The organism is Cohnella sp. GbtcB17 (genome assembly GCF_019091135.1).
In the GTDB taxonomy this organism is placed as follows: domain Bacteria; phylum Bacillota; class Bacilli; order Paenibacillales; family Paenibacillaceae; genus Cohnella.
In genome coordinates, this window is the sequence record NZ_JAGXJW010000008.1 from 4,571 (window position 1) to 62,241 (window position 57,671).

Annotated in this window: 36 protein-coding genes (1 of these 36 cut by a window edge); 14 read left to right on the forward strand and 22 right to left on the reverse strand. The window is 62.7% G+C overall.

What is annotated here, in order from left to right; genetic code table 11:
• Positions 1 to 3,231 (reverse strand): fibronectin type III domain-containing protein (locus KVT38_RS06020; protein WP_217592791.1); only part of this gene is annotated, 3,231 nt, incomplete at its 3' end.
• Between the two features lie 180 nt (positions 3,232 to 3,411).
• Here KVT38_RS06020 and KVT38_RS06025 point away from each other — a divergent pair.
• Positions 3,412 to 6,534 carry a hybrid sensor histidine kinase/response regulator gene (locus tag KVT38_RS06025; RefSeq protein ID WP_217592792.1) on the forward strand — a complete coding sequence of 1,041 codons (3,123 nt, stop codon included), beginning with the start codon at positions 3,412 to 3,414 and terminating at the stop codon, positions 6,532 to 6,534.
• Positions 6,531 to 7,652: a response regulator gene (locus tag KVT38_RS06030; RefSeq protein ID WP_217592793.1), complete on the forward strand. Its 1,122-nt coding sequence runs from the start codon at positions 6,531 to 6,533 to the stop codon at positions 7,650 to 7,652. Before KVT38_RS06025 ends, KVT38_RS06030 begins: the two co-directional genes overlap by 4 nt.
• A gap of 26 nt (positions 7,653 to 7,678) precedes the next feature.
• On the opposite strand, the gene KVT38_RS06035 is transcribed toward KVT38_RS06030, so the two are convergent.
• From KVT38_RS06035 to KVT38_RS06065, 7 genes are all read right to left on the reverse strand, one after another.
• Positions 7,679 to 9,349, reverse strand: coding sequence for a type 2 periplasmic-binding domain-containing protein (locus KVT38_RS06035; RefSeq protein ID WP_217592794.1), 1,671 nt, complete (start codon positions 9,347 to 9,349; stop codon positions 7,679 to 7,681).
• Entirely contained in the window at positions 9,346 to 10,776 is a 1,431-nt protein-coding gene (locus tag KVT38_RS06040) for a response regulator transcription factor (protein WP_217592795.1), read from the reverse strand. The genes KVT38_RS06035 and KVT38_RS06040 overlap by 4 nt, the downstream gene beginning before the upstream one ends.
• Entirely contained in the window at positions 10,754 to 12,508 is a 1,755-nt protein-coding gene (locus KVT38_RS06045) for a sensor histidine kinase (RefSeq protein WP_217592796.1), read from the reverse strand. Before KVT38_RS06045 ends, KVT38_RS06040 begins: the two co-directional genes overlap by 23 nt.
• 219 nt (positions 12,509 to 12,727) lie before the next feature.
• A complete protein-coding gene (locus KVT38_RS06050) occupies positions 12,728 to 14,515 on the reverse strand; it encodes a type 2 periplasmic-binding domain-containing protein (RefSeq protein WP_217592892.1) in 1,788 nt (595 codons plus the stop codon).
• A gap of 153 nt (positions 14,516 to 14,668) precedes the next feature.
• Complete coding sequence (locus tag KVT38_RS06055) at positions 14,669 to 15,565, reverse strand: carbohydrate ABC transporter permease (RefSeq protein ID WP_254639036.1); 897 nt, start codon at positions 15,563 to 15,565, stop codon at positions 14,669 to 14,671.
• A gap of 18 nt (positions 15,566 to 15,583) precedes the next feature.
• Positions 15,584 to 16,552: an ABC transporter permease gene (locus KVT38_RS06060; protein WP_217592797.1), complete on the reverse strand. Its 969-nt coding sequence runs from the start codon at positions 16,550 to 16,552 to the stop codon at positions 15,584 to 15,586.
• 624 nt (positions 16,553 to 17,176) lie between these two features.
• Positions 17,177 to 18,424, reverse strand: a complete 1,248-nt coding sequence (locus tag KVT38_RS06065; RefSeq protein WP_217592798.1) for an MFS transporter — start codon at positions 18,422 to 18,424, stop codon at positions 17,177 to 17,179.
• A gap of 286 nt (positions 18,425 to 18,710) precedes the next feature.
• Here KVT38_RS06065 and KVT38_RS06070 point away from each other — a divergent pair, with 286 nt between their 5' ends.
• Both KVT38_RS06070 and KVT38_RS06075 read left to right on the forward strand, forming a co-directional pair.
• On the forward strand, positions 18,711 to 19,331 hold the full coding sequence (locus KVT38_RS06070; protein WP_217592799.1) for a peroxiredoxin family protein: 621 nt from the start codon (positions 18,711 to 18,713) through the stop codon (positions 19,329 to 19,331).
• Between the two features lie 99 nt (positions 19,332 to 19,430).
• On the forward strand, positions 19,431 to 20,426 hold the full coding sequence (locus tag KVT38_RS06075; protein WP_217592800.1) for an acrylyl-CoA reductase family protein: 996 nt from the start codon (positions 19,431 to 19,433) through the stop codon (positions 20,424 to 20,426).
• A gap of 76 nt (positions 20,427 to 20,502) precedes the next feature.
• Here KVT38_RS06075 and KVT38_RS06080 read toward each other — a convergent pair whose 3' ends face one another.
• Together KVT38_RS06080 and KVT38_RS06085 are read right to left on the reverse strand one after the other, a co-directional pair.
• Positions 20,503 to 21,186 (reverse strand): queuosine precursor transporter, encoded by a 684-nt coding sequence (locus KVT38_RS06080; protein WP_217592801.1) that lies wholly within the window; start codon positions 21,184 to 21,186, stop codon positions 20,503 to 20,505.
• Positions 21,187 to 21,358: 172 nt separating this feature from the next.
• Positions 21,359 to 24,046: an S-layer homology domain-containing protein gene (locus tag KVT38_RS06085; RefSeq protein ID WP_217592802.1), complete on the reverse strand. Its 2,688-nt coding sequence runs from the start codon at positions 24,044 to 24,046 to the stop codon at positions 21,359 to 21,361.
• A 182-nt stretch (positions 24,047 to 24,228) separates the two neighbouring features.
• On the opposite strand from KVT38_RS06085, the gene KVT38_RS06090 reads away from it, so the two are divergent.
• On the forward strand, positions 24,229 to 26,889 hold the full coding sequence (locus KVT38_RS06090) for a winged helix-turn-helix domain-containing protein (RefSeq protein ID WP_217592803.1): 2,661 nt from the start codon (positions 24,229 to 24,231) through the stop codon (positions 26,887 to 26,889).
• A gap of 462 nt (positions 26,890 to 27,351) precedes the next feature.
• Here the strand turns inward: KVT38_RS06090 and KVT38_RS06095 are convergent, their stop codons facing one another.
• Entirely contained in the window at positions 27,352 to 27,555 is a 204-nt protein-coding gene (locus KVT38_RS06095) for a DNA-directed RNA polymerase subunit alpha C-terminal domain-containing protein (protein ID WP_217592804.1), read from the reverse strand.
• A 185-nt stretch (positions 27,556 to 27,740) separates the two neighbouring features.
• On the opposite strand from KVT38_RS06095, the gene KVT38_RS06100 reads away from it, so the two are divergent.
• Positions 27,741 to 29,045: a VPS10 domain-containing protein gene (locus KVT38_RS06100; protein ID WP_217592805.1), complete on the forward strand. Its 1,305-nt coding sequence runs from the start codon at positions 27,741 to 27,743 to the stop codon at positions 29,043 to 29,045.
• A gap of 69 nt (positions 29,046 to 29,114) precedes the next feature.
• Here KVT38_RS06100 and lspA read toward each other — a convergent pair whose 3' ends face one another.
• The 4 genes from lspA to KVT38_RS06120 form a co-directional block, all read right to left on the reverse strand.
• Complete coding sequence (lspA, locus tag KVT38_RS06105; RefSeq protein ID WP_217592806.1) at positions 29,115 to 29,651, reverse strand: signal peptidase II; 537 nt, start codon at positions 29,649 to 29,651, stop codon at positions 29,115 to 29,117.
• Positions 29,648 to 30,088: a zinc ribbon domain-containing protein gene (locus KVT38_RS06110; RefSeq protein WP_217592807.1), complete on the reverse strand. Its 441-nt coding sequence runs from the start codon at positions 30,086 to 30,088 to the stop codon at positions 29,648 to 29,650. The genes lspA and KVT38_RS06110 overlap by 4 nt, the downstream gene beginning before the upstream one ends.
• Positions 30,089 to 30,179: 91 nt before the next feature.
• The gene (locus KVT38_RS06115; protein ID WP_217592808.1) at positions 30,180 to 31,016 is read right to left on the reverse strand and encodes a M56 family metallopeptidase; all 837 of its coding nucleotides are present in this window, start codon (positions 31,014 to 31,016) and stop codon (positions 30,180 to 30,182) included.
• Between the two features lie 2 nt (positions 31,017 to 31,018).
• Entirely contained in the window at positions 31,019 to 31,435 is a 417-nt protein-coding gene (locus KVT38_RS06120) for a BlaI/MecI/CopY family transcriptional regulator (RefSeq protein WP_217592809.1), read from the reverse strand.
• Between the two features lie 154 nt (positions 31,436 to 31,589).
• On the opposite strand from KVT38_RS06120, the gene KVT38_RS06125 reads away from it, so the two are divergent.
• The 8 genes from KVT38_RS06125 to KVT38_RS06160 all read left to right on the forward strand — a co-directional run bounded on the left by KVT38_RS06125 (position 31,590) and on the right by KVT38_RS06160 (position 43,849).
• Positions 31,590 to 32,702, forward strand: coding sequence for a carbohydrate kinase (locus tag KVT38_RS06125; protein ID WP_217592810.1), 1,113 nt, complete (start codon positions 31,590 to 31,592; stop codon positions 32,700 to 32,702).
• Positions 32,703 to 32,740: 38 nt separating this feature from the next.
• Positions 32,741 to 33,652: a pseudouridine-5'-phosphate glycosidase gene (locus KVT38_RS06130; RefSeq protein WP_217592811.1), complete on the forward strand. Its 912-nt coding sequence runs from the start codon at positions 32,741 to 32,743 to the stop codon at positions 33,650 to 33,652.
• 178 nt (positions 33,653 to 33,830) lie between these two features.
• A complete protein-coding gene (locus tag KVT38_RS06135; protein WP_217592812.1) occupies positions 33,831 to 34,796 on the forward strand; it encodes an ABC transporter permease in 966 nt (321 codons plus the stop codon).
• Positions 34,797 to 34,808: 12 nt separating this feature from the next.
• Positions 34,809 to 35,690 carry a carbohydrate ABC transporter permease gene (locus KVT38_RS06140; RefSeq protein WP_217592813.1) on the forward strand — a complete coding sequence of 294 codons (882 nt, stop codon included), beginning with the start codon at positions 34,809 to 34,811 and terminating at the stop codon, positions 35,688 to 35,690.
• Between the two features lie 39 nt (positions 35,691 to 35,729).
• On the forward strand, positions 35,730 to 37,424 hold the full coding sequence (locus KVT38_RS06145; protein WP_217592814.1) for a type 2 periplasmic-binding domain-containing protein: 1,695 nt from the start codon (positions 35,730 to 35,732) through the stop codon (positions 37,422 to 37,424).
• 160 nt (positions 37,425 to 37,584) lie between these two features.
• The gene (locus KVT38_RS06150) at positions 37,585 to 39,348 is read left to right on the forward strand and encodes a cache domain-containing sensor histidine kinase (protein ID WP_217592815.1); all 1,764 of its coding nucleotides are present in this window, start codon (positions 37,585 to 37,587) and stop codon (positions 39,346 to 39,348) included.
• Complete coding sequence (locus KVT38_RS06155; protein ID WP_217592816.1) at positions 39,341 to 40,888, forward strand: response regulator; 1,548 nt, start codon at positions 39,341 to 39,343, stop codon at positions 40,886 to 40,888. Before KVT38_RS06150 ends, KVT38_RS06155 begins: the two co-directional genes overlap by 8 nt.
• A gap of 84 nt (positions 40,889 to 40,972) precedes the next feature.
• A complete protein-coding gene (locus KVT38_RS06160) occupies positions 40,973 to 43,849 on the forward strand; it encodes a glycosyl hydrolase (protein WP_217592817.1) in 2,877 nt (958 codons plus the stop codon).
• A gap of 174 nt (positions 43,850 to 44,023) precedes the next feature.
• Here KVT38_RS06160 and KVT38_RS06165 read toward each other — a convergent pair whose 3' ends face one another.
• The 7 genes from KVT38_RS06165 to KVT38_RS06195 form a co-directional block, all read right to left on the reverse strand.
• A complete protein-coding gene (locus KVT38_RS06165) occupies positions 44,024 to 45,127 on the reverse strand; it encodes a glycoside hydrolase family 88/105 protein (protein WP_217592818.1) in 1,104 nt (367 codons plus the stop codon).
• A gap of 27 nt (positions 45,128 to 45,154) precedes the next feature.
• Complete coding sequence (locus tag KVT38_RS06170) at positions 45,155 to 45,961, reverse strand: response regulator transcription factor (RefSeq protein WP_217592819.1); 807 nt, start codon at positions 45,959 to 45,961, stop codon at positions 45,155 to 45,157.
• The gene (locus KVT38_RS35340; protein WP_217592820.1) at positions 45,954 to 47,882 is read right to left on the reverse strand and encodes a cache domain-containing sensor histidine kinase; all 1,929 of its coding nucleotides are present in this window, start codon (positions 47,880 to 47,882) and stop codon (positions 45,954 to 45,956) included. The genes KVT38_RS06170 and KVT38_RS35340 overlap by 8 nt, the downstream gene beginning before the upstream one ends.
• A gap of 79 nt (positions 47,883 to 47,961) precedes the next feature.
• Positions 47,962 to 54,159 carry an S-layer homology domain-containing protein gene (locus KVT38_RS06180; RefSeq protein ID WP_217592821.1) on the reverse strand — a complete coding sequence of 2,066 codons (6,198 nt, stop codon included), beginning with the start codon at positions 54,157 to 54,159 and terminating at the stop codon, positions 47,962 to 47,964.
• A gap of 85 nt (positions 54,160 to 54,244) precedes the next feature.
• Entirely contained in the window at positions 54,245 to 55,924 is a 1,680-nt protein-coding gene (locus KVT38_RS06185) for a type 2 periplasmic-binding domain-containing protein (protein WP_217592822.1), read from the reverse strand.
• An 88-nt stretch (positions 55,925 to 56,012) separates the two neighbouring features.
• A complete protein-coding gene (locus tag KVT38_RS06190; RefSeq protein ID WP_217592823.1) occupies positions 56,013 to 56,888 on the reverse strand; it encodes a carbohydrate ABC transporter permease in 876 nt (291 codons plus the stop codon).
• Between the two features lie 18 nt (positions 56,889 to 56,906).
• Positions 56,907 to 57,671 carry the 3' portion of an ABC transporter permease gene (locus KVT38_RS06195; RefSeq protein ID WP_217592824.1) on the reverse strand. 225 nt of this gene lie beyond the right edge of the window, so 765 of the gene's 990 nt are visible here — the last part of the coding sequence; the start codon falls outside the window, past its right edge; the stop codon is at positions 56,907 to 56,909.

Genomic DNA, 57,671 nt, shown 5'->3' on the forward strand with positions numbered 1-57,671 from the left:
CGGCGTGACCGCGTTCGATGGTGCCGAAGGCGACGACTCGCCCTTCACGTTCACGGCCTTCACCGTGAACGTATACGTCGTGCCGTTCGCGAGACCTGTCACAGCGACGGCGATCTTGCCGTCTGTCGCCGTACCTTCGCTTTCGAACGTCTTCTCTTCCGCGCCGTTGGACCACGCGGTCACCTTGTAGCCCGTGATCGGCTTGCCGCCGTCGTTCGTTGGCGCGGTAAACGTCACCGTCGCCGATGCATCGCCCGCCGATGCACTGACCCCGGTCGGTGCATCCGGCACCGTAGACGTATCCGGCGCCGCCGGCGTGACCGCGTTCGATGGTGCCGAAGGCGACGACTCGCCCTTCACGTTCACGGCCTTCACCGTGAACGTATACGCTGTGCCGTTCGCGAGACCCGTCACAGCGACGGTGATCTTGCCTTCAGCCGCCGTGCCTGCGCTCTCGACCGTCTTCTCTTCCACGCCGTTCGACCACGCCGTCACCTTGTAACCCGTGATTGGCTTGCCGCCATCGTTCGAAGGCGCCGTGAACGTCACCGTCGCCGATGCATCGCCTGCAGACGCGTTGACCCCGGTCGGCGCATCCGGCACCGTAGACGTATCCGGCTCGACCGGCGCCGCCGGCGTCACCGCGTTCGACGGTTCCGAAGGCGACGACTCGCCGTACTCCGTCTTCGCCTTCACGGTAAACGTGTAGGTGTGCCCGTTCGTCAGGTTCAAAACGGTGACCGGGCTCGAATCGCCGGTCGCCTGGCCGGCTTCCACGCCGTCGTCCCAAGCGGTGACCTCGTACAATGCCTGTGTACCTCCATACAGTTGTCCGGGGTCAAAGCTGATCTCCGCCTCGCCGTTACCGGCAACCGCGGTCACCTCGGTCGGCGCATCGGGCGCGCCATAAGGCACGACGGGGGCGGCTGGGGCAAAGTCTGACCAACCTATGTCATTTCCGGCTGCCACCTCGACCGTATAGGTAACGCCCTTTTCCAGTCGGCCAATCGTTCCCGAACGTTTGTCCGGAGCGAGCGTTCTGGCAGAAACCTCCACGCCATCCTTCACCGCGCGAATTCGATAAGCCACGATCGGCGTGCCTCCGTCCGTCTCCGGCGCTTCGAACGTGACTGTGGCGTTTCCATTGCCCGGCACTGCTGTCACGTTGCGCGGAAGCCCCGGCTTGCCTAGCGGGACGACCGGCTCCGTCAAGTCCGATTCGGCGGACCAGCCGTTCGCGTTCAACGCCTTGGCGGAGAATTTGTAGGCGGTCCCGTTCGTCAGCCCGGTAACGATAGCAGGCTGAAAATTACCTTCGCCGTCAGGGTCCAGATAAAGGTCCTTTATATACCCGCCGCTCTCGTCATAAACGGTGATCAGATAGCGCGTGACCTTCGCCCCGTTGTCCCAGCCGGGCAGCACATCCACGGTCGCGCCGCCGTCCAGCCGATTGGCCGCAACAAGGGGCGGCTCCGGCTTGCCGCTCGCCACCGCCCGCGCCGACGGCAGCGAGTAATCCGACAAGCCCACGGCGTTTTTCGCCTGCACTTTAAACGTGTACGCATACCCATTGGACAGCCCGGTGACGACAATCGGACTTCCTTCGCCATCCACGGTCTTCAAGATCCGGTCATTCTGATCGGGGAGCATGACCGTCACGACATACCCGGTAACCGTGCTTCCGCCGTCGTCGCCCGGCAGGAATTGGATCTCCGCCTGCTTGTCTCCGACATGCACGACACTTAACGCCGGCGCCTCGGGTGCCGTTGAAGCCGCGGTATCGAAGCGCCAATCCTGGTCATCGACGTAGCCCGCAAAGGGATTCCCCGCCAGATCCTCGAACGCGCCCGGATCGACGAGCACATAGACGGTTGACTGGACAGGCAGCCGGCCCGACAAGTTTATCGTCGCTGTTACACCGTCGATCGCAGCCTCGGATGCATCCACCTCGGCGAACAGCGTGTCGGGGCCGCTCCCGTTGTTGACATAGACCCGAATCGATTTCCCTTCGACGGACCTAACCGCTTCGTCGAAGGTCAGCTTCAGTGCGTCGGCCGCTTTGGCGTCCTCGCTGCCGTCCGCAGGCAGCGTGCCGACGATCGACGGCGGCGTCGTATCCATGTATCCGGTGACGCGGAGCTTGTTGTCTGCCGATACATAGGCTACGTAAGGCGTCCCGTCCGGACCGACGGCGACCGACAACGGCATATACCAGGTATAGTCCTTCAGCGACAGCGCGCCTAAGTCCGGCCATGCCGAGCCGTCCCACTTGACGACATGCACGTTTCCTCCGGGATTGCGCGTATCCCTGTACGCGACGACGGGCCTTCCGTCCGTCGGGTCGACATCCATCGCGCCGAAGAATCCCGCGAATTGGCCGATCTGGCTCCACCCTTCGGCTTGCGTCCATTTCCATACGTAGTTTTTGTCGTCGATGCCGTTGCCTCCGTTGTAGTACAAATACAATTTGCCTTGTGGAGCCGGCTTCAACGTGTAGTAATTTCCGCTGATGTAAGTAGATAGTCCGGTTGAGCTCCACGGCTCGTTCGCTCCGCGGGACTTGACGACCGGCTCGTAGGATCCGCTGGCGCGGTTGCCATAGACCACGAACGTCCGGTCGGACTGATCGATCGCGATCGCCGGCCGGAAGGCTTGGCCCGATAGGACTTCGGGATCGCTCCAGACGCCGTCTTCCATTTTTCGCACGGTCGCGACCTCGTCGTTGTTCTTGTCGCTGTAGACGATGCTGACGCCCCGCTGCGAATCGACCGCGATTCCGGGGGGCACATCGGAGGCGCCTTGCGGGATCGTTCCGCCGAGCTTCTGCCAGACGCCGTCGCTATCCGGCGACGCGACGGCAATCTTGTTGCCGTCGGCGCGATCCTCGTATGCGATATAAGCCCTGCCCCTGGACGTGACGAACAGATCATAATCCCATACATTTTCAAGCGCATACGTATCTTCGCTATCAAGCTCCCAGCTCCCTCCAGCCAGTTGATATGCCGCCAAGCCGTTGCCGGACGTCAAATATGTCAGGTACGGCCCGCGTTCTGAAGCGGCCAGCTTGTAGCTCCGCGGGGAATCGACGGGCAACGCGCCGCCGACGTCCTGCCACGCTCGGCCGGTCGAGGCGGCGGCCTTCTCCGCCGCCCCCCATCCTGCCGCAGGCTGCAGGAGCAGCGCGAGCGCAAGGCCCGCGAGCAGCGGCCGGAATCTCTTCTTACCTTTCATCAACCGATCTCTCCTCTTCCTCGGATTCGGAATTTTGTCTGCATCTGTCGAAGATAGCAGCAGCCGCTCACAAATCGCTCCCAAAGAAGCGGGAGTTTTGCCATAATAGCGTTGAGAGCGTTTTGAGAGCGCGAGCCTATAAACTAGCGGTAGACGAGAGCCGGCGGAGGCGAGGACGGGATGACGGTGGGACGAGAGACGGCAGTCGCGGGAAAGAGAATCTTCTATATAACGCCGGGAATGACGATCATTCCGCTGCTGTCTTTTGCCATATTGACCTGGATGTATCAATTCACGGTGCCGAACCGGGATGCGCCCAAGGCCGTCCGCGGGACGATCGACCTGAGCGGCTGGAATCTGGGCGCGCGGGGGCTCGTCAACCTTGACGGCGAATGGGCTTATTACGCGGATCGGCTGCTGACGCCCGACGACCTGGCAGGTGTTTCCGCAGCCCCTTCTAATGCCTACATCCGCATTCCGAACGCCTGGGGAGGCGGCAAGGCGCCGGATGCGGCAAGCGGTGCGCGGCTTGGCACTTACAGGCTGAAGGTGCTGCTGGGCGGAACGGAGAGCGGGTACGGCATTCGGGTATCCAACGTGAACGGGGCGCACCGGCTGTACGTGAACGGTGAACTCGTCGGCAGCGGAGGCGTTCCTTCCGCGGATACGGAGACGTATGTGCCGGGCAACAAGCCGTACACGACGTTTATTCGGACCGAGGCGCGCGAGCTGGACGTGGTGCTGCAGGTGGCGAACGACAGCCATACGTCCAAAGGCGGCTTCGATGACATGCAGCTCGGCCTGCAGGACGCGATGCAATTCAAAGGCCATATCCAGTTCGCCGTGGAGTTTTCGGGTCTTTTTATCCTTCTATTATTCGCAGGTTACCATCTGAACATCTATGCGCTTCGGCCGCAGGACAGGGCTTATCTGTACAGCGCGCTTTACTTTCTCACACTGCTCGCCCTGATCGTGATGGACGGGGATAAACTGGCGCTTCAGCTGTTCCCCGGCTTCTCCTATGAAGCATCGCGCAAAATCTACAGCGTCGGCGGCTTTGGCAACATCGTCGTGCTCGGTTTGTTCCTCCATTCCCTGGACCGCAGACTGCTGCCGCGAAGACAGCTGGCGATCGCATCGGCGCCCCTTGCGCTCACGATCCTCGCGGCGCTCGTACTGCCCTCGAGCTTATTTTCCTACGCCGGCAACTGGCCGTGGAACTACGTTTTGCTGCTCGTATCCTACTATCTGTACCGGACAATACGGCATCTTTTCCGCAAAAACGGACAATTGGACCGCAAGGAGACCGCCCTGCTCGCCGGCATGATCCTCTCCATCGTCGCGATCGACGTGTCCGGTCTGCTCTACTCGCTCGGCATGCTGGAGACGGACCTCGTTCGCCGCATCTCCTTTCTCTCGGTCATCTCGTTTATGAACGCGCTGCTCGCGCTTCGACTCGTCCATGCGACCAGCCGCACCGAGCAGTTGACGGAGCAGTTGATTCTGCGGGACAAGCTCAAGGACGAATTTCTGGCCCAGACTTCGCACGAGCTGAAGTCGCCGCTGCACGGCATCCAGAACATGACCGCCTACTTGCTGGACGGCAAGGCGGGCGTGCTCACGGACCGACAGCGGGGCGAGCTCTCGCTGATCCAGGATACGTCGACGAAGCTCGCAAGCCTCGTGAACGATCTGGTCGACGTCGTGAAGCTTAAGCATGGCGACTTCCAGCTAAAAAAGACCGTGCTCGATCTTCGCGTCGCCGCGCGCACGGCGCATCAGGTGCTGGAGTACGAGCTCGCCGGCAAGGATGTCCGTTGGGAAAATGCCATTCCGCCGGGCACCTGCGTGTTGGCCGACGAGAACCGGGTGCGCCAGGTGCTGTACAACCTGATCCACAATGCGATCAAGCACACGCGGCAGGGCCGCATCGAGATCGGCGCAGCCGCCGAAGGCGATCTTGTGAAAGTGTGGGTGGAGGATACGGGCGTCGGCATTCCGAAGGAGAACCACGAGGCGATCTTCGGATACTTCGAGCAGGGAGAGCCGATGCCGAGTCACGACGGCTACACCGGCATGGGGCTCGGCCTGCATATCAGCCGCCAGCTCGTCGAACGCATGGGCGGAGCGATCGGCGTGGAGCGGTCGGCCCCCGGACAGGGTACGCGGATGGCGTTTACGCTGCCGGCCGCCGCTGCTCCGCAGGGGACGGACGGCACAACGATCGAGGCGGCTGCCGCCTCGGAGCCGATCGTTCGCTTCGCGCCGGCCACACTCGATCTGGTTGACGGCGGGCGGACGCAGACCGTGCTCGTCGTCGACGACGAGCCGTCCAACGTCAGGGTGCTGCTCAACCTGCTCGGCGAGCAATACAACGTGCTCGCCGCGCTCTCCGCAAGCGAAGCGCTAACCAAGCTGGAGCGGGCGGATCGGGTGGACCTGATGATACTCGACGTCATGATGCCGGAAATGTCGGGGCTCGAGCTCTGCCGGATCGTCCGGGAGCGGTTCCCGGCGATGGAGCTGCCCGTTCTGTTCGCGACCGCGAAGGATTCCCTGCACGATATCGAGCTTTGCTTCCGCGCGGGCGGCAACGACTTTATCGCCAAGCCCTTCGATCCGCGCACGCTGGCGGCGCGCGTACGTACGCTGCTGTCCATGAAGCAGTCGATGGACCAGGCGCTGCGCAGCGAGATCGCCTTTCTGCAGGCGCAGATCAAGCCGCACTTTTTGTACAATGCGATCAGCAGCATCGTCTCTTTCTGCTACACGGACGGCGAAAAAGCGGCCCACCTCCTCTCGATGCTGAGCCGCTATCTGCGCATCGTGTTCCAGCGGGACCAGCGGACGGCGGACGTTCCGCTCGGCATCGAGCTGGAGCTGATCGGCGCCTACGTCGAGATCGAGCGGGCCCGTTTCGGAGAGCGTCTGAACTTCCGGCTCCTGTGCGATCCCGGGCTCGAGACGGTGATGATCCCGTCGCTTGCAATCCAGCCGTTCGTGGAGAACGCCATCCGGCACGGCTTGTTCGACAAGGACGGTCCCGGAACGGTGACGCTCTCGATCACGGACGGCGACGGCTATATCCGTTGCGAGATCGCGGACGACGGCGTCGGCATGGCGGACGACCTGCTGTACCGGCTTCGCACGGGCGACGCCCCGGAGGGCGCGGGCATCGGCATCGCGAACGTCCGTCGGCGCTTGGCCGCTATAGCGGGCACGAGCCTGCTGATCGAATCGAAGCTCGAGCAAGGAACGACGGTCACTATGTTTTTGCCGAAAAGAGGAGAGGATAGCCGATGATACGCGTCATCGTCGTCGAAGACGAAAAACCGACGCTGGAGCTGATGACCTTGCTCATCGGCCGCCATCCCAAACTGGAGCTTGTCGGCGCTTATACGAGCCCGTTCGAAGCGCTCGAGCGCTTCGCCGAGACGAGGCCGGACGCCGCGTTCCTCGACGTCGAGATGCCCAAAATGGGCGGCATCGAGCTGGCGGAAAAGCTCAAGGCGATCGACGGGGAGCTGCAGGTCGCCTTTACGACGGCTTATCCGGCTTATGCGGTCGAGGCCTTCCGGGTCAGCGCCGTCGATTATTTGCTGAAGCCGGTGACGCCGGACGCCCTGGCGCGTGTGGCCCTTCGCTTCGGACGCCATCAGGAGATGCGTTCGGCGCTGAAGCCCACAGCTCCCTCGGGGACTGCCCCGCTCGTGCGCTGTCTCGGCACGTTCGAAACGCGTTGTGCGGACGGAAGCCCGATGAACTGGCCAACCCGCAAAACGGAGGAGCTGTTCGCCTACCTGCTCGCTTATCCCGACCGGCTGCACGGGAAATGGCAGTTGGCCGATTTGCTCTGGCCCGAGCTGGACGAGGAGCGTGCGCTGCACAATTTGCACAATACCGTCTACCGGCTCAAAAAATCGCTCAAGAGCGCCGGCGTCGACATCGAGCTCGCCCACGGCAATCAGGGCTACCGCTTCCGTACGCCGGCCGGGCTGTCGGATCTTCAGCTGCTGAGAGAATATGGCGGGAATCCGCCCGATGAGGCTGCCGCGGATCGGGAAGCGCGCGACCGGCTGCTCCTGCTGTGCAAAGGAGAATTGTTCGCCGGCAAGGACTACGCCTGGAGCGCGGGCCTCGCCGTCGAGGTTGCCTCGCAGCAGGCGGCGCTGACGCGCTTGATCGCGGCCAGATTGCGGACGAGCGATCCTTCGCTGGCCAAGTCGCTCCTGTTCGCCTACCTGTCCGAGTCTCCGCTCGACGAAGAAGTGAACGAAGCGCTGCTCACGCTGTTGGCGGAGCTTGGGGAGACGGTACTCTTCCACCGGCACTATGCGCAATACGCAGAAAGGCTCGACGCCGAGTTGGACGCCGAGCCGTCGGTCGCGCTGCGGAAGCTTGCCGCGAGAATGAATGGTTAGTGATTCATGCCGCCTTCGGGCGGCTTTTATTTTGTCCCGGCGGCGGCCTCCCGCACCGCTTCGGTCATCTTGTCGCCGCCCTCCGCGTGCCAGCGCTGCGCGTAATCGTCGAACGCCGACAGCGGCAGCTCTCCCGTGATGATTTTCGCGTACGTCTCCATCTCGAGGCTCAGCAGGTTCGCCCACATCGTCGCGAGCGACGGCGGCGGATCCGCGAAGAAGCTCTCGACCTTGACCGTCTCCGCCCGCCCGACGCTGCCCCACTGCTGATAGGCGGTCGAGCCGCTCCAGGCATCCAGGTTTTTGCGCGGATACTCCCGCTCGGTCAGCGAATCGTCGTACAGCCGCTTCGTCTCCTGGTCCAGCTGCCCGGGATCGAGCTCGCCGGCCAGCGCCCTGGTCAAACGGTCGTGCCGCTGGGCGATCGCGTCCGGATAGTCGAGCAGCAGGTCGAACGGATAATAATTGCGGAGCTGGGTATCGAGCTGCTCAGTGGCCGCCAGCAAGCTCTTGGCGCCCGGGTCCTGATTGCGCTCGATCCGCGTGAACACGTTCAGCAGCTTGAGCGCGGCTTCGGGATGCTCGTAGCCTTTGCGGACGACCAGGTAACGGTCGGTGACCGGCGATTCGCTCACGTTGAATCGCCCGTTCACGTCCAAAGGTACCGCGTACACCCGCCAATCCGCCTTCGTATCCTGCGAGATCGACTTCGACAACGGATAATAGGGCGCCCACCACGGTCCGAAAAAGATGCCCGTCTTGTTGTCCGCTACCAGATCCTGAGAATCCTGCCGAAGCATGAACTGCCGGTCCAGCACGCCTTCCTTGTACCACCCGGCGAGCAGCTTGAGCGTCTCCTTGGCCTCGCGCTGCACCGACCCGTACACGGGCCGGCCGTCCGAGCCCGCGATCCATTTGCGCGGGTAGGCGCCGAAGGCCGCGAAGACGGCGTTCAGCCCGTTGTTGCCGGTTTTCTCCCCGTAGACCATCCCGCGATCCACCGGGATGCCGACCGTATCCGCATTGGCGTCGCCATCCGGATCGATATGGCGGAACGCCTTCGCGATCCTCGCAATGTCGTCCAGCGTCTTCGGCGCCGCAAGGCCCAGCTTGGCCAGCCAGTCCTGGCGCACCCACAGGTAAGTCGGCGCATCCGCCTCGATCGCAACGTTGGGAAGCCCGTAGAGGCGCCCGTCGATCGACGCCTCCTGCAGCGCCTTGCCGCCGGTCGCGTCGTAGATCGACTTGACGAGCGCGGACGCGTACCGGCTGTACGTCTCCGTAAGGTCGGCCAGCTCGCCGGCCTGCTTCAATTCCCGGAACTGCTGCCGGTCGACGACGAAGGCGTCGGGCAGATCGCCGCTGCGGATGGCGTAGTTCATCGTGGACGCATACTGCACGCCGCTAGGCGTCTCCCAAGCGTACTTGATCGAGATGCCCGTCTGCAGGGCGAGATACCGGCTGACGAAGTTGTTCTCGCTCGTATCCCCCTCGGGCAGGGCGATATCCGAATATTGATGCGGAATGCGCAGCGTGACCGGCGTATCGTACTTGGCGAACGCCTGCCTGTCTGCCGGATCGACGCTCGCGCTCGCGTCGTCCTTGGCCTTGCCGCCGCCATCCCCGCCGAAGCAGGCGGTCAACGACAGCAGGCAAGCCGCCAGCGTGCAAGCAAGCTTAGATGCGGCGGCGTTCACGGCATGCCTACTTCGTGCCGGAGCTCCTGCCCCGCGCTTCGGTATTCGGACGGAAGCAGCCCCGTACGGTCGCGGAAGAGGCGGCTGAAATACTTGTCGTCCTCGAAGCCGACCCGGCCCGCGATGTCGCGAATGGGCAAGTCCGTCCCGACGAGCAGCGCCTTCGCGGCCGAAAGCCGAAGCTTGCGGAGCGCGTCCCCGAACGCTTCGCCGGACGCGAACTTCTTGAAGCACTGGCTGAAGTAGCTGCGGCTCATGCCGATGCGGCGCGCCACCTCGTCCTGATTCAGATCGCGGCCCGCGTTGCTCTTCATATAAAGCACGGCGCGGATCAGGCTGCCGAACACCTCGCGGGACAGCGACAGCTCGGCGAGACGCTGCTGAGTAAGATGCGCCGCCGCGGACAGCCAGCTTTTCCACTGCTTCCAATCGTGCAGCGTCTCCGGATCCCCAAGAACGTCAGCCAGCCCGTCCTCGTCTCCCGCTCCGCCGCGCCACCCCAGGTACGGCGCCCATTCCGCCGCGAGCGATCGGAGCCAGTCCTGCAGGCGCGCCGGGTCGACCTGCCACTGTTCGACTTGCAGGGCGAACTTGCGCCAGTCCTCGCCGTACAGCAGCCAACGGCACTCGGACCATTCCGCGAACGCCGCGTCGAGCTCGGCCGACGTCGGACCCGCGTCGGCCTTGAGCTCGCTCAGCGCGATCGCGCGTTCGGCGGCGTCGCCGCTCCCGCGGTAGAACAGGTGAACCGGCAGCCGCTCCGCGATCGCGCGCTCCGCCTCCCGCGCCGAGACGCGGTCGTCCCCGCCCGCCGTCACGAGCGCCGCGTGCCATCTGCCGGCGACATGCGCCGGCAGCTCGCGCAGCCAGGCCTCGGCCTGATCGGCTTGCGCGGACCAGATCCACAGACCGCCACCTACGCGGCGCGGCTTGCCCTCAAGCGCCAGGCTTGAAGGCGGCGTATCGTCTCTCGCCGCACGTCCTTTGGGCGCCAGCACCATGGCCGCCTCGAACGGCCGCTGCGCGCCGCCGGCCATCTGGCGCCGCTCCCATTCGAACCGCTTCACGATGCGCTGCAGCGTCTCGTCCACGTTGCTCTTGTTGAGCAGCGTCTTGACGATGTAGTCGATCGCGCCGATCCGAAGCGCCTCCTGCACATAATCGAATTCGTGGTAGCAGGTGAGGATGACCGCCTTCGTCTTCGGATATCGGCTCCGGGCCTGGTCGATCAGCTCGAAGCCCGACATGCCGGGCATGCCGATATCGACGAACATCATGTCGACCTCGCGCTCGCCGAGCAGCGCCAGCGCGGAGGCCCCGTCCTTCGCCTCGCCGACGATGGAGATGCCGTACGCGGACCAGTCCGCCAGCGCGATAAATCCACGACGCACCCTTTTCTCGTCGTCAACGACCAGCGCTTTGATCATAGAGCTCCACCTCGCTTCGAATCGGTATGTGTACGGACAGCATCGTGCCTTCTCCCGGCACGCTGCGGATGCGCAGCAGATCGCCGCTGCCGTAATAGCTCTCGAGCAGCCGCTTGACGTATTTGAGTCCGATGCCCATCCCTACGCGGGAAGCGCCCTCGTCCTCAAGCAGTCCGGCAAGCGTCTCTTCGCTCATGCCGGGTCCGTTGTCCGTGACCCGGAGCGTCAGCATGCCCGGCACGTCCGGATCCCGCTCGACGACGACGCGGATCTCACCGCCTTCCTCGCTCTGCCCGTGATAGATCGCGTTTCCCACGAGCGGCTGCAGCAGGAAGCGCGGCATCGCGATCGACTCCGTGCCCGGCTCCGCGTCGATGCCGAAGGTCAGCTCGTCCTCGTAGCGATAGCTCTGCAGCTCGATATAATGGCGCAGCGCCTCGAGCTCCTGGCCGACGGTAACGATCAAGCTGTTTTTTCCCATATTGTATTGAAGCACCTGGACGAGCAGCGTCACGATCCGGTCGATCTCCTCCTGGCCGCCCGCTCTGGCGACCCATTGAACCGTGTTCAGCGTATTGTGGAGAAAATGCGGATTGATCTGGCTCAGCAGCTTTTCCGTCTCCAGCTGATACTTCGCCCGCTCGTTGTGTCCGATCTCGACGATCAAGCCGTTGACCGTCGTCTTCATGTCCTGGAAGCTGCCGAGGAGCTGGTCGAACTCCTCCACCTGCATATACTGAACCGGCGCCTCCCGGTCCCGGGTCATGCGGACGATCTCGCGGTTCACCTTGCGGATGGACCCGTAGACCTTGCGCCAGACGAGCATCGCGAGCACGATCGCGAGTCCGAACGCGAAGGCGAACAGCAGCGCCAGCCGCCGGAACCAGTCGTTGATCTCCCGGTTGAATTCGTTTTTGCTGACGGCCGTCATGAGCTTCCAGCCCTGCGGGCTCTCATAGCCGAACAGGTAGTAGCCGCGATACGGTCCGCCGTCCGAAGCCGCGATCTCTTCGTAGCGCAGCTGCCCGGGATCGAGCGGCGGCTCGCCGTCGTCCGCGAACAGCGCGTCGCCCTCTTCGTCGAATACGTAATGCGACACCTTCATGCCGTACAGCGCGCTGTTCAGAATCTTGCGGAAGAGATTGTAGTTCGACTCCAGATAAATGTAAACCGGCGTCTGCTGCTCCGTGCGCACGACGCGCAGGGACGAGATGACCGTATTGTCGCTGTTCTTGTACTGCGTCCGGTGCGGTCCGTGGAAGACGGCCCCTTTATACTTCACAAACGGCGGCAGGTCCTCGATCGAGAAGCCGCTTATGACAGGCAGGTTGTTGAAAAGCACCGGCTCCGCGGCTTTCGGCATGTAGTACACGGTAAGCCCCACGTTCGGACTCGTGAAGTTGACCAGGTTCAGGCTGTCCTCAATATCCTGCTTGATCTCTGCTTTATCATAGGTCTGGCTCGTCTTCAGATAACGGTTGACCAGCTCGGCCAGCCGCCCGTCCAGCGCGAATTGCTTGGAGACGAAGTCCAGGTCGTTCAGCATGTTCTCCATCCCCGTCGCCTCCTGCTTGAGGCTCGCGTCGATGCCGCTGCGGATCTTGCCGGTCAGGATGGAGTGAAGCGACGAATACGTGTACGCGGAAAACAGGATCGGCGGGAACAGGCAGGCGATCAGCAGGTAGATGACGAGCGTGCGCCTCAGCGTGCCGGACTTGAAGGGATGAGGCATCTTCAAATATCGTGACAGAAACAGTTGCGTGCATCCCCTCTCGTTGCGCCGGGCTCGTTGTGTCAGGCCTACCGCCCCTGTATACGCTTTCTATTTTAACAAATAACGCGGATTCCCGACAGCGGAAGCCGTTTCCTCGCCGCGATGCCCGAAAAGCTTATCGCCCTCCCCTAACAAGGGCGGCGATAAGCTTCAGACTGCTGCTGTGGCTTCAAATCCTTACTTGGCGCGATATTCGAATACCTTTTCGTTTTGCGATTTGTTCCAGTTGTAGACGTCGTCGTAGCCGAGGCCCTTGGCTTTCGAGATCATTTCCTTTTTCAGCTTGTCGAACTCGGCCTCGTTTTTCGCGAATACCATCTTCCAGGAATACTGCTTGATGACCTGCGACACCTGTCCCTGCTTCTGCGACAGCTCGTCGGAGATGACCTCCGGCGCCGTGCCGGTGAAGATTTGCTTGTTGACCGCGATCATGTCGTTTTTCTGCAAATAATCCTTGGCACTCGTCGCGCCGCCCATCGCGGCCCGCCAGCTCTCCTCCAGCTTGTTGGGCGTCTGGGCGAGCGTCGACGTCCACAGCGTGTAATCGTAGGGATCGCCGGTCTCCGGATTGATCGTCGTCAGCTTGAACGTCGTGTTGTTGATCTGGTTCATGCCGTCCTTCCAGGTACCGCCGCCGAACTCGTCGGGCACCGCCGTCGGGTTGGACGGGAGCGCCTGCTGGCCGAATTCAGTCAGCGTCGGCTTGCCGCCTTCGAGCTTCCATGCGAGGCCTTCCGGACCGTAGTTGGCGACCATCGTCCCCTCGGGGCTGTACATCCAGTCGAGGAATTCGAGCACGCGCTCCGGGTGCTTGGCCTTGGCGCCGATCGCCCAGATGCGGTTGCCGCCGTAAGGATTGTTACCGTAAGAGAACGTGCGCTCCTCCTCGAACGGCACAAGCGCGAAGCCCTTGCCTGCGGCGAGACGCTCAGGCGTATTGTACGTATTCAGCCACGGGAACCAGGTGAACAGCAGCTGGCCGTCAGTCATCTTGTTGACGACGTCGTCGAACTTTTGCGTCATCGAATCCGGATCGACGAGCCCCATTTGATTGGCGTCGAAGTACAGCTTCAAGCCGCGCATATAGAAGCCGTCTTCGTCGAGCACGCCCTGCACTTCGTTTTTGTCGGCCGAGATGAGCGTGAATCCGCCGGGATTGAAGCCGTCTCCCTCGTCGAAGCCGTTCAGCCCCGCCCAAGCCTTGGTGTTCATCATCATGTTGCCGTCCCAGTCCTGCCACATCGAGAAGGCGTACGTCGGACGACCGGAATCGCTCTTGGGCTCCAGCTCCTGCATCTTCTTGAGCACGGGGAGGTAATCCTCCATCTTGACGATCTTCGGACTGCCGGCCTTCACGTAGAGATCGTAGCGCAGGTTCGGGTTGTAGGTCATGTCCTTGCCTTCCGAAGGGCCGTCTCCCTCGCCGACGTCGAAGCCGACGCCGTATACTTTAGAGCCGCCGCCGAAGTTGACCTTATTTTTCTCGATCGCCTTCGGCGCATACTTGATCAAGTTCTGGCCGTACTTGTCGAGTAGGCCGTCCTGCGTCCAGTCAAGCAGCATGCCCGCCTTGATCGCGTCCTGGTACTTCTGGCCGTCGTCGCCGAATACAACGAGGTCGCCGAGGTTGCCCGCCGACATCATCGCGGAAAACTTCACGTCGCCGCCGCCCTCGAGGTTCGAGGAGATGATGTTGAGGTCGAGGTTGAACTTGTCCTTGACGACCTTGGCGAACCAGCCCTGCTGCTCGCCCGAGAAGTTGGACAGCATCGAAAACACGTCGATCTTGTAGGCGTCGCGCTGCGGCGCGCTGGATCCGGAAGCGCTTGCAGAAGCGCCGGACGATGCCGAGCCGGACGGCGCGGCGGTCGGCGAAGCGTTGTTGTTGTTGCCGCCGGAGCAGGCTGCAAGGCTGGCTGCGAGCAGCACGGCGACGGATGCGGTTAGCGCTTTTTTCTTTTTCATCTGAACCACGGGGTAGTCCTCCCTTTGATAGATAGCTATTGGTCGTTCGGACGAACATGGAGCGGTCTGCGGTCTGTCGTTCCGGTCACATCGCGGGCTCCGGACTCACCTCCTTAAAATGAACCCGCCGGAGCGTCGAGCCGTCGTTCGGACTCAGCCCTTGACTGCGCCGATCATGATGCCTTTGACGAAAAACCGCTGGAAGAAAGGATATACGAACAGGATCGGAATGACGACGATCATCGAGACGGTTGTGCGGATCGAGGTGGCCGTCTGCATCTTGGACAAGTCGACGTTGGCTGCGCCCCCGCTGCTGCGGATGATGGCTGCGAGCGAGTTGGACTCGTTCAAATACTTGTAGAGCACGAACTGGAGCGTGTAATACTTCTGGTCGGTCATGAGGAACACAGTGTCGATAAAGGAGTTCCATTGCGTCACAGCGGAGAAGATGGCGATGGTGGCGGCGATCGGCATGATGAGCGGCAGAATAATGCGGAAGAACAGCGTCATCGTCCCTGCGCCGTCCATCTCTGCCGACTCCTGAAGCACCTCCGGCAGCGACTCGACGAACGTTTTGACCAGGATCACGTAGAACGGCGAGACGATCATCGGCAAGATGTATGCCATGAAGTTGTTCGTCATGTGCAGCTTCAGCATGATGACGTACCACGGAATGATGCCCGCGTTGAAGTACATCGTGATCATGATGAACCGGTACCAGAACGTGCGGGCCCACATCTTGCGCTTGGTGAAAATGTAGCCGAGAAACGCGGAGCCTGCGACCGTCGCCAGCGTCCCGATAACCGTGCGTCCGACGGAGACGATGGCGGCCTGCGACAGGCCTTTAAGCTTCAGCACCTGAAGGTAGTTGTTGAAGTGAATCTCCTTCGGGTACCACATGACGAGCCCTCTCGAGCTGAGGTCGTTGCTGCTGATCGTGTTGATGAACAGGTAGTAGAACGGGAACAGGCACAGCAGCGTGAAGATGGCGAAGAACAGGTAGTTAAATGTGTGAAACACTTTATCGCCGGTCGAACTGCGGATCTTCAAGTTCGGCTCCTCCTTTGCTTAGATGATCGATTCGCCGCGGACCCACTTCGACAGCCGGTTGGCGAAGAACAGCAGCGCGATGCTGATGATCGACTTCAGCATGCTGACGGCCGTCGCGAACGAGAAATTGGTGCCGAGCATGCCCGTGTTGTAAACGTAGAGGTCGAGCACTTCGATGTGGTCCTTGTTGATCGGGTTTTGAAAAACGAAGTATTGCTCCATCCCATTGTTGATGAAGTTGGCGATCGAGAGCAGCAGCAGCACGAAGTACGTCGGCATGATGCCCGGCACTGTGATGTTCCACATTTGGCGGAAGCGGCCCGCGCCGTCGACCTTCGCGGCATCGTACTGCTCCTGGTCGATGCCGGTGATAGCGGCGATGTACATGATCGCGCCCCAGCCGAGCCCTTTCCAGGTGGCCCATAGGATCATGGCGAGCCAGGTATGGCTGTCGTTCGCCAGGTAGTTGAAGCCGCGGTCCTGGAAGCCGAGCTCGATCATGAGCTTGTTGATGAGTCCGTTATCCACGTTAAACATCATGAAGGCGATTGCATAAACGAGCACCCAGCTGATGAAGTTCGGCAGCGTCGTCAGGATCTGTACCGTCTTCTTGAAGCGCATCGACCGGATCTCCGACAGCAGGATCGCGAAGGCGACCGGCAGCACCGAGGTCAGAATGCCAAGGGCGCTCATGGCGACGGTGTTTTTCATGACCCGCAGCACTTCTTGCGTCTGCGTGGGGTTGGCGAAGATCGAGCGGAACCACTGCAGGCCGACGAACGGCGTGTCGCTCAGCTTGAAGCCGGGACGATAGTTGTAAAGCGAGTAAATCCAGCCGTACAGCGGCATATAGCTGAACACGAATACGAGCACAAGGAAAGGAAGCGCATACAAAAACAATCGGTAACGTTCCGTAATGCCGCGTCTTCGCGAGACTGGCTGAGCGACGGTCTGAGGATGCGGCGAGGTGCCGGCAGCCGAATTCATAAAATTCCTCCTTCTGGGGTGGCAAGGCGCCGCCTGCGGCTTCAGCCTTGACGGCCGACTGGCTTGCGAGGGAACGAAGTGGCGCAGCGTCTCGCGAATGGCCGGAAATCGTTTTCCATTCGTCGGCTGCCGGAGCCTTTCCCTCTCTTCTACACTTCTTATTGTAGCTAGCGCAGCCAATGTAAGGGGATACAAAACGGTTTTAGCGTTTGTGACAGCTGTCGCGAGACATCGAACGAAATTCTGCCGACTGTAAACGAATTTCTAACCCCGCCCATACGTTTGCCTAGTCGCTCCTCGATTCCGGTTATGTAGATATCCGTTTTTCCGCCGTTTTAACGGTATCCCCTTTGTTCAGGATGGAATTCTGTATACGGTCGGCGCCCCCTCTTTCCCATATCCCTCGCGCGCGTAAAATTGGCCAGATGCCGCGTATAAGGAGGCGGTTTGCGGGTGCGGTAGCGGAACTTTTTTCCTTTATGGCGGGTGAATGGCGGTTTGCGGGTGCGGTAGCGGAACTTTTTTCGTTATGGCGAACAGAAGGTGACGCAAGCAGCAGGCGGATGCAAAGAGGCACCCCCCTCCGCGAATCGGCGAAGATATGGGTGCCGGCAATCCTTTAAACTAAGCGGCGCGTTTGCGGTCGGACGGCAGCAGCATGGCCAGGAAGCCGACGACCGGCAGGATGCCGATCGTGCGCATGACCTCGGACATGCCGTAGACGTCGGCGGCTTTGCCGAGCACGACTGCGCCGATGGCGCCCATGCCGAAGGCGAGGCCGGTCGTGAGGCCGGAGGCCATGCCGACTTTGGTCGGCAGCAGGTGCTGCGCGTAGACGACGGCGACCGAGAAGCCGGACAACAGGATGAAGCCCATGATCGCGATGACCGGATAGACGGCCCACAGCGGCACGTACGGCAGTGCGAGCGAAAACGGCAAGGCGCCGACGATCGAGAGCACGATCATTTTTTTCAGCCCGATCCGGTCCGCCATGACGCCGCCGAAGAAGGTGCCCGCCACGCCCGTAGCGAGGAACAGGAACAGCGGGATCTGCGCGGACGACTTGGATAAACCGTAGTGATCGATCAGGTAAAACTGGTAAAACCCGCTGATCCCCGAGTGGTACCAGGAACGGCCGAAGACGATGAAGACGAGCAGCGTCATGGCGAACAGCGCGCGCGGATGGTTCGTCAGCTCGGCGACGGCTCCCCCGCCCGCCTTGCGCTTGGCGCTCGCCGCGGCGCTTCGTTCTTTCCAGGCGGTCAGTTGCTTCTTGTACCACGGCGTCAGCCACATCAAGGCGGCGATGGCGAATGCCGCGAACAGCGTCCCCCAGATCGCGCCGTGCTGACCGAACGGGATAAAGATCGCCGCTGCCATGAGCGGCGCGAGCGAGCTGCCTGCATTGCCGCCGACCTGGTAGATCGATTGGGCGAGCCCCCGCTTGCCGCCCGCTGCGAAGTAGACGACGCGCGAACCTTCAGGGTGGAAGATGGACGAGCCGAGACCGATGAACATGACCGCTAGCAGCACGCTCCAGAATGCCGGCGCGAAGGCGATGCCGACCATGCCGACGAGGCTGAGGCACATCCCGAGCGGCAGCAGGTAAGGCCGTGCGGTCTTGTCCGTATAGGAACCGACGACCGGCTGCATGACGGATGACGTCATATTGAGCGCGAACGTGATCCAGCCCACCTGGGCGAACGAGAGGCTGAGCGACTTTTCGAGGACGGTGAACATCGCCGGGACGACCGCTTGCATCGAATCGTTCATCATATGAACGAAGCTGATGCAGAGCAGCACGGGCATGACGGCGAGCGAGGCGTCGCGGGCGCTGCCCGGCTCGGCGCGCGTCGATGCGGTGGATGCCATGAATGATTCCTTCTTTCGGGATTTTCCGTTTGATGAGATTAAAGTTTAGGAGCCGCAGCCCGCGAAGTCAAGCGAACAATATCGATCGGGGCCATCGGAATAACGCATTTTGAACGGACACGCTTCATTATAAGAGCAGCCTTCCTGGCCGATAAGAGCAGTCATTCTGGCTGCATCCGAGGGATTGCCGCCGTCGGAAGCGGACATATTGACTAATGTGGCGCTCCTGCGTGTTTGTCTGCGGGGACGTCCTTTATGATTGCGACACCGGGAGGTTTGGCATATCGTGCACAAGCAAGTGATTCGCGATTGGGTGATGCTCGCCGTCTTCGTGACGGCTGCGGTGGCATGGCTGCTGCTGCACCGCGGACCCGCGCAAGCCGGACAAAGCAGCGAAGCGCCCGTCCGGGGGGAACAAACGAACGAAGCCGCCGTCCGAAGCGTCTCCCTCTCGGCCCGTCCCGCGGCGCCCAAGCTTTTGGCCATGGCACCGGATTTTTCGTTGGAAGACCTGGGCGGCGTCACGCATTCGTTGTCCGACTATCGGGGCAAACCCGTCGTCCTGAACTTCTGGGCTTCATGGTGCGGCCCTTGCAAAGAAGAAGCTGCGGCACTCGTCAAGACGGAGGCGCGTTATAAAGAGCAAGCGACCGTCGTTGCCGTCAACCTAACGGCCTCCGACGACGAAGCCGCCGCGAGAACCTTCGCTACGGAGCAAAGGTTCTCGTTCCCCGTGTTGCTCGACAGGCTGGGCACCGTCGGAGAGCTCTACCGCATTCGGCCGATTCCGACGACGCTGTTCATCGATGCGCAAGGCGTCGTCGCGGACGAAGCGCTCGGCGCGCTCGACGAGGAAGCGTTCGCGCTGCGGCTCGAGGCGCTGCTCAAGCCGACGGGAAAAGGTTAGTCCGATAGGATCGCCCAGCACCGACGCCGCAACGGTCTTGCAACCTGTCCCCCGGCGGGTTAATAATGAAGGATAATGATCGCCGGGGAGGCATGCGATATGGAGCAATATCGGGCTTTGGTAGCGAGATCAAGCGGCGAAGAGGTGCTTGCCTCGGTCGAACGATTGGAAATGCCATCTTTGCAGGACGGCTTTGTGCGCATTCGGGTCGCGTACTCCAGCGTGAACTATAAGGATGCGCTCGCGGCCAGCCCGCGCGGCAACGTCGTCAAGCGCTATCCGCATGTGCCGGGCATCGACCTTGCCGGCACGGTCGCGGCTTCGAAGGACGCACGATTCCGCGAAGGCGACCCGGTGCTCGTCACCGGCTACGGCCTCGGCGTATCCGCGGACGGCGGCTATGCCGAGCTGGCGCAGGTGCCGGCCGACTGGGTCGTCCCTCTGCCTGCAGGCCTTACGGCGCGGGAGGCGATGGCGTTCGGCACGGCGGGCTTCACCGCCGCGCTGTCGGTGCTGCGATTGGGGGCGGCCGGCCTCGCGCCCGGACAAGGTCCCGTGCTGGTGACAGGCGCGCCCGGCGGCGTCGGCAGCATCGCGGTCTCGATGCTGGCCGGCCTCGGCTACGAGGTGGCGGCCAGCTCGCGCAAGGCCGACGCCGAGGCGCAGGCCTTTCTGCGCGGGCTTGGCGCGAGCGAGCTCCTGCCGCCGGAGGCGCTGCGCATGCCGGAGGGCAAGGCGATCGCGCGCGAGCGCTGGGCCGGCGTCGTGGATCCGGTCGGAGGCCCAGCGCTGCGGGACGTGCTCGGTAACGTCCGCTACGGGGGCGGCGTCGCGCTGAGCGGGTTCACGGGCGGCGCGGATTTCACCGCGAACGTCTACCCGTTCATCCTGCGCGGCGTGAAGCTGCTCGGCATCGATTCGGTGCTCTGCCCGATGCCTGAACGGCTGCGCGTCTGGGAACGCATGGCCGGCGATCTCAAACCGGCCGGACTGCTGGACGCGATCGCGAGCGAAGCGACGCTCGAACAGCTGCCGGACGCGCTCCGCGCCATCCTGCGCGGCGAGATGCGCGGCCGCGTCATCGCGAAGCTGTGACCGCAGGCACGACGAAAAAAGAAAAGCCGCGCGCGAAATCGATCCGTGTCCGGCTTTCCTTTTTTATATGATGAGTCTATCGTTCGTCCGCGAACTTGAAGCTGCGCGCCAGATAGATGACCGGCGTCGACGCGGCGGAGATGACAAACTTGAGCACGTAGGTCGTGATCGCGATCTCCCACCAGACGTCCCAGGGATACAGGCCGATAAAAGCGATCGAGCTGAAAATGAGCGTATCGACGAGCTGGCTGAGCCCCGTGCTGCCGTTGTTGCGGATCCACAGCTGGGACCGGTTCGGATAGGCGACCTTCAGCCGGCTGAAAATGCGAACGTCCAGGAACTGGCTGACGAAGTACGCGCACAGGCTGCCGAGCACGATTCGCGGCGTCGTGCCGAAGATGGTCTGCAGCGCGTCTTGGCTGAAGTCCTCTGCGCCGGACTTGAAGTGAAGCACCATCTGCATAATGATCAGCGACATAATCATCGTGAAAAAGCCGAACCAGACCGCCTTCCGCGCTTCCTTTTCCCCGTACTTCTCGTTTAGCAGGTCGGTGGTGAGGTAGATCGTGGCGTAAATGGTGTTGCCGAGCGTCATGACGATGCCGAAAATCTCGATCGTCTTGACGACCTGGATGTTCGCGAGCAGCGTCGCCGCGCCGATCCAGGTGTACAGCCCGTTCTTGCCGAACAGGCGGTAGCAGACGAGGAACAGCGCGAAGTTGACCGCGACGAATCCCACGCCCCAGAGCAGGTTGAACATATGGACTTCCTCCTAGTTTTGATGACGCGGGAGGTCTCGAACCGCGGCTCCGTGTCCCGGAGCAATGCCTACCATTATAGCACAGCGACACGAGCCCGCCAGCTAAAAAATCCGGCTGCCGGGGATGCCCTAAGGCATTCTCGACAGCCGGATACGACAGTGGCCGCGCGGCTTATTCGTTCGGCTCGAGCGGCGGAAGATCCGGCGTCGTATATTCCACGACGTTCGATCTTCCTTTATTGTAGCCGTCGAAGACGACCAGCCGGAACTGGTAACTCCGTCCGGGTTTAAGGTTTTTAATCGTCACCCGATTCGTGTCCGGTTCTAAATCATCAAAATTGTAGTACGTAAAGTAACCGAATGAGCCGTCGTCATATTCGATCCCGTAAGTGGTCTCGCCGACCGGTTCGCTGAACGTTAAGGTTACCGTCGAAGCCTCGTTCGCTTGACCGCCTTCTACGGCAAGATCGGAGATCGGCCCCAGCGAATCGGCTTCCAAAGGAATAGAGACGGGCTCCAGCTTGAACAACGCATCTTCCTCGGACTGCGCTTCCGCGTCGGAAATCCAGGCCTTTAACGACAAATCCCGGTCTTCCATGGACGGATCGATATAGACGGTATAGCTAATGTCGAATTGGATGCCGGGCTGAAGCGAATACGGCGTCTGCGGGTAATGGCCGATAAAGCGGTCGGTTCCCGCGACTCTCGCCAAGTAGAACCAGTCGGATACGCCTGGATATTCATAATCCACTTCAAGCTCGTCCCCGTCGAAGTGCGGCAATGTCATTTCGATGCCGTTCACCGCGTTTTGAAGGTCAAGACCTTGATTGTCGATATGAACCTGCACCGTCAATATTCCCTCGAACATCGTATAGTCGTAATCGTTGACGCTGAGCTTCACGTCGGCCGCAAGCTTGAAATGGACGACGGTCGTTTCTCCGGCCGCATTGGCGACAGTGAGCACGTAATTCCCGCTTTCCGACAGCTCGCCGCCAAGCTCAAAGTCTGCAACGAGTTCTCCGTCCTTGGTCAGTTCGACTGACGCTATATCGCTGTCGTCTCCGAGCTCGGGCGTAACGGCGGCCGTATAGGTTGTTCCGTCTTTTACGCCGGTAATGATCGGCCCCGGCGTCGGCTCTTCGCTAGGCGACGGTGTTGGGCTCGGGTCCGCGCTTGGCGACGGTGTCGGGCTCGGGTCTGCGCTTGGCGACGGCGACGGGCTTGGCTCTCCGGTAGGAGACGGTGTCGGGCTCGGCTCCTCGCTCGGCGACGGCGACGGGCTTGGCTCTCCGGTAGGAGACGGTGTCGGGCTCGGGTCCGCGCTTGGCGACGGCGATGGGCTTGGCTCCGCGCTTGGCGACGGCGATGGGCTTGGCTCTCCGGTAGGAGACGGTGTCGGGCTCGGGTCTGCGCTCGGCGACGGCGATGGGCTCGGTTCCGCGCTTGGCGATGGCGACGGGCTTGGGTAAGTGCTTGGCGATGGCGATGGGCTCGGCTCCTCGCTCGGCGACGGCGACGGGCTTGGCTCTTCGCTTGGCGATGGCGACGGACTCGGCTCTTCGCTCGGCGATGGCGACGGCGACGGACTCGGGTCCGCGCTCGGCGACGGCGATGGGCTCGGCTCTTCGCTCGGCGATGGCGTCGGGCTTGGCTTCTCGCTTGGCGACGGCGTTGGTGTTGGCGCAGGGGTCTGCGCAGGTCCGCCGGGCGATGCGCTTCCGCCGCTCGAGCCGGTCTCACCTTGGAGCAGTACGCCCGCTTCGCGCTCAATGGTACCTGGCTTATGTTCGAACGACGAGCCGGATACGAACAGGTGGGCATTGCCGATGTTGCCCGAGCCTGTAACGAATAGGATCGCGAAAACGTTCAGGCTGCCTACGGACGAGCCCGGGGGCACGACAAGCGAACCTTGCGTGCGGAAATCAAGCTGCGAAATGAACGTCGAGCCCTCCAGCACGAGTCGCAGCTTGCCGGCCAGCTTGTTCACGACGACTTGTCCCAGCTTGGCGTTCGTCAGGTGCACGCTGTGTTCGCCGCCTCCTGCGACGGTCAGCTTCCCGTCGACGGTCACGCCTTCAAGCTGCGCGTCGCCCTCGCCGACCTCGGCGCCGATCGTCAGATCGCCGCGGACGACCGTGTTGCGCAGCGTCACGCCCGGCGCGGCGATCGATACGCTGCCGGCGATCTCCTGCGTGCCTTCGGCAGGACCGTAAACGCCTGCCTTGTCGTATACGATTGTGCGCGTCCGCTCGCGCAGCGCCCAGGCCTTGTCCAGCGCCACGATTGCTTCGGCGCGGGTCATCGCCTTAGCCGGCCGGAACGTGCCGTCGGGATAGCCGCCGAGCAGCTTCGAATAAACGGCCGAACCGACGGACGCCCTGCTCCACGACCGGAGATCGGCGGCATCCGAAAACGGCGGTTCAACAGCCTCCGTTTCAGACAAACCGTCCAGCTTCGCGAGCACGACCGCCGCTTCTTCCCGCGTGACGCTGCGGGACGGGCGAATCGTGCCGTCGGGATAGCCCGACAGAATGCCCGCGCCGGCTGCCGCGTAGATCGCGCCCGCGTACCAGCTCCCCTCGCGGACGTCGCTATATTTGCCCGCGCCCGCACCGCCGGCTTGCAGCCCGAAGGCACGGACTGCGAGCGTCGCGAATTCCGCGCGCGTGATCGGTTGATCCGGCTGCAGCCCGCCGTTCCCGCCTCCCGCCAGCCAACCTTTATTCACCCAGGCGTTCAGTGTGTCCTGGGCCCAGTGACTCGGGAGCCCGGCAGCCCAAGCCGCACCTCCCCAACCCGCACCAAGCATGGACACGGCGAGCGCGAGCGCCGGCAGCCTGATCCTTTTTCCCCATACCACTTGGATCATCCTCTCCTTAGATACTTCGTCAGGTGCCTATCCTACCAGAGAAGCCGGAGAAAATTCGATTTACTTTCGTTAACTTTCGACAGCATCTGTCAAAAGGATATGACGCACGCGCGCCGAATACTTTTTAGAAAGTATAGAAATGACACCGAACGTGTCGAATCGAGGTATGCTGCTTGCCTTCCGATCTCATTTTGCGAACAAAAATACGCATTCCTCCCGTTCGCCGCGACGGCGTCGTCCGCACGAGACTGCTCGACCGCATGGAGAGCGCCGTCCGCGGCCGACTGACGCTGCTTGTCGCGCCGGCTGGCTTCGGCAAGACGACACTGCTCGCCCAGTTTCTGACGGAACGGACGGAGCCCGCGGCATGGCTGTCGCTGGACGACACGGATAACGATCCGGCCAAGTTCTGGCGTTACTTCATCCGATCGATCGGCGCTGTCGTCTCCGAACTTCCGCAGCGGGCGCTTCCGCTTCTCGACGCATACCCGAACGTCTCGCGCGAGACGATGATGGACATGCTCCTTTTGGAAATAGACGACTTTTGCGCGCGGACGGGTCAGCGTCTCGCGCTCGCACTGGACGACTACCATGCCGTTCACGATGAGCGAATTCACGATAGCCTCGCCTACTTTATCGATCATCTGCCCGACGGCGCGCACCTGATCCTCGCGAGCCGCGCGCAGCCGCCGGTCAAAGCCGCGAAGTGGCGCGCGCGCGGGCAGAGCACCGAGATCGCCGGCGGCGAATTAACCTTCACCGCCGACGAGACGCGCCGGTTCTGCGAGCATACGGCCAAGCTCAGCCTGACGACGGAGCAGGTCGACCGCATCATGGCTTGGACGGAAGGCTGGGCGGCGATCGTGCAGCTGCTGTCCGTTTCGCTCGATAGCAACGACCTTCGGACGCTGGATCGGCCGACCGGACAAACGGCGGGCAGCCACGACAACATTATGGCGTATTTGGCGGAAGAGGTGCTGACCCGGTTGCCCGGCGATTTGCGGCGCTTTCTGCTCGACACGTCCGTACCCGAGCGGTTCGATGCCGGCACATGCGACGCTTTGACGGGCCGCGACGACGGAGCCGGCATGCTGGGCGAGCTCCGCAGGCGCAACCTGTTCCTCGTCCCGCTGGACGATGGCGGCGTCTGGTACAGATACCACCATATTTTCCGCGACGTGCTGAAGGAACAGCTGCTTCGCGAGGAGCCTGCGCGCGCGCGGCAGCTCTCGCGCATCGCGGCGCTGCGATTCAGCGAGCTCGGTCTCCACGACGAAGCGATGGAGCAGGCCATCCAGGGGGGCAACGACGAGCTGGCCGCGGAGCTGCTGCAGCGTCATCTGTACGGCGTGCTGGGGCGCGGCGAATTTTCGACGCTGCTGCGCTGGATGGAAGCCATCTCGCCTTCGTCGCTGCCTGCCGAGATGCATTTGCTTCGCGCGTTCGCGCTTGTCGTCACCGGTCAGTATCCTGCCGCCGAAGCCGTGCTGATCTCGCTCGAGCGGGACATTCATGCACTGCCCGACGACGAACGGCGCGGCCAATTGCAGAGCGGCCTGTTTTTCGTCAAAGTCAACTATGCCTTCTCTACCGGCGACTATGACCAATGGTTGAAGTACGCCGACCGCATTCCGGATATGCTGCCGGAAAGCCCGCTGTTTTACAACTTGAACTACAACCGCAGCGAGCCGCTGGTCAGACGTACGCTGTTCGGGTTAAACGGCGCGATCCCGCCGAATACGAATGTCATCGCCTTGCGCATGGTCGACATCATGAACGCCCATGGATGGAAGCAATCGCTGTTTTCGCAATACGTGCTTCAATCCGTTGCAGAAGGCTACTTTGAATGGGACTGGCTGACGGAGTCGGAGGCGCTGCTGAAGGAGGTCGAGTCGGTTGCCTATCTGAAACGGTGCGCGGGTCTGTACGTCCCGTGCCGGATCACGATGGCCCGATGCCTTCAGGCTCGCGGGCGGGGCGAAGAAGCGCGGACGCTGCTGCAAGCGACGGCGGCGACGGCCCGCGACTGGGACGAGCCGCGATGGGAGATGCCGCTGGCGGCGTACGAAGCACGCTTCGCGCTGGCCGCAGGCGACCTCGCCGGCGCCGAGCGGCTCCTGAGGCGGACCGGCGTCTCGCCCGCCGACGCCCCTGCGTTGTATCGGGAAACGGAGTATATGACGCTTGCCAGACTGCTGGGCGCAAGGCGCAAGGAGAAGGAGGCGCTGAAGCTGCTGGAAGGACTCGCCGCGCTTGGCGCTCGCGAACGCAGCCTCATCACGATGGTGGATGCGGCGGTGCTGCGCGCCTTGCTCGAATGGCAGCGCGGCCGGCGCGAAGCGGGCCTGGACCGGCTGCACGAGGCGCTCGCCGCAGGCTCGGCGAACGGGTATGTGCGCAGCTTCACCGGCGAAGGCAAGCCGATGCTGGCGCTGCTACGGGCGTACCGCGCGCAGCGGCTGCGAGACGGCGCGATCGGAGAGGAAGCGCCGGCCGTTGGCGGGACGCTAGCCGGCGAAGGGGCCAATGGCGGTGTCCCGGCGGCGTACGTGGACGGTCTCGTCGCCAGGCTGGAGGCCGAGCTCGAAGCGGCAGGCGCTGCTACGGCCGGGGAAGGTCAAGACGGCGAGCGGCTGATCGAGCCGCTCACGGACAAAGAGCTCGCGCTGCTGCAGGAGCTCGATCGCGGCGCGACGAACCGCGAATCGGCCGCGAAGCTCCAATTGACGGAGGGCACGGTGAAGGTGTACCTGAGCCGCGTGTACGCCAAGCTCGGCGTCTCGTCGCGGACGCAGGCGCTCAGCCGCGCGCGGGAACTGCGGCTGCTGGATTAAGGTCGTTTGGGCGGGCGCCATCCCCTCTCGTACAGAAGGCGATGCGCCTATTTTGACGCGGGCGGGCGCCATCCCCTCTCGTTGAGAAGGCGATCCGCCTTTTTTGCCGCGGGCGGGCGCCATCCCCTCTCGTTGAGAAGGCGATCCGCCTTTTTTGACGCGGGCGGGCGCCATCCCCTCTCGTACAGAAGGCGATCCGCCTTTTTTGACGCGGGCGGGTGCCACCCCCTCTCGTAGAGAAGGCGATGCGCCTTTTTTGCTGCAGGCGGCCGCCATCCCCTCTCGTACAGAAGGCGATGCGCCTATTTTGACGCGGGCGGGCGCCATCCCCTCTCGTTGAGAAGGCGATGCGCCTATTTTGACGCGGGCGGGCGCCATCCCCTCTCGTAGAGAAGGAAATCCGCCTATTTTGACGCGGGCGGGCGCCATCCCCTCTCGTAGAGAAGGCGATGCACCCTCGTATCACGCCTCGTCCTTTTTAAACGCCAATCCCCTCTCCGCGAGCGCTTGCTCCAGCGTATCGATCCCCTTGCGGCCCATGCCGTGCAGCTTGAGGATGTCCTCCGCGGTCCGCTCGGCCAACTGATCGAGCCGTTCGATGCCGGCGCTTGCCAGCGCGCGAAGAGCCGGCTTCGCCAATCCTTTCGGCAAATCGCCATTCGCCATCGCTTCGATACCTCCTCGAAAATGAGTTTATCTCAGCCTTTTATTCGACCTCGGATGCCCTGTTCCTTCCATTCCGCAAGCGATCCCCGTCCCCCGCCTGTGTCCGGCAACTTCTCCTCACGGCGGTTCGTCTAACTTCATGAAGGTTAAACTACTTCCATCATGAAGAAACGGAGATGAATGTCATGTCGAAAACGAAAAGGCTCAGCCTCCTGCTGGCCTCGTCCATACTCGCAGCTTCCCTCGCCGCTTGCGGTCAAAATGGCAACGCAGCTTCATCCGGTAACGCCACAGCGACTGCATCCGCCACCGTACCTGCGCCCGACGACGCAAGCGCGACGTCCCCGACCGCGTCGAATGCAGACGCCGCATCCTCCTCTTCTTCCGCGATTCCGGCGCAAACCGAATCCCCGCAACCAAGCACGTCGCCTTCCGCCGCGCCTTCGGCCGCAGCGTCCGAATCGCAGCACGCCGTCCAGGGTACGCCGACTGCGCTGCGCATGGCCGGCACGAAGATCGGCTGGACGGGCGGCAAAGGTTGGATCGCCAGAACCGACGACGGTGGCAAAACCTGGCACACGCAGTATAAGCACGACTACGAGGTGCTGCAAATTTTCGCGCTGAACGATCGGCAAGCGTGGGCGACGCTCGACATCGGGGACGCCAAAGCCGTGAAGCTCGTGAAGACGACGGACGGCGGCAAAAACTGGAGCGATGCGGGGCAGATTCCGAGCTACGCCTTTTTCCATTTCGTCAATGAAAACGAAGCGTTCAGCGGATCGTGGACGACTCGGGACGGGGGCAAAACGTGGCAGGAGCTCTCGGTTCCCAAAGACCAGGTCGGGGACGTTTACTTCCACGACCGGAGCAACGGCTGGGCCGTCACCCAGACGGCGGGGAAAAAATTCAGCTTCCTCCGCACGCAGGACGGCGGGAAGACATGGGCCTCCGTCTACTCGAAAGCTTGGGAAGAGCAGCTGAACGGCGCGGTCATCCGCTCCGCCGGCAAAAACGACGCCTGGATCGAGCTGATCGGCGGTTCGGGAATGACCCAGACGTCGTATTCGCTGTTCCACACCGCGGACGGCGGCAAGAGCTGGCAGCCCGTCGTCGCCAACAGCACCGCCGGCGCAGGACCGGCTCCCGGCTTTAAAATGGACGACAAAGGCGTGCCGTCCAACGAAGGCAGCTCGCCCGGCACGCTTTATGTCGTCGACACGAAGACGGCGTTCCTCGGCGGCCAGTGCCAGGCCTGCGACAACCCGAATACGCTGGGCTACACGACGGACGGCGGCAAGACCTGGGTGAACGACAAGCCCCAGCTTCCGGGATACGGCAAGCAGCTGATCGCGGCCGCGGACGCCAAGCATGTCTCATGGATTCTTACCGATTCGCAAAATGCATCCGTTCTGTACGTGTCGCAAGACAGCGGCGCGCACTGGACCAAGACGCATACGTTCGCCAAGCCCGAAGACAGCGCCGCAAAGTAACCGTTTAATGAAAGAAGCTTCAAGCCCGCTCTATGCGGACCTGAAGCTTCTTTTTCTTTTCAAATAGACTCAGCATTCCTTCGGTTCCCCGATGTCGGGCTCCGGATTTTTCTTGGCCGCCCGCGCGTCCAGCAGCATGCCCACGATTCCAAGCAGCACGCCGATATTGATCGCGATGTCAGCCAGGTTCATGATGCCTCCGCCGACCGCCCACTCCAGGAAATCCGTCACTCGCGCGAAAAGCAGCCGGTCAATCGCATTGCCGACGGCGCCGCCGGCGAAAAATCCCGCTCCCGCAGCAAGCCAGGGATTGCTCAGCTTGCCCTTGCGCTGCGCGTAGACGACCCAGACGACGACCGCGATCGCGACCGGAATAAAAAGCCGTCCCCAACCCTCGAACGAGCTGCCCGCCGCGCCCGTATTTTCGTAATGGGTAAATTGCAAAACGCCGGGCCAAAACGAATGGGTGTCGCCCACGGGAAGCGATCTCCGAACGGCGATCTTGGCCAGCTGATCGACGGCGACGACGGCGATCAGCACGATGTAGACGAGCCCGAACCAGCGACGACCAGGCCGGCTATTCGCACTTGCGGACGGCCCGTTCATAACGCACGCTCCGTCGTCGGTCGGCCGCACTTGGGGCAGAACGCGAATTCGGACCGAAGCGCCGTGCCGCAGTACGGACAGAAGCCGTCCGTCCGATCGGAGGTCGCCCGTCCTTGGTCCGCCGGCGCATGGATACTCGCACCGCGATCTTCTCGGCGGCGTTCGAACGGATCGGGCTCCTCGTCCGAGTCGACGATATCGTAGAGCGACATCCGGTTGCGTCCCGTCGCGTTTTTAAAATGAATGACGGCTTGCACGATGCCCAGGCCAACGAAGACGACCCCGAACAACGGGAACACGATCCCGACCATCGGGAACGGCGAGCCCTTGGTCAGGTTAAAGGCGAAGATCGTCCAAATGATGCCGAATACGATCGAAACGACGCTTCCCGCCGCTCCCATCGCCGACGGGCCTCTGCCCGGTTTGACGCTGCGCATGGCGATCCCTCCTCATGACTAAGTATACGCGATCGGGAAACGGGCCGTTGCGCTCAATCGCCTTGCCCGGCCAAGCCAGGTTAACCCTTATTTAGCTTAACGCCGCCAAGAGCGCCAGTACCGCGATCGAAAGCAGCGTAGCGTCAAGCGGCGGTCTCCACGAAGGGCTGTACCGGGGATCCAGCAATAGCCGGAGGCGCACGTTGATCGAAGCGTCCGCGAAGGATGCGCTCGCCGTAGGCATTCCCTTGGCTCGGCCCTGCCGCAGCAGCTTCAACAGCGCGCCGCCAAGCGCCTCGGCGCCGCCGCCGGACGCCGCGATCGCATGGCGATCCGCCAGCACTTCGACCGCCGTCCTGTACTTGTCCTCCGCCCAGCCCAGCAGCGGCACGTACCAGAGCGCCGTCCGGCTGAGCGACAGCGCGAACAGCGCGAGCGGATCGCGGCGCCTCAGATGATGCCGCTCATGCGCGACGACTGCCGCGAGCTCGGCCGGCTCCAGCATGCGCAGCAGTCCCGCGGACAATACGATCCGCGGCCGGAAAAAGCCGACGGTCATCGCGACGGGCGCTACCGCACGGATGATCGTGAGCTGTCTGCGGTCGAAGCCGAACCGGCGCGCATAGCGCCTCGACAAGCGGTTGTCCGCCGTTCGGCGCAGCATGCGGCCGAAGCGCCGCGCGCAGACCGCCTCCCGGACAATCTGCCTTGCGCAGAAGACCAGCGTCGAGACGAACACCGCGCTCATCAAAGGAAGCGATATCGGAACTCCGATGTAACGGAACCAGGCGACGCAATAGTCGAACAGCACGAACGGCAGCTTGATCCCGAAGACGACCTTCAGCGCGAACATCGCCATCTGCGCCGCGACGAACGCCGAAACGGAAAGAGATGTGGCCAGCAGCCATCTCGAGCGGGCTTCCCACATGTTTATCGTTCCTTTTTATGTTGTTTGAGCTGACGCTCCAACTGGTCCAGCAGATCGGGATCGACCTGCTCCAGGGCATCGACCATGTGCGCGACGGCGCGCGAGCCGAATTCCTGAACCAGCTCGAAGGCAAGCTCCTTCGACTGCGCCTCGAGAAATTCGTCGCGGGTAAGGACCGGACGATAAAGATGCGATTTGGAATTCGCCTTTTTGCTCAATATACCTTTGTCCACCAGCCGGTTCATCACCGTCATGACCGTGTTGAAGCTCATTGCCTTGTCCTTGTTCAGCGCCTGCTGCACTTCTTTGATCGTCAGCTCGCCCTCCGCCTCCCAAAGCGCGGTCATGATTCTGGCTTCGAGCGGTCCGAAAAAGCGTTCGAGGCCGTTGCCGTGAAATTTGAAATTATGCAGCTTCATGTTCGTCCCACACACCCTTCACACTACGGATTATAGTTTTCCGAAGGTGCGCTCGTCAACGTCGGCTCCCGACAGCGGCATCGGGTTGCGCAGCGTTTAAACTTTTGTTTATAATACAAACATAAGTCCAAAAAAAGAGTGGAAGGAGCGGCCTATGGACCGCGAACAGCAAATTTTGTCGTTCATTCGGCGCAATCCGTTCGTCTCCCAGCAGGAGCTCGCGGACGCTATCGGCATCTCCCGCAGCGCGGTCGCGGGTTATGTCGCTGCGCTAACCCGCAAAGGCAGCATTCGCGGCAGGGCGTACGTGCTCGCCGAAGAAGGCTCCGTGCTCTGCATCGGGGGCGCGAACCTGGACAGCAAAGCCCGCGGCAAGCAGCCGCTGCGGCTCGGCGCCTCCAATCCCGTCGCGGTCGCGGAGAGCTGCGGCGGCGTCGCGCGCAACATCGCGGCCAACCTCGCCGCGCTCTCCGCACGCGTCTCGCTGCTGACAGCGGTCGGCGACGACAAGGCCGGCGGCTGGCTGCTCGAGCGAACGGCGAGCCAGGGCGTCGACATCGGCCCGTCCCTCGTGCTGAGCGGCGAGAAGACCGGCAGCTACACCGCCATTCTGGGCGAAGACGGGGAATTGTTCATCGCCTTCGCCGATATGGACATCTACGAGCGGATCACGCCAGACACGCTCGAGGAGAAATGGCCGCACATCGCCGCTTCCAAGCTGGTCGTCGCGGACGCGAATCTTCCCGCCGCCAGCCTGGCCTGGCTGGCTCGCCGCTGCGGCGACGCCAATCTCCCGCTGTTCGTCGATCCGATCTCGCCGGAGAAGGCGAAGAAGCTGCCGGACAGGCTTGACGGCATCGCCGCGGTGTTCCCCAATCTCGCCGAAGCGCGCCAATTGGCCGGGCGGGGCGACGACGAGCCGCCGGCGGACGGCGGCGTCGCCGAATGGGCGGAGCTCGCCCGCCTCATCCTGGCGCGAGGCGCCGGCCATGTCCTGATCACGCTCGGCAAGCACGGCGCCTACTGCGCAGGGCCGGACGGCGAGCTTCATCTGCCGGCGCTGCCCGTCAAGGTCGTCGACGTCACCGGAGCCGGCGACGCATTTCTCGCCGGTGTCGCCTACGGCGTGCTGCGCGGCGAAGCCTTCGCGGATGCCTGCCGGTCCGGACTGGCAGCCGCGCGCATCGCGCTCGAGACCGCGAGCTCCTCCTCGGAGCAGCTGAATGAAGAGCGGCTGGCCGAAGCCGTCCGCGCAGCGAAAATTTAATTTTACCCAAATCTATCTAAAGGAAGGGAACGATCCCCATGAACCCTTATATTCAACTGACCAAGGAAGTCCAGGACGCGCTGAACGAAGGCAAACCGATTGTCGCATTGGAGACGACGATCATCTCGCACGGCATACCGTATCCGCAAAATATCGAGATGGCCCGCAAAGTCGAAGACATCATCCGCGAAAACGGCGCCGTCCCCGCGACGATCGGCATCATGAACGGCCGCATTCGGATCGGGCTCGACGCGGAAGGGCTTGAAGCGTTCGCCAATTCTCCGCAAGTCGAGAAGGTGAGCCGCCGCGACTTCGCGCACATCCTGTCCGCCGGCAAGATCGGCGCGACGACCGTGTCGGCCACGATGATCGGCGCCGCAATGGCCGGCATCGAAGTATTCGCCACCGGCGGCATCGGCGGCGGCCACCGCGACGGCGGGGACAGCATGGACGTGGCCGCGGACCTGACCGAGCTGGCCCAGACGAACGTCGCCGGCGTCTGCGCAGGCGCGAAGTCCATTCTCGACATCGGCCGTACGCTCGAATATTTGGAAACCCATGGCGTGCCCGTCGTCGGCTACAGGACGGACGAATTCCCTTCGTTCTATGCCCGCGAGAGCGGCTTCGGCGTCGACTTCAGGCTCGATACGGCGGAAGAGGTCGCGGCCATGCTGCGGACGAAGTGGAACCTGGGCCTGGCGGGCGGCGCGATCGTCGCCAACCCGGTGCCGGCCGAGTACGCCCAGCCTGCGGACAAGATGGAAGCCGTCATCCGCCAGGCGCTGGACGAAGCCGATGCCCGGCATATTGCCGGCAAGCGCGTGACGCCGTTCCTCCTCGGACGAATCAAGGAGCTGACCGGCGGCAGCAGCCTCGACACGAACATCCAGCTCGTTTACCACAACGCCAAGGTAGCGGCCGAGATTGCCGTGGCGCTGAAGGCGAAGTAAGTCAAGTCAGCGAAAATGACAAAAAGGGAAGAAATGGCCGCGGCCGCTTCTTCCCTTTTTTGCGCCCAATCCGATCCACGCGTGCACATTTTCAGTCGTGCCGTGCACATCGCCGCCCAAGCATCGTGCTAAAATCTAAAATTGTAAACGCTAACATGTACCGCAAAGGAGGAGAGCAATGGCTCAGCCCGTTCCGGCCGCCCCATCCGTGCCCGCCCCAGAAGCGCCCGCAGCCGAAGTGACGCTGTGGCGGCGGATCGTGCGGCATCGCATGCTGTACCTGATGTTTTTGCCGGTAGCCGTGTACTACATCGTGTTCCGCTACTGGCCGATCGGACTTGCCTGGATCGTTGCCTTCAAAGATCTGAAGCTCGGCATGGGCGTGTTAGACAGCGCCTGGGTCGGACTGGACAATTTCCGCGTCATGTTCGAGGACCCCGAGATCGTCAACGTGCTGCGCAATACGGTGGAGATCAGCCTGCTGCGCATCGTCGTCGGCTTTTTTCCGCCGATTATTCTGGCCATCATGTTCCACGACCTGTCTTCCGGCAGGTTAAAAAAATGGCTGCAGAGCGCCGTCTACATCCCCCACTTTTTTTCGTGGGTCATCATTTTCGGCATCGTGTTCGCGTTTTTCTCCACCGGCACGGGCTTCGTCAACAATGTGCTGGAAGCGATGGGCCTGCCCCGAGTCGAGTTTTTCCTGTCCGAAGGTTGGTTCCGGCCGATCCTGATCGGCTCCGCGCTATGGAAGGAGATCGGCTGGAGCACGATCATCTATCTCGCGGCGCTCAGCACGATCGACGCCCAGCTGTACGAGGCGGCCAGGATCGACGGCGCGGGACCGATCCGCCGCATCTTCGCCGTCACGCTGCCCGGCATTCTGTCCGTCGTCACCTTCGTGCTCTGCCTCAGCCTCGGCAATATTTTGTTCGCGGGCGGCGAGCAGATCCTGCTGTTCTACAACAAAGCGGTGCTCGACACGGCGGACGTCATCGAGACGTGGGTGTATCGCGAGGGACTGAGCCGGCTGCAATTCAGCGTGGGGACGGCCGTGGGTTTGTTCCAGTCGCTGATCGGCATGGTCGTCATCCTGGCCGGGAATACGCTGGCGAAGCGGTATACCGGCCGCGGCATCTGGTAGAGGAGGCTGCATATGAAAAGCAATTCGGCTGGCGAACGCGCCTACCAGATCGCGATCCATCTCATCGTCCTGCTCGTCGCGGCATCGGCCGTCTTTCCCCTGCTGTATGTCATCGGCATGTCGCTGACGACCAAGTCGGAGATGATCGCCCGCGATTATTTCGTCATTGTCCCCCATGCCCCGACGCTGGAGGCCTACAAGCGGATCATGTCCTCCTCCGTCATCTGGCATTCGTTCGTCGTCTCCGTCCTGCGGAGCACGGTCGGCCCGCTGCTTACGCTGACGCTCACCGCCATCGGCGCTTATGTGCTGGCGCAGCGGACGCTGCCCGGCCGCGGCATCTTCCTGTTCTTCATCCTCGCCACGATTCTGTTCAACGGCGGACTGATTCCGACCTATCTGGTCGTCAAGCAGACGGGACTGATCGATTCGTTCTGGTCGATGATTCTGCCGATCATGGTGGACAGCTTCGGACTGCTGGTCATTAAGATTTTCATCGAAAATCTGCCCGACGGCCTGACCGAATCCGCGCGGATCGACGGCGCCGGCGACTGGAGCATGCTGTGGCGGATCGTGCTGCCGCTCGCAGCCCCCGCACTCGCGGCCATAGGCCTGTTCAACCTGGTCGCGCACTGGAACAGCTGGTTCGACGCGCTGCTGTACTTGAACGACAAGTCGATGTACCCGCTGCAGATGGTGCTCAAGAACATGCTCACGATCGACTCCGTCAGCGGCGACTCGATGAACGCGATGCTGAAGACGTCGCAGTCGATCAGCACGGAGACGCTGAAAATGGCGGCCGTCGTCGTCGGCATCATCCCGGTGCTGTGCGTCTATCCGTTTTTGCAAAAGCATTTTGCCAAAGGCATGTACATGGGCTCCGTGAAAGGCTGAGGCGCCTACTATTCCTTCTATTATCAAGGGGGCATTCCTGTGAAAAAAAGAAAGCATTACGCCGCCATGGCCGCAGCCGTCGCCGCTTGTACCCTGCTGAGCGCCTGCTCCGGCAACGGCAATGAGCCTAAGCAGGCAGCGCCGTCCAGCGGCGCAGCCGCAACCGCAAGCGGAGCCGCGAGCGCCAAGCCGTCCGGTGGCGATACCGGAGCGCCGGTCAAGGAGCTGAACTACCCGGATGCGTTCCCGGCCGTGCCGAAGGCGGTCGACAGCGCCAGCTACGCGTACGACGATCTGAGCAAGAAATATGAATTGGACTTGATGGTAGCGGGCGCCTTCAACCAGCCGGTGCCGGAGGACAAGATCAAGTCCTACCTGGAGAAGCAGTTCAACGTCTCCCTGACGTTCTCCAGCATGAACGGCGAGGATCTCAAAAACGCCGTCACCGTCCGCTATGCCTCCGGCGACGAACCCGATCTCGTCATGTTCCCGTTCAAGGACGTGGCGCTGTCGCTCTACAACAGCGGCCAGTTGCTGGATGCCCGCGAGATGCTGCCGTATATGCCGCAGACGATGCAGTATGTGACGAAGGATTATGCGAACTGGGCGACCGTCGACGGCAATATGATCGGCATCCCCCGCTATCCGGTATTTCCGGACAACTGGAGCTACTTCATCCGTCAGGACTGGCTGCAGAAGCTCGGCATGAGCGCGCCGACCAACGAAGACGAGCTGTACGCCTACGCCAAGGCGGTCGTCGAGAAGGACCCGGACGGCAACAACAAGGCCGACACCTGGCTGATGGCCACGGCCGGCGGCGGCAACGGCTGGTCGATGATGGACGCGCTGAAGACGATGTACGGGCATCCGAGCTGGAACGTGGCGGACGGCAAGATCAATCATCCGATGCTCGACGGCACGACGAAGCGGTTCCTGCAATTCGTGAAGAAGCTGTACGACGAAAAGCTGCTCGCGCCCGACTGGTACACGATCGGCTGGGAACCGTTCAAGGCGTACAGTCTTAACGACCAGATTGGCATGGTCTGGTATCCGGGCTGGAACATCGTCGACGAGCAATACAACGCCAAAAAGAAGGATCCCGAGGCCGTAAAACTGTGGGAACCGCTCCAGCCGCTCAAATCGAGTGACGGCAAGGGCGGCATGTACGGTCCGGGCGGCAATCCCGGTGGACTGTTCATCGTGTCGAAAAAGGTGGCGAACGACCCCGGCAAGATGAAGCGGATCGCCCACTTGCTCGATTCGATGATGTACCCGAACGCCAACTACTGGGCGGTATCGCAGGGTGGCGGACCTGAGATTTTCCAAGACGACTCCCGTGTCCAGATGAACGAAGACGGCACGAACGTATTTTTCATCAAGGACACCCACATCCAGAAGGCGAAACCGGAATATCAATCGCTCGCAGACTGGCAGTTCTTCGGCTACACGCTGATCTGGCAGGTGTACGACGACGAGCCCGTCGGCGTCACCGGCAGCAAGTTCAACCAGCAGATCGTCGCCATGCCCCGCTACAAAAACTATGATATGTACCTGACGCTCGACGGGCCGACCGTCACCAAGCTGAACGACTTCCAGAACAAAAACGAAATCTCGTTCGTGCTCGGCAAAAAGTCGTTCGACGACTGGGACAAATACGTGGAGGACTGGAAAAAAGCCGGCGGACAAAAGCTGATCGACAGCGCGGCCGAGCAGCTGAAGGTCGAGAAGCAGTAACGAGGCGGGCCAAGCCGGTGTCCACGGACACCGGTTTCGGGCGGTTCGCGGACCGATGTCGCGGTGGCGCATGGCTCTAAAGGAGGCTTGTACGCGGCGAACGATCGTGCGTATAATCGGTGTATTTCATAAGCCTCGCAGAGGGAGGAGCTAGGCCGCCTTGGACTGGTACAGAATCGGCTCCCGCTACAAGCTTATCCTGCTGCTGGTCATCCCCAGCACACTGTTCGTCATCATCGTCACGCAGATCGCCAAGGCCAACGCCCTGCACTTCCTGCGGGATACGCAGAACGAGGCGCTGGCGGGTATGGCCGGCCAGGTCGTGCATCTGATCGGCATTTACAATAACGAGATTACGTACAACATGCTGGAGACGGAGGAAATCGTGAAGCAGGAGGGCGGCGCGGGAGACCGGCTGTACGAGGCGATGCATACGGTCGCCAAGGTGCGCGCCGACTTCGTGCGGGGCGTCGTCTATATCGGCGCGGACGGCGCGATCACCGGCTATCCCTCCGCTTTCTGGGGCAACTTCTCCGCCAAGGAAGAAGCGCTGATCCACGAGCAGGCGTCGCGCAGCCGGGGCGTGTTCGAGTGGTCGAATACGATCCGCTCGGACATCGGGCGGTCCGGCACGTTCGGGCCGACCAGCATCGTCACGAAGTCCGTATACGACGACGGCGGGCAGCTGATCGGCTATCTGGCCTTTCTCGTGGACCTGTCCGCGTTCCTCGAGCGCAGCGCGGCGTTCGCCGGCAGCTACGAGACGCAGACGCTGCTGTACGACCGCGAGGACGCGTTGATCGATTACCTCGGCGCGACCGATCTGGCCTCTCCGCCGGTGCTGTTCTCGGAGGAAAAAGTGCAAACGCTCTCTTCGGCGCTGGCCTACCTGGACAGCCGGGGCGTCTACCACTCCGTCGCGAGCATGGAAGCCAATCTGGGCTGGAAGGTCGTCGTCGTGGGCGACGTGGAAAAGCTGGAGTCGCGGTTCGAGCCGCTCAGCCAGATCGCCTGGGCGATCCTGCTGTTCGGATTGGCGGGCTTCCTCTGCATTCACATCGCGGTGTCCTGGTGGTTCACGCGGCCGATCCTGCTGCTGACGAAGGGCATGCGCACGGTAGCCAAAGGCAAGCTGGATACGAAGCTTGCGGTCGTGCGCCGCGACGAGTTCGGCGAGCTGGCGAACCAGTTCAACCGGATGACGGACACGGTCAGGGAGCTCATCTCCGACCTGCAGCGCACGGAGGCCGCCAAGCGGCAATCCGAGCTGCAGGCGCTGCTGTCGCAGATTAATCCTCACTTTCTCTACAATACGCTCAACACGATCGATATGATGGTCGACTTCAGCCCGAAGAACGAGCTGCACGCCATGATTCATGTGCTGTGCCGGCTGCTGAAGTACAGTCTGGACGGCAACGAGGTGCGGACGCTGGCGGACGAGCTGCAATATACGAAGGACTATCTGTACATTCAATCGGTCCGGTACGAGCATCGGTTCGAGTGCCGCGTCGCGCAGGCCGGGGACGATCTCGGCCGCCTGCGGGTGCTGAAGCTCGTGCTTCAGCCTTTGGTCGAAAACGCCGTCTTCCACGGCCTGCATGCACTGGAAGGACGCCGCGGCAGCTTAAGCGTGACGACCGACAGCGCGGACGGCGTGCTGCTGCTGACGGTGGCGGACAATGGCGTGGGCATGACGCGCGAGCGGCTTGACGCGCTGCGCGCCGCGATGGAGAGCGAAGACGGCGCCGCAGAGGATTTCGGCATCGGCGTGCGAAACGTGCATCGGCGCATCCGGCTGTTCTACGGCCCCGAATACGGGATCGTCATCGACAGCGCGGAAGGCGAAGGCACGGTGATGACGATCAGGCTGCCGGCGGGGGCGGATGTCCGCCCGGCGCTTAAGGAGGGTACGGCGGATGGATGAACCGGCGATGAAGGTGCTCGTCGTGGACGACGAGCCGATGGCCCGCAGGCGAATCCGCTCGTTCGCGCTGGAGGAGCGCGGCTTCGTCATCGCGGGAGAAGCCGAGAACGGCGAACAGGCCTGGCGCATGATCCGGGAATCCGCACCGGACATCGTGGTCGCGGATATCGGCATGCCCGTGCTGGACGGCCTCCGGCTGCTGGAGCGGGTGCGGGGAATGGCGGCGGCCCCCAAGGTCATTCTGCTCACTTGCTACGAGGACTTCGACAAGATTCAGGCGGCACTCCGCCTCGGCGCCCACGATTATATCACCAAGCTGCTGCTGTCCGAAGAAGAGTTCGTCGCATGCCTGTCCAAGGCGGCCGACGATATCCGGCGGGAGCGCCGCCACCGGCACAAGGCGATACGGCAGCTCTTGCTGGAGCTGCTGCTCTCCGGAGACGAGGCGCGGGCCTCGCTGGAGCAGCTCGCCGCCCTCTCCTTTTCCGCGCGACAGCATCGGCTGGCGTTGGTCCGCTTCGCGCCGGAGCGCGGGAGGACGCTGCTCCCGGCGGAGCTGGCGTTCGAGGACGAGAGCGGGCATTATGCATCGCTCGTCCTGCCCGTCGAGCCCGGCCTGTGGGCGATGCTCGCCGTCTCGCGGGAGCGCAGCGAGGGCGCGGACTTCCTCGCCTGGACGATGAACGCGCTGCGCCGCGGCGGCGAAGCCTGCCGGGCGCTCGGCGTGCCGACCGTGCAGGCGCTGTCCGATCAGCGCGGCGATCTGCTGCTGCTGCCGCGCGCGCTCGCGGAATGCCGTCGGCTGCTGGACGCAGCCTTTTACGCGCCGCCCGGCGAGCCGGTCACGACCCTGGACGAGACGGCGCCGGGCGAATACCCGCCGGATCGGCTCGATGCGCTACTGCGGGATTGCCGGACCGCGGTCGAGCGCCACGATTATGCCGCGGCGGGCGAGGCGCTGCTGCGATGGGCGGACGAAGCCGCCGCGCACAGGCCGGCGCCCGCCCGGCTTCGCCTGATGGGCGCGGCGCTGGCCGGCTGCCTGTACGACGGCAACGTCAGGCTGCGTGACGGTACGGAGGCGCCGCTGCGGCAGCGGCTCCAGCAGCGGATCGCGGCAGCCGGCCATATGACGGAGCTGCGGGCGGCGGTGGAGGAGGCGGCAGAGCTGCTGCGGGAGACGCCGTCTCCGGCTCCCGCCATCCGGTCCGAGATTCGCGAGGCGCTGCGCCTCATTGAATCGCAATACCCCGAGGACCTCGACCTGCAGACGGCGGCGAGGCATGTCAGTCTCAGCCCAAGCTGGTTCGGCGCGCTGTTCCGTCAGGAAACGGGTCGGAGCTTTTCCGACTACTTGCAGGATTACCGGATGGAGCGCGCCCGCGAGCTGCTGCTGCGCACGGATCTGAAAATATACGAGGTCGCCGCCGGCATCGGCATTCCCAACTCGCGCTACTTCTCCAGGCTGTTCGCCGACAAATACGAGACGAGTCCGCAGGAATACCGGGCGCGAAAACGCGAGGCGCGCAGCCGAACATAGAGCGGCAAGCGCGAAGACAGTTCGGTTCAAGAGCAGACGATAGTTATAACCAAAAACGAATGCGGTTTGGAGCGTGATGAGATCATGAGCGAGTACGACAAACTGCGGGCTGCGTTCCAGTCCGCCAACCCGCCGCGCAGCCTGTACCCGCTGCTGTGGCTGCACGGCGACGAGCGGGAGACCGAGTCCGTCATCCGCGCGGAGATTGCTGCGATGGACGATGGCGGCTCGGGGGGCTTCATCATCGAGTCCCGGCCGCATAGCGACTACCTCGGAGATCGCTGGTGGCGAGACGTCGGCTACTGTCTGGACGAGGCTGCGGCGCGCGGCATGGACGTCTGGATTTTCGACGAGGAATATTACCCTTCCGGCATTGCCGGCGGCCGGGTGCTGGAGGGGCACCCGCAGTACCGGATGCGCGTGCTGATCAAGCGAACGTCGCAGTGGGACAGCGCTGCGGACTATGCGCCCCCGCCGGGAGACGACGCGCATCCGATGGAGACGCTGCTGCGCGTCATCTGTACGTCCGGTCCGGCAGACGGCGGCAAGCGGGTCGTCTTCCGGACGGAGCGGGAGTTCGCAGCCTGGAGGGATGAGGTCCGGCGGGACAGTGGCGCGGATGGCCCCGGTGGCGAGCTATGGACGGTGCATGCCATCGGCCTGACGCCCTCCTGGAGCGGGCGGATGTTCGACCGGATGGTCGACTATATCGATCCCGAGGTGACCGACCGCTTTATCGAGCTGACTTACGAAGAGACTCGGCGCAGATTCGCTCCGTATTGGGGGACGACGATCAAGGGCTTTTTCGGCGACGAGACGAGCTTCGAGAACTTCGGCTCCTACGACGTGCTGTTCGGCGAGGATACGCCCTGCTTTCCTTGGACCGCCCCGCTGGCCGAAGCGTTTGCCGATGCCAAAGGCTACGAGCTGCTCGACTGGGCCGACCTGCTCTGGCATGAGACGGGAGACGCCCGCGCGTCCGCGAAGGTGGAGCTTGCCCGGAGTGCCCTCCCTCCCGTACGCTACGACTTTATGGATGTCATGACGCGCCTGTTCTCGGCGAATTTTTTCGGACGTCTCCAGGCCTGGTGCCATCGCCACGGCGTCGCCTTCATCGGACACGTCGTCGAAGACAATCACGCGCATATGCATCACGGCTACGGCGTCGGCCATTTTTTCCGCACGACGAAGCACTTCGATATGGGCGGGTACGACTTCGTGCTGCGCCAGCTCGACTCGGAGCAGAAGCGGACGCCGTACGAGGAGCAGTATCCGCAGTGGCGCCACTACCGCGACGCGCCGTATCCGACTTTCTTTCACTTCACGCTGCCGAAGCTGGCGCAGTCCGCCGCGCATCTGGAGGTCGGCACGAACCTGGTCATGTGCGAAAACTTCGGCGCATACGGCTGGGACCTCGGACTGCGCGAGATGAAGTGGCTGACCGACTGGATGACGGCACGGGGCACGAACTGGTACGTTCCGCACGCCTTTTCGCCGCTGTTCCCCGATCCGGACTGTCCGCCGCATTTCTACGCGGGCGGGCGCAACCCGCAGTGGCCTTACTTCCGGCAGTGGGCGGACTATGCGAACCGTTCGTGCCTGATGCTGAAGGAGGGCGATCATGTCGCCCCCGTGGCCGTGCTGTATCCGGCGGAATCGCATTGGTGCGGGGATAACGACCGGCTGGACGAGGTATGCCGCCTGCTGTCCGAAGACCAGTACGACTTCGATATTTTGTCCTGCGATCTGCTGGCGGACGAGACGCACTGTCTCATCGGCGACGGCGAGCTGCTGATCGGCCGCGAGCGCTTCCGGGCGATCGTGCTGCCCGGCATCGAGACGCTTCCGCTGGCCGTCGCCGTCCGGCTGCGCGCCTTCGCTGAGAGCGGCGGGCGTATACTAGCCGTAGGCGAGATACCGGCGTTCGAATGCGAAAGGCAGCATGCAGCGCTTCGGTCCGCGCTGGCGGCTGCGGCCGCGGCTGGCGGCGTCCGTGCCGTTCCCGCGGAGGCGCTTGGCGCTGCGCTGCGCGAGACGATCGCGCCGGGCATCGGCATCGGGGTGCCGTTTGCGGATTTGCGCTACTGCCATTATCGGCGCGGGGCGATCGATATCTTTTTCCTGCGCAACGAGGGCGTAGAAGCGGTCTTCGACGGCGAGGTCGCGCTGCCCGGCGGGGGCGTGCCCGAGCTCTGGCACCCGATGGACGGCCGGATTGAGCTTGCCGCAGGCATACCGCAGAGTGGCAGCGAGGCTCACGACGATAACGATGACGGTAACGGCGAGGGCGACGTGGTCGTCAGGCTCCAACTTGAGCCGTATGAAGCAGTGTTCGTCGTGCTGCGGCCCGCGGAGACAGCAGCGCCCGCAGCCAGCGCAAGGTTCGACGAGGCTGCAGGCGCGGGGCGATCGGCCGGAACGCCGCCTGCGCATACGGTCGCGGAGCTTGCCCTTAACGACTGGCGCGTCGTCGAATGCCGCACGCCGCTCGAAGGGGCTCCGCTGTCGGCCGACCTGTCGCGGTCCGGCAGCCTGTCGGCGCTCGGCGTTGGCGACTGGCACGCCTACCCGGAACTAGCCGCCTTTTCAGGCACCCTCGTCTATGAGATAGAGCTCGGACCGATCGGGGATGCGCTCGTGCCTCTCGATGCGGAGCTAGGAGACGGCGCGCTGGAGGTCGCCGAGCTATGCGGTCTGCTCGACCTCGGCGAAGTCGGCGAACTCGCTGCCGTCTCCGTGAACGGCCATAAGCTGGCCCCGGCGATCTGTCCGCCGTACCGCTGGACGTTCCCGCTGCATTGGCTGTCCTCCGGGGGCCGCATCACAGCGGAGATCACCAACACGCTCGGCGGCTTTTTCCGGGACGAAGCGTTCGGCCGTCGGACGCCGGCGCCTGCAGGGCTGATCGGCCCGGCCAGGCTGGCATTACAGTCGCCGCGCCGAGCACAATGTCCGCTGTAAGCGCAAAAAGTTACTTTACAGCGGCAGCGTCGAGCAGAATCTGTGCTATAAGAGCAATAAGTTACTTTACAGCCACCCGCGACGAGCGAGTATCCAGCCCGGCGCCACGAAAACGAGAGACTCCGCAAACGATTCCGCTGCGAAGTCTCTCGTTTTTGGCTGCCTCTGCGCGTTCTACTTCCCCTCGCCCGCTCCCGCCGACACCTCCGCCAACAGCAGCAGCGTCAGCCCCTGCCCGTACAGCGTCGGGAAAATCGGCACCTCGCCGTACGCCTCAACGCTCGCCAGCACCGGCGTGCCGCCGGAGACGCCCCCGACGGCGCCGTCCGGACCGATCGCCGCGAGCACGGCCGGCACCGCCCGGTCGGCATGTGCCGACAGCGCCTCCGGCACAAGTCCCATGCGCGCCGCTTTATACAATCCGCAGGCGATGCCGGCGGAGCCCGACGTCTCCGCGTAGAAGCCCGGACGGTCGAGCACCGTCGGCCACAAACCGTCGGCCCCCTGCCTCCCAACGAGCGCTTCGGCCAACCGCGCATAGCGCCGCTTCACATCCGCGAGCAGCGCGTCGTCTCCGCACAGCGCCTCCGTCTCCGCCACAATCATCGGTACGCCGACGGCGATCCAAGCGTTCGCCCGGTTCCAGCGGGCGCCCGACATCCAGTTCCCCGCCTCGCAGTCCCAGCCGTGGAACAGCAGCCCCGTCTCCTCGTCCTGCAGCGCTTCGAGATGAAGCCGGACCTGCCGCAGCGCCTCGAGCGCGATCCGGCCGTCGCCCTTCATCCGTGCGGTGCGCGCAAGGAAAAGCACAGCCATGAAGATCGTGTCCGCCCAGATCTGCTCGCTGAACGAGGCCTTCTCCGTCACCGTATGCTCGAATGCGCCGTTTTTCGTGCGGGGCGCTTCGTCAATCAGCCACCGGGCCACTTCACCGGCTTTGTCCGCGTAGAACGATCGCCCCGTCAAGCGATGCAGCAGCGGGAAAACCGCAAACGGCGCGATCGAATTAATAACCAGAATCGCCTCGGACTGACCGATATTGCGCTGAACCCACGCCTCAATCTCGCGGAGAATCACCTCGTCCCCCGTCTTCTCCGCGAATTCCGCTGCGGCGATCACGCCGACGCCCGCATTCCAATCCCACCGGTCCGCGTTCATCGCCCAGTCGGTCCATTCGTGTCCGCCCCACTGCGCCGGCTTGCTGTGCATCATATAACGGTAAACGCTTCGCGCAGCTTCATCTACCTGATTCCTATTCCCAGATCCATTCCCGTTCAAACTGAGTCCTCCTCGTTCCTCTCCGCGCTACAGGCGGCTGTTGCGATATTCGCTTGGCGTTTGGCCGTACTGCTTTTTGAACACCTCTCGAAAATAATCCTGGTCCGTATAGCCGATCCGTTCGCAAATCTCGTAGATGCGGTTCACCGGGTCCTTGAGCAGCCGTGCCGCCTCCTCCAGACGGTGCCGGACGATCCAAGCGTTAATCGTCGTTCCGGTCACTTCCTTGACGAGCAGGTTCACGTACTTCTCGCTAAGGCCGACCGCATCCGCCACGTCCGAGAGCGCGAGGTCGCCGCGCGCAAAGTTTTGTTTGATATAACCGATCGCCTGCTCGACGAGGCGCTTCTTCTTCAGGCTGCCCGACCATTCGCTTGTCGGCAGCGCCCCGGCCAGGTTCGGCAGCTCGTCCCGCAGCCTGCTCTCCGCCACAGCCAGTTCATCCTTCCGACGGCGCTCCCGTCCCAGGTCGCGTACGACCTCGGAGAATACCCGGGCGATCTCGTCAGGATCGATCGGCTTCAATATATAGTGCTGCACCTGCAGCGAGATCGCCTTCCTGGCGTGCTCGAATTCGTTCAGTCCCGACAAAATGATGCAGCGGATATCCGGATTGCGAGCCCTGCACGCCTGAATCAGCTCGAGACCGTTCATCTTCGGCATCCCGATATCGGTCAGCAGCAGGTCCGGCGTCTCCCGCTCCAGCCGGGCCAGCGCCGCCTCGCCGTTCTCGGCGGTGCCGAGGAGCGAGATGCCGAGGCGCTCCCAGGGGACGGATCGGGCAAGCGCGTCCCGGACTGTCTTCACGTCTTCGGCGATAAGCAGCTTATACATGTTCATACCTCCTTGGTGCCGGCGACGCATTCAGATTCGGGCGAAACGGAAGCACCGCCTCGACGCAGGTGCCTTCCGCCGTCTGCACGTATTTCAGACCGAACGCTTCCCCGCAATACAGACGGATGCGCCGATGGACATTCAGCGTACCGTAGCCGGAGCTGCCGCCGTCCTTGTTGCTTGGCGACGCGAGGGCCGGCGACTCTGCGGGCGTTCCGCCCGCCTCGCTCGCGCCCCGGTCGTCCGCCTCATTCCCCTTTTCCTCGATCGGCCGCTCCTCCAGCATCCGATTCATCGCCTCCGCATCGCAGCCGACGCCGTTGTCCTGCACGCGAAGACGGAGCGAGATGCCGTCGAGCCGCGCCTCGATGGCGATCCGACATCCTTCCGTCCGACCGGCGAACCCGTGGACGATAGCATTCTCCGCGAGCGGCTGCAGGCAAAAATGCAGCATGGACGCGCTCAGCAGGTCGTCGGGCACGCGAATGTCGACGGCGAGATCATCCATGAGCAGCCGCTGGATATGAAGGTACGCCTCGACGTGCCTGATCTCGCCCTCCAGCGAGATCCAGGTCTGCCCCCGGTTCAGACCGTACCGGAGCATGTTGGCAAGCGCGCGCACGATTCCGCCCGTCTCCTTGTCGCCCGACAAAATCGCGCGGCAATTGATCAGATCGAGCGTGTTGTACAAAAAGTGCGGGTTGATCTGTGCCTGCAGCAGCTCCAGCTGGAGCTGGCGGCGTTCGATCTCTTCCGCGAAGGACTTCTCGATTAAGCCGTGCAGCGTCACCAGCATCGTCGCGAACTTCTGCCCCAGCTCATCCACCTCGTAGATGCCCGAGCTTTGCGCCGGCAGCGGCTCCTTGAACGCCAGCACCTCGGGTCGTTGCATCGCGCCGACGAGCCGCGTGATCGGCACGGTCACCCGGACGACGATCCGGTTTAAAATAAAGCCCGCGATCAGCAGCGCAACGACCGCAGTCGCCGCGCCGATGGCCGAGATTGCGAACGTATACTGGTTGAAGTGGCTCTCCGGCACGACCGTAAGCAGCTTCCAGCCGTTGGCGAACGTCTCGTACATGACCCGGTGCGGCTCGCCGTCGATTTTGCGGACCAGCGATCCCGAAGCGTCCAAAGCCGCGCTCACGTAGGGCAGTTCGCCAGCCGGCGTCAGAAACGGGTATCGTTCGCTGAAGATGACCCTGTCGCTCTCGTCCAGCAGCAGATGGTAGCCCTTCGCCAGCTTCGCGTTCTCGAAGATGCTTCGGATGCTGCCCGTGTCCGCCCCTACGACGACGGTGCCGATGTGCCGACCGTCCTTGATGCTCGTTTTTTTGCGCGCTGCGTAGATCATCGCCGGGTTGAAGGCGCCCGCCCGCTGGCCCCACCATTCCGCCTGCCGTCTCCCTTCGCTCAGATTGCGGTACCAGTCCTGGCTCCGCAGATCGATCGATTTGTAAATGCCCGTGGACGGATCGTAGCGATCCGGCGCCATGGCGTACAGTCCGCTGGACGGCTCGAGCGCGATGGATACGACATAGGATCGGGTCGGGACCCTGCCGCCGCCTTGGCCGTTCAACAGCGACAGCAGCGATAAATTTTGCAGATTCGTCTGAAGCGCGAAAAAATCGTCCACCGCCTCGTAGGCCGCCGGATATTCGCTCTCCAGCAGCCCCTCGATCGACGGATTGGACAGGATAAACGCCGCGACATTGTTCATCGTATCGAATTGGTACCAGATGTTGCGGTAGACGAACTTCATCGATTGCTCCGCCGTGTCGCGCGTATGATCGTTCTGCACCCGAATGAGGATGTAGCTGGCCGCCGTGGCGAAGAAGGCGATGATGACGACGATCAGCACAAAAATCGGCAGCCGGAGCCGAGACAGCAATCCGGCGCTGTGCCCGAAGCGTCCGTGCACGATCTTCCCTCCTCTCCTTCGGCAGGCCGAAGCCTCCCGCCGCCCTAGGGCGGCAAGGAGGCCTTCCGTGCCTCTTTATTTAGTCTTTCGCTTCGGAAAAGAGCAGGCTGCCGACGATTCGGGCAGCCTCGGCGCGGGTCGCCGTGCCTTTGGGAACGAACCGATCGGCGCCTCTGCCCTTCGTCAATCCGAGCGCCACTGTCTCCCTCACGTACGTCAGCGCCCAAGCCGAGATGGCGGCTTCGTCCGCGAATAAGGATGCGTATGCCGATGCGGTTTGAACCGGCCGCTCGCCATGCAGCAGGCGATAAGCCTTCATCGTCAGGACCGCCATCTCTTCGCGCGTCAGGCGGCCGTCCGGATCGAAGGACGTCGCGCTCTTGCCCGCAGCGATGCCCGCGCCGTAAGCGGCGGACACGGCCTCCGCGTACCAGCTGTTCGCGGTGACGTCGGCGAAGATCGTCTCGACCGGCGCCGCATCGGCAGGCTTCGGCAGACGGAGCGCCTTCGCCAGCATCGCCGTGAATTCGGCGCGCGTGACCTCGCGGCCGGGCTCGAATGCGCCGGTGTCGCTGCCCTGGACGATGCCGCGGGCGGCCAGCGCCCGAACCGCGCCGTACGCCCAATGCGCGTCCGGCAGGTCGGAAAATTCCCGCTTCACCTCAAGCATCGCATAGACGCTGAAGTGCCGGACCTCCGCGGTCAGGAAGCCGTCGGCTTGCTCGCCGCCGACCCATTCGGGTCTGCTTTCTTCGGCCATGTAATAGATCGCCGACAGCTTCGGGTCCAAAGACGGATCAATCCGGAACCCAATTGTGATCGGCTCTTCGAACTGCGTCAGCGGAATCGCGCTCCCCGCTGCCGTCCTGATCGACAAGGTCAGCTCGTACGCTTCGCCGCCCGCGCGAACGGTCGTCCCGGGCGCTTTCGTCCCGGCAAGGAGCGCCTGCGAAGCGTCGGACTTGAGCGGCAGGAAGCTGAGCGAGAGCATGCTGCCCTGCCGGTCCGCCGCAGGCACCCGCTCCGCCAGCTGCTTGAGCACGCCGGGCGGAATCTCCAGCACAAGCTTGCCGGCCCTTACCTCAAGCTTGTTGGCGCCGAGCCATGCCGCCGCGTCCGCCGGCAGCCGCAGCTCCGTCGTTCCGGCCGGCGCTTCGACAGAGCTGACGCCGTTCGCGGCGTTCTGAAGGGCCGCGGCCGATACCGTCAGGATGTCGGAAGGCGCTGCTAGCGAACTTGTGACGATCTCGGTGGTCGGCTGATCGGGCGGCGAACCGCCGTCGTCGCCACCATCGTCACCACCATCGTCGCCACCGTTATCGCCGCCGTTATCTCCCCCATTGCCGCCGCCCGGCGGCAATGGAACGTCCACGAACGCGAACGCGTCGTACAGCGACGTGTTTTTCGAATCGGCGGTCCCCTGCGTCCATTGGATGAAGTTGTCCCGGCCGTTCTGGTAGTCGGCGTCGTTGACGGCGACGTTGAAGCCGAGCTTGCCGCCGAGCGCGGGCCGCAGATCCTTGACGTAGGCGCTCGGGATCTTGAATTCGTATCGCGTGCGCTTCACCGCTTCGTCGCGAACCGCTTCGAACGGCACCTTGCCGCTCATGTCGCCGTTCGGATTCGGGGCCGTCGAGTTGAAGACGTTGACCAGATGCGTGCCGTCGTCGGCGAGCGCGAAGCTCCATTCCACGTCGTCCGCCCCGTACGGAGACTCCCGGTTGTTGAGCGGATCGAGGCTGATCTGCACGGAGTCGTTTTTCCACATGTTCGCCGCATTCTCCGACTGCTTGTGCACGTCGTCCCGCACGTCGACCGCGACGTACAGGCCGTCCGCCGCCCACTTGGCATAAGCCGTCGCCTCGAGATTGGCCGAATCCTGGTAACCCGTCGCATTCTGGCCCTTCCTGCGAAGATGGACCGGATAGGCGTCCTGCCAGTCTGCCAAATTCCCGTCTGCCGCGATCGCGACCTCGCCCGCCGACTGAATCAGATCGAAGTCCAGCGGCAGCTGCGCATCGTGGAAAATGCTTCTGCCGTCCGACGCTTCGTCCACCTCCAGGTCGACCTTGTATTCATTGAAGGGAGCGGTCTGGCGGTACATCCACCGGAAATCCAGTTGGAGGCGGTCGCCCTTCTTCAAATTGCTGAACGCATTCGTCGTCACCGGCTCGAGCAAGCCGCCGTCCGGCCCCTTCAGCGTGACCGTGCCCGACTTGACGGCCGTCGACGTGCCGGTCAGCTGCACCGAGACGATATCGAGATTCTGGATCGTCTTCGCGACCGGCAGCAGCCTCACGTCAAGGCCGTCCTCGACGGTCAGCTCCACCTTTTTCGTATCGAAAAGCGCGCCGCCATGCTCGATCTCGAACGCGACCTCATAACGTCCCTTGATCGCGGACTGCGGCACGTTCACGTTGTAGGTCCGATCTACCGCGTCATGCGCGGGAATCGTAAGCTCGACCTCGGACGGCTCGCTCTGGGCGGATGTCCAGCCTGCCGGCACCTTGAGTCTGGCCTTCACCTGCTGCGGCGCGTCGGTATCGTTGACGAGCGAGAGCGTCAGCGGCGTCGCGTAGCCCGCCTCGCCGGTCGCCACGCTTGGCGTGACGTTCGCCATGACGCCGATGAATTGCGCCGGCTCGGAGGCGATCATTGCCGTCGCCGCGCCGGCGAATTCGCGCGCCAGCAGATTGTAGGCGTAGCTCTCGCCGTAGCTGCCCCGCGCCTTCGCGGCTTCCGCCAAGCGGCCGTACCGGTTCATGCGCAGCACCGCCGACGCGGACACCGGCATGACGCTGTCGTTCCCCTTTTTGCTCTGGAAGGCCGCGTCCGCCGCCTGCGTCGCAGCGGCATAATCGAGCGCGTTCGCGCCGCTGCCGCCCTTGGCGTAGGCCAGCGCGACGGATGCGCTCTCGGCGTAGTTGTACAGCGCCTCCAGCGTCACGTATCCCGACGCGGCGATCAGATCGCCCGCTTCGATCTGGCCGGCCATCTCCGCCATGAGAGCATATATATCCTTGATGCCCTGCTCAAGTCCTGCCGCTGGCGACGCCCCCTCGGTCGCCGTCTGCAGCGCGACGGCGATCCTGGCGATCTCGGCCGCATCCGCGTCGACGAGCGTCCCGTTCGACGCGGCCCGCGTCAGCGCCAGCTTGGCGAGCGCCTCCTGCTTCTTGACCTGCAGCAGCTGCGCGGCGGATGCGTAGACGAACTCGGCCGGCGCCCCCGTCACGTAGAGCGGCGCGCCGGATACGACGAGCTGCAGTCCGGCGCTTCCCGCCGTCGCCGGCAGCTCCACGCCATTGATGTCCATCACCTTCGCGCCGGCCGCCGCGAACGGCAGCTCGATCGCGCTCGTCGGCGGCTTGACGGCCGGATCGTCCTTGTGGTCGACCTTCTTCCAGGCGACGACGACGGGCTTGCCGTCGTTCAGGAACACCTGGACCGCGACGTTCGGGTCCCCCGTATCCCAGGTTCCGACATACCGCGCGCGATCCAGCTCGGTCATCAACTGGTTCACCGCGGTGTAAGCCAGCTTCGGCCGTCCGTCGTTATCCGTGATCCCCCAGAAAATATCGTAGTACCGGTCGTCCGTGCCGTCGTTTTTATAATCGTAATATTCGTAAGCCTTCACCTGGTCCGTGACCATGTAGTTCAGGAAGGCGCGGACGATATAATCCCGCTGGACCTCCTCCGACACCGAAGGATAGCCGCTGTTTGCCGTCGGCCACCCGCCTTCGGTGAGATAATAATCCTTCCAGCCGCCGTATGCGTTAACGAGTCCCTTCACGCCGTCCGTCAGCTTCTGCAGATTGCCGTCGGGCATCGCATTGTAGACGTAAGGGTGGTAAGAATAGGCGTCCGCAAAATCGTACGAGCCGAGCTCGAGCTCCTTCGGCAGCACGCTGAGCACGCTCGACGTATGGTCGCCTGCGAGCAGCATCGCGTTGGGATCGGCCTTTTTCATGTTCAGGTAGGCGACCTTCTGCAGCTGCACGAACTCCGCCGGAATATACGGCTTGGAGAAAATCTCCGGCTCGTTGGGCATCTCCCACTGCCGGATGCGATCCTTGTACTTCGCGACCGTGTTCGCCACGAAGTCGCCCATCGCTTTGAGCGAGGCGGTCGTATTGGCGATGCCCGCCTGGTAGTTCGCGTTTTTCTCCAGCGACAGCACCGTAATCTGGTTGAAGCCGTAGGAAAACAGCTTGTCGAGCGTCGGATCGGTCCGGCTGTAATCGTAAACGGTCGCACCGCTGCCGTCCTTGACGTTCTTGTCGACATCCTCCCAGACGATGCCGGAGCGGTGGCTGCGCGCGCCCAGCTTGCGGGCCCCGTCGATGATGTCGTCTTTCCAGTTGAGCGCGTAGTGGGTGTTGAGCCCGAACTTGCTCTCGTTGTCCAGATCGATCTCCCGGATCGGCGCGGCTTCCTTCGCGATCGCAAACCGCATCTTCTTCGACTTGCCGGGCTGCGGAACGCCGTCCACTTCGAAGTCCGCCGTCACCTCGTAGGTGCCGATCGCGGAGAGCTGCGGATCGAAGGAAATGATCTCCTTGTCGTTCTCGTACTTCGCCAGATCGTAAGTGCGCGTGCCCGTCGCCACGACCGCTTTGTCTCCGTCCGCACGGCGCACGGCATAGTCGATCTTGAACGTATGCGCCGCCGCGCCCGCATCGAGCGACAGATCCAGCCCCGGCGTGTCGCCCGGCGCGTAGATGCCCGAGAAGTTGCCCGACGGCTGTAGGTCGATGACGTAAGGGGGCAGCATCGGCTCGATCGAAAAGTCGTCGATCATCAGATTGGTGCCGCCGACGACGTTCCATTGGAAGTAGCCTTTGAGCGGCGCGAGCGGATCGGAGTCTTCGCCGGACACCGTCTCTACGCCGTCGATGAACAGCTTGTGCGTGATCCCGCTGACCTGCAGCTCATAGTCGTGCCACTCGTCCAACAGCGACTTCACGTAGTTGGCGATGTAGTAGTTGCCGCCGAGCGTCGTTTTCCGCATGATAAAATACTTCGAGTTGTGCGTCGCCCACTCCAGCGCATTGTTGTTGTTGTCGTCCTTCGCGCGGTAGCGGAAACGCCACGTATTTTGCAGCGCGGTGCTCGTGCGCTCGTACTTGACCTTGAACTTGACGATGAAGTTGTCCGCGTTCTGATACATCGGCAGGTTCAGCCTGGCGCTGCCCGAACCGTTCAGGTTCAGCACCTTGTTGCCGTCAGGCAGCTGAATCACCTTCGTCGCGCCGCCTACGGTCCAGCCCGGAGGCGCGGCATTCGCCGCCTCGCTATCGAAGTCGTTGACATAGGGAACGATCTCCCCGATACCGACCGATACCTCGCCGGTCGCCGGGTAGCGCGCCTCGCCGCCCGTTCCGTTGTGCGCGGTGATATAGTAGCGGATGCGGTCGGCCCGCGCCGTTCCGGGAATCGTCCCGGCATAAGCCCCGCTGCCAAGCGGCGCGGCGGTCAAGATCCGATCCGGCGCCTCGTCCTCATAGCCGTAGTGAATCTCGGCCGTCGTCGTCCCATAGGTCGCGTCCGCGACGGAGAAGGCAACGGCCACGTCCGCGTTGTACGGCACCTGCGAGAGCGGCGAATGCGAGATTGCGTATGCCGGCGGAGCCGCGACGATCGGCAGCACCGCCATGTCGTCAACACTCAGATTAACGGCCGGTCCGACGCTTCGAAGCCCGAAGCCCACACCGCCCGCCGCCAGCGAAGCGTCGGTGAATACGGTTACAAGAGCGCCGTCGATCGACAGCTTGAACTCGCTTCCCTTGACCTCCAGGCTGTATTGATGGCGGTCGGCCACGTTGAAGCCCGGCAGCGTCTGCGCGATCGGCACCGGCGCGCCGACTTGCTCTACGGTTGCCGAATTCGGATACTTCCACAGCTCCACGCTGCTCGTGTTCTTGAACTCCAGGAAGTAATAGGCCGTGCCGGACGAATACCTGAACATGACGCGGAAGCGATCCCCCTGCGCCGCGAAGGTCAGGTTGTAGTCGGCCGATGCGTAAGACAGCTTGGCAGGCTTCACGATGGCGCGCTGGGGAGTGCCGCCCGCGATCGTGCCCGTCAGGCGCGCTTCCGCGCCGCTGCCCTGAACCTGCCAGGCGGTACTGCCGAACAAATCCCAGTTGCCGAGCCCGCCCGCGAAGCTGTCCTCGAACAGCGGCGCAGGCGCCTCGGCTCTTGCTGCCGCCGGCAATGACGGGAGCAGCAGGGCTGCGACGAGAAGCATAATCAGGCTGCGGTAAGTTTTTCTCATTCGTCCAACCACCTTCTTCGGCAAGAGTTAAAGCCTCCCGCGGCATCGGCTGGCGAAGGCGGGAGACTTTCGGATCAAACGGCTGTTATTTGCCTGCTTTCTTCTGGAAGGACGCTTCAAGCTCGCTTAAGATCTGCGTGCCGCCCTGGGACTTCCACTTCTCGACGAAGTCGTCGAACTTCTTGATATCCCCGCCCATGATGATCTGCGTGAACACCGAGTCGCGCATCGTATCGAGCTCTACCAGCTTGGCGACCTTTGTCGGAGAGTCGAGGTAGTTGGACGCGTCGGTGATCTGGTTCGGGTTGTTGATCGCGACATCGAGCGCCTGGGAAGGGCGGAGCGGCAGCGATTCGAGGTAACGCGGCCAGCCGTTCAGGCCCGGCGCGAACAGATAGCTCTGTATGGAGCGGTAGTGGCCGTTCTTATCCAGCTTGGTCGCCGGATCGACCGCGTCGGTCACGATCTCCATCTTGCCGTTCTCGATCTTGTAGTCTTCGCCTTCGATCCCCCAGACGGTCAGCATCTGGTTCTCTTGGGACAGCGATTCCTCGATGATGGACAGCACCTTCTTCGGATCCTTCGTCTTGGCGCTGATCGCGGTCATCTGGGAGAACGGCGCGCCTGCCGGCGCGACCGCCTTGCCATCCGCGCCTGTCAGCGAACCGGTCAGCGACAGATACTTGAACGGCTCTTTGGATTGGTCGGGAAGCTTCTCGTTTGCGCCGAGCTTCTTGCTCTTGATCAGCTCGCTCGTCTCGACCTGCGTATCGTAGTCGCTCGCCGTGGACCACCAGCCCATCCAGGAGAACAGCTTGCCGCTGTAGAGCTTGGCGCGGAGCTGCTCTTCCTTGATCGTTGCGAATTCCTTGTCGATGAGGCCTTCCTTGTACATCTTTTGCAGGAACAGCAGCGCGTCCTTCATCCTCGGATCGATGTCGTAATTGCTGAACTTGCCGTCCGTCTCGGTGAAGTAGCCCGGCGTTACGCCGAACGCGCCGAAGATATGGTCGAAGGAGTTGTTGGCGAACTTCACCTGGCCAATCTGCGCTGTATAACCGCCAAGCGGGATGACGTCCGGGCGATCCGCTTTGATCGTTTTCAGCAGGTTGTAGTACTCGTCGAGCGTCTTGGGCACCGATGCGCCCGCGGCCTCCAGGTAATCCTTGCGCATGACGAGATCCCAGCGGTAGCCGGCGCCCGGTCCGCCCTGATACGGAATGCCGTAGATACGGCCGTTCACCTTCGCCTGCTCGAATACTTCGGGCGGCACCTCGCGCATGATGTTCGGCGTGTCCTGCTCGTTGATCAGGTCGGTCAGGTCGACGAAGGCGCCGAGCGGCGCGTACTTCTGGAAGTCGTCGGCGAAGTCGATCCGCACGACGTCGGGAATGTCCTCGCTGGACATCTTGAGGTTCAGCTTCGTCTTGTACTGCTGGACGTCGACCATCTCGGCGTCGATCTTGACGTTCAGCTTCTGCTCGATCCCCTGCTTGACGACGTCGTTCTCCGGGTCGTAAGGAACGGAAATGTCCTGCGCCTTCAGCCACTTGAGCGTGTACGGCTCCGTCGACGCGCCGGCGGAACCGGACGGCGATGCGCTAGCGGATGCCGATGCGCTAGCGGTGGACGATGCCGGCGCCGACGCGCTCTCCGAGGCGGCGCCTTTGTCGCCATTGCCGTTACTGCAGCCCGCGACGGCGAGCGTGCCGACGAGGACGGCGGATGCCAGGCCGATCGTCTTTTTCTTTTTCTGATGAGACATGTTCAAGTGACCTCCTAATAATGAGCTGTATATTTACCCTTGGGGGATAAACCGAAGTAAGTGCCCGACCGCACGCTGGCGGTACGCCCTACCCTTTGACCGAGCCGACCATCATGCCCTGATCGAAGTACCGCTGGATGAGCGGATAGATGATCAGCATGGGCAGCGCGACGATGACGATGGCGGCCATCTGGATGCCGACCGTCGGGGGCGGTGTGCGTCCCGCCGTCTCGAGCAGCTCGGGCGGCAGGCTGGAGCTCGCGATGATCGAGCGAAGCACGAGCTGCACCGGCGCCTTGTTCCAGTCCGAGACGTAGAGCATGGCGCTGAAGAAGTCGTTCCAGTAGACGACCATGTAGAGCAGGCCGACGGACGCGATGGCGGGCATCGACAGCGGGAGGATGATCTGCCGCAGGATGCGGAACTCCGAGGCGCCGTCGAGGGACGCCGACTCTCTCAAGCTCTCGGGAATGCTCTCGAAAAACGACTTCATAATAATCATGTTGAAGGCGCTGAACGCCATCACGAGGATGAGCACGTAGTTCGTGTTCAGCAGGCCGAGCTGCTGGATCGTAATGTAGGTGGGGATCATGCCGCCCTTGAACAGCATCGTGAACACGAAGATCAGGATGATGCCCTTGCGGCCCGGCAGCCTTTTCTCGGCCAGCGCGTAAGCGACGGTCGTCGTCAGGAACAGGGCGAGCAGCACGCCCGCGACCGTATTGCGGATCGTATTGCCGTAGGCGTGATAGATGAGCGAGCCTTCTTTTAGCAGATAAGCGTAGTACTCGAAGCTGAAGGACGTCGGGAACAGGACCATGCCGTCCTTGGCGCTGAATTCGGAGTAGGGCGTGATCGATACCGTGATGACGTACCAGAACGGGAGCACGATCACCAGCGTGAGCAGCGTGAGTACGATGTAGTTGGTCGTCGCGAAGGCGGATTCGCCTCTTGTGAGCTTCATCTGTCGTCTTCTCCTTCGTCAGAAAATGCCGGAATCGGGATCGATCCGCTTGGCGATGCGATTGGCGGCCAGCACCAGCGCCAGACCGATGACGCCCTTGATCACGTCGGCGGCGGCGGCCAGACTGAGGTTGAACTGCTCGATTCCGATGCGGTAAATATAGGTGTCGAGGATGTCCCCCACTTCGAACACCATCGGGTTGTACAGGTTGATGACCTGGTCCAATCCGGCGCTCATGACGAATCCGACTCTCAGAATGAAGATGACGATGATCGTGGAGGCGATGCCCGGCAGCGTGACGTGTACGATCCGCTTGAAGCGCGTGGCGCCGTCGACGACGGCCGCTTCGTACACTTCGGGGTTCAAACCGGCGATCGCGGCGATGTAGATGATGGCAGCCCAGCCCATCTCTTTCATGGCGTCGGTAACGACGAGAATCGTGCGGAAGTACGCGGGCTCGACGAGCAGGTACGCTGGCGTGCCGCCGAAGAGGCTGATGATCTTGTTGACGATGCCGGTCTCCGGGGACAGCAGCAGCGTGATGATGCCGCCGTACACGACCCACGATACGAATCTCGGCAGGTACACCGCGGTTTGCAGCGTCTTCTTGAACCAGCGCGTCCGGATCTCGTTCAGCGCGAGCGCCAGCAGGATTGGGGCGATGAAGCCGCTGATCATCTTGTACAGGCTGATGAGCAGCGTGTTCTTGAACGCGTGAACGAACATCTCCGACTCGAACAGCGCGCGGAAGTGCTTGAGCCCCGTCCAGTGGCTGCCCGAGAA

Coding starts and splice junctions, on each gene's coding strand:
- KVT38_RS06025 (WP_217592792.1), top strand. CDS start 3,412: ATGACGGTGGGACGAGAGACGGCAGTCGCGGGAAAGAGAATCTTCTAT.
- KVT38_RS06030 (WP_217592793.1), top strand. CDS start 6,531: ATGATACGCGTCATCGTCGTCGAAGACGAAAAACCGACGCTGGAGCTG.
- KVT38_RS06040 (WP_217592795.1), bottom strand. CDS start 10,776: ATGATCAAAGCGCTGGTCGTTGACGACGAGAAAAGGGTGCGTCGTGGA.
- KVT38_RS06045 (WP_217592796.1), bottom strand. CDS start 12,508: ATGCCTCATCCCTTCAAGTCCGGCACGCTGAGGCGCACGCTCGTCATC.
- KVT38_RS06050 (WP_217592892.1), bottom strand. CDS start 14,515: ATGAAAAAGAAAAAAGCGCTAACCGCATCCGTCGCCGTGCTGCTCGCA.
- KVT38_RS06060 (WP_217592797.1), bottom strand. CDS start 16,552: ATGAATTCGGCTGCCGGCACCTCGCCGCATCCTCAGACCGTCGCTCAG.
- KVT38_RS06065 (WP_217592798.1), bottom strand. CDS start 18,424: ATGGCATCCACCGCATCGACGCGCGCCGAGCCGGGCAGCGCCCGCGAC.
- KVT38_RS06075 (WP_217592800.1), top strand. CDS start 19,431: ATGGAGCAATATCGGGCTTTGGTAGCGAGATCAAGCGGCGAAGAGGTG.
- KVT38_RS06080 (WP_217592801.1), bottom strand. CDS start 21,186: ATGTTCAACCTGCTCTGGGGCGTGGGATTCGTCGCGGTCAACTTCGCG.
- KVT38_RS06095 (WP_217592804.1), bottom strand. CDS start 27,555: ATGGCGAATGGCGATTTGCCGAAAGGATTGGCGAAGCCGGCTCTTCGC.
- KVT38_RS06100 (WP_217592805.1), top strand. CDS start 27,741: ATGTCGAAAACGAAAAGGCTCAGCCTCCTGCTGGCCTCGTCCATACTC.
- lspA (WP_217592806.1), bottom strand. CDS start 29,651: ATGAACGGGCCGTCCGCAAGTGCGAATAGCCGGCCTGGTCGTCGCTGG.
- KVT38_RS06110 (WP_217592807.1), bottom strand. CDS start 30,088: ATGCGCAGCGTCAAACCGGGCAGAGGCCCGTCGGCGATGGGAGCGGCG.
- KVT38_RS06115 (WP_217592808.1), bottom strand. CDS start 31,016: ATGTGGGAAGCCCGCTCGAGATGGCTGCTGGCCACATCTCTTTCCGTT.
- KVT38_RS06120 (WP_217592809.1), bottom strand. CDS start 31,435: ATGAAGCTGCATAATTTCAAATTTCACGGCAACGGCCTCGAACGCTTT.
- KVT38_RS06125 (WP_217592810.1), top strand. CDS start 31,590: ATGGACCGCGAACAGCAAATTTTGTCGTTCATTCGGCGCAATCCGTTC.
- KVT38_RS06130 (WP_217592811.1), top strand. CDS start 32,741: ATGAACCCTTATATTCAACTGACCAAGGAAGTCCAGGACGCGCTGAAC.
- KVT38_RS06135 (WP_217592812.1), top strand. CDS start 33,831: ATGGCTCAGCCCGTTCCGGCCGCCCCATCCGTGCCCGCCCCAGAAGCG.
- KVT38_RS06140 (WP_217592813.1), top strand. CDS start 34,809: ATGAAAAGCAATTCGGCTGGCGAACGCGCCTACCAGATCGCGATCCAT.
- KVT38_RS06155 (WP_217592816.1), top strand. CDS start 39,341: ATGGATGAACCGGCGATGAAGGTGCTCGTCGTGGACGACGAGCCGATG.
- KVT38_RS06160 (WP_217592817.1), top strand. CDS start 40,973: ATGAGCGAGTACGACAAACTGCGGGCTGCGTTCCAGTCCGCCAACCCG.
- KVT38_RS06170 (WP_217592819.1), bottom strand. CDS start 45,961: ATGTATAAGCTGCTTATCGCCGAAGACGTGAAGACAGTCCGGGACGCG.
- KVT38_RS06180 (WP_217592821.1), bottom strand. CDS start 54,159: ATGAGAAAAACTTACCGCAGCCTGATTATGCTTCTCGTCGCAGCCCTG.
- KVT38_RS06185 (WP_217592822.1), bottom strand. CDS start 55,924: ATGTCTCATCAGAAAAAGAAAAAGACGATCGGCCTGGCATCCGCCGTC.
- KVT38_RS06190 (WP_217592823.1), bottom strand. CDS start 56,888: ATGAAGCTCACAAGAGGCGAATCCGCCTTCGCGACGACCAACTACATC.